44 protein-coding genes and 5 pseudogenes (1 of these 49 running past the window's edge) are annotated in these 57,671 nt (G+C 58.7%); 22 read left to right on the top strand and 27 right to left on the bottom strand.

Going from position 1 to position 57,671, the window contains the following annotated elements; genetic code table 11:
• Positions 1–555, bottom strand: the 5' portion of a protein-coding gene (locus NKH02_RS16880) for a helix-turn-helix transcriptional regulator (protein ID WP_352880167.1). It extends 129 nt beyond the left edge of the window; 555 of the gene's 684 nt are visible here — the first part of the coding sequence; the start codon lies at positions 553–555; the stop codon falls past the left edge of the window.
• Between the two features lie 260 nt (positions 556–815).
• Between NKH02_RS16880 and NKH02_RS16875 the strand changes: the two genes are divergently transcribed.
• From NKH02_RS16875 to NKH02_RS16835, 9 genes are all read left to right on the top strand, one after another.
• Positions 816–2,750: an AfsR/SARP family transcriptional regulator gene (locus tag NKH02_RS16875; protein WP_352880165.1), complete on the top strand. Its 1,935-nt coding sequence runs from the start codon at positions 816–818 to the stop codon at positions 2,748–2,750.
• 8 nt (positions 2,751–2,758) lie between these two features.
• A complete protein-coding gene (locus NKH02_RS16870) occupies positions 2,759–3,277 on the top strand; it encodes a hypothetical protein (RefSeq protein WP_352880163.1) in 519 nt (172 codons plus the stop codon).
• Positions 3,278–3,289: 12 nt separating this feature from the next.
• Positions 3,290–4,573, top strand: a complete 1,284-nt coding sequence (locus NKH02_RS16865) for a YcaO-like family protein (protein ID WP_352880161.1) — start codon at positions 3,290–3,292, stop codon at positions 4,571–4,573.
• On the top strand, positions 4,570–5,304 hold the full coding sequence (locus tag NKH02_RS16860; RefSeq protein ID WP_352880159.1) for a TfuA-like protein: 735 nt from the start codon (positions 4,570–4,572) through the stop codon (positions 5,302–5,304). Before NKH02_RS16865 ends, NKH02_RS16860 begins: the two co-directional genes overlap by 4 nt.
• A gap of 176 nt (positions 5,305–5,480) precedes the next feature.
• Positions 5,481–6,521, top strand: a complete 1,041-nt coding sequence (locus tag NKH02_RS16855) for a hypothetical protein (RefSeq protein WP_352880157.1) — start codon at positions 5,481–5,483, stop codon at positions 6,519–6,521.
• Positions 6,522–6,945: 424 nt separating this feature from the next.
• Complete coding sequence (locus NKH02_RS16850; RefSeq protein WP_352880155.1) at positions 6,946–7,644, top strand: hypothetical protein; 699 nt, start codon at positions 6,946–6,948, stop codon at positions 7,642–7,644.
• A gap of 14 nt (positions 7,645–7,658) precedes the next feature.
• Positions 7,659–8,663 (top strand): hypothetical protein, encoded by a 1,005-nt coding sequence (locus NKH02_RS16845; protein ID WP_352880153.1) that lies wholly within the window; start codon positions 7,659–7,661, stop codon positions 8,661–8,663.
• Positions 8,664–8,844: 181 nt separating this feature from the next.
• Positions 8,845–9,501, top strand: a complete 657-nt coding sequence (locus tag NKH02_RS16840) for a hypothetical protein (protein ID WP_352880152.1) — start codon at positions 8,845–8,847, stop codon at positions 9,499–9,501.
• A 427-nt stretch (positions 9,502–9,928) separates the two neighbouring features.
• Positions 9,929–10,774, top strand: a complete 846-nt coding sequence (locus NKH02_RS16835) for a hypothetical protein (protein WP_352880150.1) — start codon at positions 9,929–9,931, stop codon at positions 10,772–10,774.
• A gap of 979 nt (positions 10,775–11,753) precedes the next feature.
• Here NKH02_RS16835 and NKH02_RS16830 read toward each other — a convergent pair.
• Both NKH02_RS16830 and NKH02_RS16825 read right to left on the bottom strand, forming a co-directional pair.
• Positions 11,754–12,269: pseudogene (locus NKH02_RS16830) on the bottom strand (IS91 family transposase); the annotation flags it as partial.
• Positions 12,270–12,308: 39 nt separating this feature from the next.
• Positions 12,309–12,827 (bottom strand): annotated as a pseudogene (locus NKH02_RS16825) (hypothetical protein); the annotation flags it as partial.
• A gap of 148 nt (positions 12,828–12,975) precedes the next feature.
• On the opposite strand from NKH02_RS16825, the gene NKH02_RS16820 reads away from it, so the two are divergent.
• From NKH02_RS16820 to NKH02_RS16805, 4 genes are read left to right on the top strand one after another with little or no spacing between them, the layout of a single operon-like run.
• Positions 12,976–13,134 (top strand): hypothetical protein, encoded by a 159-nt coding sequence (locus tag NKH02_RS16820; RefSeq protein ID WP_352880148.1) that lies wholly within the window; start codon positions 12,976–12,978, stop codon positions 13,132–13,134.
• Positions 13,134–15,158 (top strand): AAA family ATPase, encoded by a 2,025-nt coding sequence (locus NKH02_RS16815; protein WP_352880146.1) that lies wholly within the window; start codon positions 13,134–13,136, stop codon positions 15,156–15,158. The genes NKH02_RS16820 and NKH02_RS16815 overlap by 1 nt, the downstream gene beginning before the upstream one ends.
• Positions 15,159–15,629, top strand: coding sequence for a DNA phosphorothioation-associated protein 4 (locus tag NKH02_RS16810; RefSeq protein ID WP_352880144.1), 471 nt, complete (start codon positions 15,159–15,161; stop codon positions 15,627–15,629).
• Between the two features lies 1 nt (position 15,630).
• Positions 15,631–17,790: a DEAD/DEAH box helicase family protein gene (locus NKH02_RS16805; RefSeq protein ID WP_352880142.1), complete on the top strand. Its 2,160-nt coding sequence runs from the start codon at positions 15,631–15,633 to the stop codon at positions 17,788–17,790.
• A gap of 12 nt (positions 17,791–17,802) precedes the next feature.
• Here the strand turns inward: NKH02_RS16805 and NKH02_RS16800 are convergent, their stop codons facing one another.
• From NKH02_RS16800 to NKH02_RS16775, 6 genes are read right to left on the bottom strand one after another with little or no spacing between them, the layout of a single operon-like run.
• The gene (locus NKH02_RS16800; protein ID WP_352880140.1) at positions 17,803–18,642 is read right to left on the bottom strand and encodes a phosphoadenosine phosphosulfate reductase family protein; all 840 of its coding nucleotides are present in this window, start codon (positions 18,640–18,642) and stop codon (positions 17,803–17,805) included.
• Positions 18,639–21,941 carry a hypothetical protein gene (locus NKH02_RS16795; protein WP_352880139.1) on the bottom strand — a complete coding sequence of 1,101 codons (3,303 nt, stop codon included), beginning with the start codon at positions 21,939–21,941 and terminating at the stop codon, positions 18,639–18,641. Before NKH02_RS16795 ends, NKH02_RS16800 begins: the two co-directional genes overlap by 4 nt.
• Entirely contained in the window at positions 21,938–22,861 is a 924-nt protein-coding gene (locus NKH02_RS16790) for a DUF4007 family protein (RefSeq protein ID WP_352880138.1), read from the bottom strand. The genes NKH02_RS16795 and NKH02_RS16790 overlap by 4 nt, the downstream gene beginning before the upstream one ends.
• A 16-nt stretch (positions 22,862–22,877) precedes the next feature.
• A complete protein-coding gene (locus NKH02_RS16785) occupies positions 22,878–24,050 on the bottom strand; it encodes a cysteine desulfurase family protein (protein ID WP_352880136.1) in 1,173 nt (390 codons plus the stop codon).
• Between the two features lie 47 nt (positions 24,051–24,097).
• A complete protein-coding gene (locus tag NKH02_RS16780) occupies positions 24,098–24,958 on the bottom strand; it encodes an SIR2 family NAD-dependent protein deacylase (protein ID WP_352880134.1) in 861 nt (286 codons plus the stop codon).
• Entirely contained in the window at positions 24,955–26,007 is a 1,053-nt protein-coding gene (locus tag NKH02_RS16775) for a GmrSD restriction endonuclease domain-containing protein (protein WP_352880133.1), read from the bottom strand. The genes NKH02_RS16780 and NKH02_RS16775 overlap by 4 nt, the downstream gene beginning before the upstream one ends.
• A gap of 116 nt (positions 26,008–26,123) precedes the next feature.
• Between NKH02_RS16775 and NKH02_RS16770 the strand changes: the two genes are divergently transcribed.
• The gene (locus NKH02_RS16770) at positions 26,124–27,407 is read left to right on the top strand and encodes a hypothetical protein (protein WP_352880132.1); all 1,284 of its coding nucleotides are present in this window, start codon (positions 26,124–26,126) and stop codon (positions 27,405–27,407) included.
• A 201-nt stretch (positions 27,408–27,608) separates the two neighbouring features.
• Here the strand turns inward: NKH02_RS16770 and NKH02_RS16765 are convergent, their stop codons facing one another.
• Complete coding sequence (locus NKH02_RS16765; RefSeq protein WP_352880130.1) at positions 27,609–27,908, bottom strand: hypothetical protein; 300 nt, start codon at positions 27,906–27,908, stop codon at positions 27,609–27,611.
• Positions 27,909–28,099: 191 nt separating this feature from the next.
• Here NKH02_RS16765 and NKH02_RS16760 point away from each other — a divergent pair, with 191 nt between their 5' ends.
• Both NKH02_RS16760 and NKH02_RS16755 read left to right on the top strand, forming a co-directional pair.
• Positions 28,100–28,396 (top strand): hypothetical protein, encoded by a 297-nt coding sequence (locus NKH02_RS16760; protein ID WP_352880128.1) that lies wholly within the window; start codon positions 28,100–28,102, stop codon positions 28,394–28,396.
• A 3-nt stretch (positions 28,397–28,399) separates the two neighbouring features.
• On the top strand, positions 28,400–28,588 hold the full coding sequence (locus NKH02_RS16755; protein ID WP_352880127.1) for a hypothetical protein: 189 nt from the start codon (positions 28,400–28,402) through the stop codon (positions 28,586–28,588).
• 602 nt (positions 28,589–29,190) lie between these two features.
• Here the strand turns inward: NKH02_RS16755 and NKH02_RS16750 are convergent.
• The 11 genes and pseudogenes from NKH02_RS16750 to NKH02_RS16700 all read right to left on the bottom strand — a co-directional run bounded on the left by NKH02_RS16750 (position 29,191) and on the right by NKH02_RS16700 (position 42,334).
• Positions 29,191–29,814, bottom strand: a complete 624-nt coding sequence (locus NKH02_RS16750) for a DEAD/DEAH box helicase (protein ID WP_502913823.1) — start codon at positions 29,812–29,814, stop codon at positions 29,191–29,193.
• Complete coding sequence (locus NKH02_RS16745; protein ID WP_352880126.1) at positions 29,700–32,555, bottom strand: TM0106 family RecB-like putative nuclease; 2,856 nt, start codon at positions 32,553–32,555, stop codon at positions 29,700–29,702. The genes NKH02_RS16750 and NKH02_RS16745 overlap by 115 nt, the downstream gene beginning before the upstream one ends.
• Positions 32,556–32,866: 311 nt before the next feature.
• A pseudogene (locus NKH02_RS16740) lies at positions 32,867–33,463 on the bottom strand (metallophosphoesterase family protein); the annotation flags it as partial.
• Positions 33,464–33,586: 123 nt separating this feature from the next.
• Positions 33,587–34,951, bottom strand: a complete 1,365-nt coding sequence (locus NKH02_RS16735; protein WP_352734688.1) for a BilD N-terminal domain-containing protein — start codon at positions 34,949–34,951, stop codon at positions 33,587–33,589.
• 2 nt (positions 34,952–34,953) lie between these two features.
• Positions 34,954–35,475 (bottom strand): MPN domain-containing protein, encoded by a 522-nt coding sequence (locus NKH02_RS16730; protein ID WP_050589498.1) that lies wholly within the window; start codon positions 35,473–35,475, stop codon positions 34,954–34,956.
• Entirely contained in the window at positions 35,429–35,914 is a 486-nt protein-coding gene (locus NKH02_RS16725) for a DUF7665 family protein (RefSeq protein WP_352734686.1), read from the bottom strand. The genes NKH02_RS16730 and NKH02_RS16725 overlap by 47 nt, the downstream gene beginning before the upstream one ends.
• Positions 35,915–35,917: 3 nt before the next feature.
• On the bottom strand, positions 35,918–36,409 hold the full coding sequence (locus tag NKH02_RS16720) for a hypothetical protein (RefSeq protein ID WP_023758437.1): 492 nt from the start codon (positions 36,407–36,409) through the stop codon (positions 35,918–35,920).
• A 78-nt stretch (positions 36,410–36,487) separates the two neighbouring features.
• A complete protein-coding gene (locus NKH02_RS16715) occupies positions 36,488–39,802 on the bottom strand; it encodes a UvrD-helicase domain-containing protein (RefSeq protein WP_352880123.1) in 3,315 nt (1,104 codons plus the stop codon).
• Positions 39,803–39,805: 3 nt separating this feature from the next.
• Positions 39,806–40,411 (bottom strand): hypothetical protein, encoded by a 606-nt coding sequence (locus NKH02_RS16710; RefSeq protein WP_352880121.1) that lies wholly within the window; start codon positions 40,409–40,411, stop codon positions 39,806–39,808.
• Positions 40,412–40,413: 2 nt separating this feature from the next.
• On the bottom strand, positions 40,414–41,241 hold the full coding sequence (locus NKH02_RS16705) for a hypothetical protein (RefSeq protein ID WP_352734678.1): 828 nt from the start codon (positions 41,239–41,241) through the stop codon (positions 40,414–40,416).
• Between the two features lie 331 nt (positions 41,242–41,572).
• Positions 41,573–42,334, bottom strand: a complete 762-nt coding sequence (locus NKH02_RS16700) for a DUF1889 family protein (protein ID WP_023758442.1) — start codon at positions 42,332–42,334, stop codon at positions 41,573–41,575.
• Between the two features lie 325 nt (positions 42,335–42,659).
• On the opposite strand from NKH02_RS16700, the pseudogene NKH02_RS16695 reads away from it, so the two are divergent.
• Positions 42,660–42,918 (top strand): annotated as a pseudogene (locus NKH02_RS16695) (E2 ligase fold family C protein); the annotation flags it as partial.
• A gap of 132 nt (positions 42,919–43,050) precedes the next feature.
• On the top strand, positions 43,051–43,473 hold the full coding sequence (locus NKH02_RS16690; RefSeq protein ID WP_352880186.1) for a ThiF family adenylyltransferase: 423 nt from the start codon (positions 43,051–43,053) through the stop codon (positions 43,471–43,473).
• Between the two features lie 711 nt (positions 43,474–44,184).
• Here NKH02_RS16690 and NKH02_RS16685 read toward each other — a convergent pair.
• Together NKH02_RS16685 and NKH02_RS16680 are read right to left on the bottom strand one after the other, a co-directional pair.
• The gene (locus NKH02_RS16685) at positions 44,185–45,600 is read right to left on the bottom strand and encodes a mannose-1-phosphate guanylyltransferase/mannose-6-phosphate isomerase (protein ID WP_023766636.1); all 1,416 of its coding nucleotides are present in this window, start codon (positions 45,598–45,600) and stop codon (positions 44,185–44,187) included.
• 239 nt (positions 45,601–45,839) lie between these two features.
• Complete coding sequence (locus NKH02_RS16680; RefSeq protein ID WP_352553813.1) at positions 45,840–46,826, bottom strand: nodulation protein NodZ; 987 nt, start codon at positions 46,824–46,826, stop codon at positions 45,840–45,842.
• A 967-nt stretch (positions 46,827–47,793) separates the two neighbouring features.
• Here NKH02_RS16680 and gmd point away from each other — a divergent pair.
• The 3 genes from gmd (at position 47,794) to NKH02_RS16665 (ending at position 51,581) form a co-directional block, all read left to right on the top strand.
• Positions 47,794–48,864, top strand: coding sequence for a GDP-mannose 4,6-dehydratase (gmd, locus tag NKH02_RS16675; RefSeq protein ID WP_023692482.1), 1,071 nt, complete (start codon positions 47,794–47,796; stop codon positions 48,862–48,864).
• Entirely contained in the window at positions 48,864–49,808 is a 945-nt protein-coding gene (gene fcl, locus NKH02_RS16670; protein WP_352880118.1) for a GDP-L-fucose synthase, read from the top strand. The genes gmd and fcl overlap by 1 nt, the downstream gene beginning before the upstream one ends.
• Positions 49,809–50,159: 351 nt before the next feature.
• A complete protein-coding gene (locus NKH02_RS16665; RefSeq protein ID WP_352880116.1) occupies positions 50,160–51,581 on the top strand; it encodes a phosphomannomutase in 1,422 nt (473 codons plus the stop codon).
• Positions 51,582–51,750: 169 nt separating this feature from the next.
• Here NKH02_RS16665 and NKH02_RS16660 read toward each other — a convergent pair.
• The 4 genes and pseudogenes from NKH02_RS16660 to pdxR all read right to left on the bottom strand — a co-directional run bounded on the left by NKH02_RS16660 (position 51,751) and on the right by pdxR (position 57,301).
• Positions 51,751–54,146: pseudogene (locus NKH02_RS16660) on the bottom strand (transketolase).
• A 51-nt stretch (positions 54,147–54,197) separates the two neighbouring features.
• On the bottom strand, positions 54,198–55,148 hold the full coding sequence (locus tag NKH02_RS16655; RefSeq protein ID WP_023697831.1) for a PDR/VanB family oxidoreductase: 951 nt from the start codon (positions 55,146–55,148) through the stop codon (positions 54,198–54,200).
• A 6-nt stretch (positions 55,149–55,154) separates the two neighbouring features.
• Positions 55,155–55,646: an MOSC domain-containing protein gene (locus NKH02_RS16650; RefSeq protein WP_352546090.1), complete on the bottom strand. Its 492-nt coding sequence runs from the start codon at positions 55,644–55,646 to the stop codon at positions 55,155–55,157.
• A gap of 158 nt (positions 55,647–55,804) precedes the next feature.
• On the bottom strand, positions 55,805–57,301 hold the full coding sequence (pdxR, locus tag NKH02_RS16645; RefSeq protein ID WP_502913821.1) for a MocR-like pyridoxine biosynthesis transcription factor PdxR: 1,497 nt from the start codon (positions 57,299–57,301) through the stop codon (positions 55,805–55,807).
• Positions 57,302–57,384: 83 nt separating this feature from the next.
• Between pdxR and NKH02_RS16640 the strand changes: the two genes are divergently transcribed.
• Positions 57,385–57,671, top strand: a 287-nt coding sequence (locus NKH02_RS16640) for a PLP-dependent transferase (RefSeq protein ID WP_352880112.1), incomplete at its 3' end; no start/stop codon positions are given.

Raw genomic sequence — 57,671 nt, 5'->3', positions numbered from 1 at the left:
CTGAGCGGCTTTTTGCAACGAGTTTCCTGTAGCGACTGAGTGCACCAGTTCCGCTTCCGCCTTCGACAAGAAGACTGTTTTGGCGAACGAGGTAAAGGCTGCTCTATCGAGATCCTCCTGCGCGGTGGCGAGTTCGACGACCATCAAGCTAGGGCCGTAAGCTGCGCCTAGCCCGCTGTGGATCGCGTCGCGAAAGAAGCCTTGCCCATTTCGAATGGAGACCGAGAGCCAGGCATCAGACACCATGTCGCGCTCGAACAGAAAGGCGCTTTCCCTCCCCGTCGAGAGCAGCCGCGATAGTTCGACATGAAACCGCCGGTCGAGATCCGGCGCATTAAATGCAAGACACCCCCGGACAAGGCGCGCCGGTCTCTTCCGTCTCAGCATGTCGATGCAAGGCGAGTTTGCAAATGCTACCGTAGCATCTTCCGCGTCGATCACCAGGGTCGCCGTCCGCCAGTCCGGACACAGGAGGGGCAGTATTTCGTTGCCCACGGTCTTGGTGCCTCCCTCTCTGTACAATTCAATGATCGATCCACGCATCAGGTCGGCCATCAGTAGAATCTGTTAGGACAGCGCCGGCTCTTCGTACGGCGATCGCGCAGCGGTTCATTCCTCGGTCGAGTTAAAGATTGGTACGATGCGTGACACCGACGTGACTTGGCGTGACGGCACTACCATTTGGTAGTCGCAACTTGTAGCGCTAATGTCATTAATTTGACCAGCTTGAATGAGCTTGCGGCTCGGACGTAAAAATTACTTGAACCGCGAAAACATTCAGATCATGTTTTATTCCGAGGCTAAGAAACTGAAAAATGGCGACAGTAGGGGAGCCGTCAGTTCTCATAGTGGGCACTCCAGCGATCGCTGGACAGCCCGCCGGAGCGTTTTTTCCAAGTAAAGCTTTTCAACTTATTGCCATCCTCAGTCTATCCGCCTCCGGAAGGGTATCACGCAGGGAGATTGCGGATCTTCTGTGGGCGAGCGATTCCGAAGGGACGGCGCTTTCAAACCTAAGGCAACTTATTGCCCGGATTAAGAAAGCCATCCCTGCTGAGAGAGGGCTTCTGGAGGTCGACGCCTATTCGGTGGCGCTTGGACAAGAGCGCGACGAGATCGATGTTTGCCGTCTCATGGCCAGCGCCGGCAATGAAGATCCAACGGCATGCGTCGATGCCATGCGATTGGTCCGAGGCGACCTGCTTGAGGGGGTGGATGACACAACTGATCAATTCTCGCATTGGTTGGCAATCGAACGTAGGGCTCTCCGTGAGCGGTTCTTCCTCATGGCCCAGGCAGGCCTTATCGAGCTTACAAAATATGGCCGGGCACCGGAGAAGAGCCTCACACTAATAGCCGAGAGAATGTTGGCCCTTGAACCTGAGCGGGAGCAGAGTTACCGCGCGCTCATAGAGGCCTACGGTCGAAATGGGATGTTTGACCAGGCGCGACGTATCCATGACACACTCTGTCTTATGCTCAAGCGCGAATATGGATCCGGACCGTCGCCCGAAACAGCAGCTGTCACCCGCCGCGTCTTCGCGTCCCGCGTGCAATATGGCCCTGCGGTAGTTGCGACCAGCCTGGCGGACGAACGCCCGCGGGTCGCCTTTCTTGCGCCCTTGTATGCCGACCAGGCAGCACAAAATCATCTGTTGAGATTTCTGGTCGAGGACGTTGCAAACGAACTTGGTCGGCATCGGAGCTTCCTGGTTTTGGCACCGCATAGTTCATTCAAGGTCGACCATCTGTCCGGCACTCCTGTCGACAATTCTGTTCTGCGGGCAGATTATAATATCAGTGGTTTCGTCAAGCCCGACAATGGTGCCGCCGTGCTTGCGTTGCGTATGACGAAAAGCGCTGCAGGCGAACTTGTCTGGGCAGGGGAGTTCCCGATCGATTCGGCCGCTTTGCTAAAATGCTTCAGCCTGCTTTCGCGGCGAATCGCGGGAAGTGTGGGTTCGGCGATCGAACGTGACCGGCTTGCGACGCTTCGCGCCAACTGTGACGGCAGCGCATACCTGCACTATCTTGAGGGCCAGAAATGGCTGACGAATTGCGACCTTCCCAAATTGCGCAAGGCTCGTAAGGCGTTCAAGCAGTCGGTAGAGACCAATCCAGGCTTTGCGCCGCCAAGGGCACGCATCGCCCAGACGCTCTACCTCGAGTGGATCCAGCTCGGGGGACAGGATCCAGATCTCTTGAACATCGCGCGCGAGCAATCGGAGATCGCGCTGGCGCTCGATCCAAACGACCCCATAGGCCATTGGATGAAAGGCACTGTCGCGCTCTACCAGCGCGACTTCGGCGAATGCGAGGCAAAATTCGCGGACGCCGAAACGCTGTGCCCGAACTCGGCCGACCTCCTGGTCCAGTATGCCGACGCCCTGTCGCATATGGACTATCCAGACCAGGGCTGGGCCAAGTTCGAGCAAGCGATCGACCTTAACCCGCTGCCGCCTGATCATTATTGGTGGGCCGGCGCTAGTATCGCATTCCACCAGCAGTCGTTCGAGAAGACCATCGACCTGTGCGGCAAGCTTGCCGATGACGAGCCTGTCCTTTCGATGCTGGCTGCCTGTCACGCTCAGCTTGGGCAGATGGAGCAAGCGCGATCTTATGGCCGGCGCCTGAAGGAGCTGTTTCCCAAGGGGATGGCAATAGAAAAAAGCAAGCGGGTTTCGCCGGATCGTTCGCCGACACACCGCGCGATGCACATAGAGGGACTTCGGCTCGCGGGAGCGATTTAACAGGGGAGATGGAAATGGCCAAAACGACTTATCACAGAATTTATGTAATCGGCGATAAGGAAACGGGCGTACTTGTCCTGACGCTCGATCCACTGCGCGCCGCGTTGGTGGGGCGCGACAAGATCCAGGAGTATGCGGACCGCCATACGCTGACATTCGACACCGTGTTCGGGCAGGTTGCGGCGGCAATCAAGGGACTTATCCTCGAAACCGATCCGCCAGGTGGGCCGAAGAACGGCGACATGGTCTTGACGGCTTTCGCCGAATTGATCGGCCGGGGCGCGACCGTAACGGACGCGGAGTTCTGCTTCATCTCCGAGGTCGATAAGTCGGACTGGACTACCAAGAGAAGCGGTTTCTTCCCGATCGAACCCGTCATCACCGACCTCGACGCATTCACGCAAGGCAACCTGCCGAAGTCGATATTGATGGGTCCGGGCGACAAACCGGCAACCGGCAAGCCCTCAAAGACGGGAACGGCAAAGAAGGTTGCCGGGAGTTCAAAAAAGGCAACCAGATCCAAATGACCTGACATAGCCATGTCGGCCTGCAGTCTCGATGATCTGGCAGAGGAGGCGCGTGCGCTTGGCCGGCGATTGCGATCGCCTGCCGGCGAGCACGGTTCGCCCTCGGAACCGCCGACAGCGGGTGCGCTGCTGGCTTCGCTAGGACCAGCACTGCGCAGTTTCGGCATTACACGCGTCGGCGACCTGACCGGGCTGGACACGATCGGCATTCCGGTCTTCTTCGCATGCCGGCCAAATTCGCGGACCTTGTCGGTGTCCCAGGGCAAGAGCCTTTGCGTCGCCGACGCGCGCCGCGGCGCGATCATGGAAGCTCTCGAACAAGCTGTCGCGGAACGTCACGAAAGCCTGGTCGTCGAAAGCGCCAGCCGCCGCGAGATGGTGTCGCGCGGCCTCGAATGCCTGAACCCGGCCACGACCTTGCGCTGTTTTCCGGACGATCGAGATCACTCGCGCCAGCGATGCTGGGTGCGAGGCGTATCGCTGCGCGACGGACGGGATGTCCACGCCCCGTTCGAACTTGCCGGGCTGGATTTTCGAACCGGAGCCGGGTGGGACAATGCGGCTTACAGAATGTCGACGGTCGGGCTTGCGGCCGGCGTCTCGCTGGCCGACGCCGCGCTGCATGGCCTGCAAGAAGCGATCGAGAACGACGCCACCGCGTTGGTGGACATTCTCGGTCTGCGAACAACGCTCGCCCGGCCGGTCCTCATCCGGCCCGGCCGGCATCCCATGCTCGACGAAGCCGTGGCGAAAGTGGAGCGCGCCAGCTTGCGGTGCTTCTTCGCAGAACTTCGTGGTGGCGTTGAGATCGCCACGATCGCCGCCTTCGTGACGTCGCCTCTCGGCGTGCACGAAAACCTCGGCATGCGCAGTTTCGCCGGCTTCGCCTGCCGTCTGATACCCGAGCAGGCAGCGCTTGATGCATTGCTTGAGGCCGTGCAATCGCGCCTGACCCAACTTGCCGGATCGCGCGACGACCTCGAGCCCGAAAACTACCGCCAGGGCGGCCTGCCGCTCGGCGATCTGGCCAGCACCCCTGTCTGGCTCGATGAGATCGATCGCCATGCTGATGACTCGACCGCCTTCGGCGAGGCAGGACTGCGGCGCCTGCTGTCCATCCTTCCGGGTCATGACGGAGCCGACGTATTGCTGATCCCCCTCGGCGCCGTGGAACCTAGCATAAGAGTGGTCCGGATCATTGTCTCGGGCCTGCAATCGGCTGCTGGAAACGGTGTCGTGCGGCTCAGTGCAAACACGCTCGAAACCATGCTCGCCGGCACCAGGGTGCTGGCATGAAGATCGTTTTTGCCGGCCCAAGCATCCACGGCCTGGACAATGCTTTGCTTGCCGCTTGCGAGATGCGCCCGCCCGCCGGCTGCGGCGACGTATTGCGTGCGGTGGTGGCCGGCGCCGACGCGATTGGGCTGATCGACGGTGTTTTTGAAAGCGAGCGCTCGGTCTGGCACAAGGAAATGCTGTTCGCGCTGGCGTCGGGGGTACGGGTGATGGGCGCCGCCAGCATCGGCGCACTGCGCGCCGCCGAGTGCCAAGCCTTCGGCATGGAAGGCATCGGCGCTATATTCGAGCAGTACAGGTCCGGCGAAAGGATTTGCGATGCCGACGTGGCACTGGCGCATGCACCGGCGGAGCTCGGTTATGTACCGCTCACCGAGGCGCTTGTCGACATCGAACCGGTAATCGCCCGACTCGCGGCCGAGGACTGGTTGGGAGCCGACGAAGCCAAAGCCCTGCTGGCTGCTGCCCGGCACATACACTTCAAGCAACGAACGTGGAATGCCGTTCTGGACGCGGCGGATTTCGATGAAACCCGGCGCGCCGAATTGCTGCATGCCAGGCGCAGTTTCGGTCTCAGCCAGAAACAGCGGGATGCCAGCGAGATGATAGCGGCTATCAGTTCCTCGGAGCCGCTAGTTCACATGGATCTACATACATTCGAATTCAGTCGAACCGCTTTCTTTGATCAGCTGCAACGTCAGACGCCATTGAAGGATCCAGCTCAATGCTAGTGAGGTCGAGAACAGGCGAGTTCTTCAACGACTGTGCGGGACAGATCACGCAGCTTGCCGTCCAGATTGAAGCCTATCTGTTCACCCACGAGCACGCCGCCAAGAAAGCAGCTTATGAAGCGCTGCTGCGTTCGTTTCCCCGCGACATCACACTTTCAATTCTCGTCGACGTGACGATGCAGGCCATGGTCCAGACATGGTTGTCGGCCCTTGGGCTTACCTGCCCGTATAACATCATTCCAGTGCCCGGAAACAAGGTCAGTCTCGGCGGCGCCTGGATTCGCGACGCCTTTCTCTGCGCCACGCAGAACGGCGTCACTGAATATCTCAAACCCAGCATCGGAAAGCTGGGTGGCGACCAAGCCGACTGGCTGGCTGCCAGCAATGGCACGGCGGTCATCGATCTCGATGAGATCTTTCTTGATGGCGGCGACAGTCTGGTGGGCCAGGATTTTCGCCTTGCTGGCAACAGAGCGGTAAGGACGACATGCGAGTTGGTGGGCCACCAATGCAACTACGCCACCGCGCTGGGCCGATTTGCCAAGCTCGATCGGCGGCGTTTCTACCCCGTGGGCTACCGGCCAAGCGGAATAAAACACAAGACGCTCTGGTTCAGGGACCAGGTTCGCCGCAGGTTGGACACCGCACGCCAGCTGAAAACTGCCTCGCAGCTACCGCCCGGCGGGTTCCCGCTGCCATTCCTGCCCCTGATGCAGGTCTTGCTCGAAGTGCTGCGTCTTTTCCTCGAGGACGGGCTCGTGCAGGATTGGGCTCATATCGACTTGGTCGTATCGGTGACAGGCCGTAAGTCGAACGACAAGGATGTGCTGCTGGTGGCTAAAACTGCATTGTCGGCGGCGCCAGGCGAGGAAGAGATACTGGAAAGTGACCGTCTCGATGCGCTTGCCACCTATCTCGGCGAATGCGGATTCGACGTTAGACTGAACCCGGCACCCTATCTTGCTGATCCCGGACGAACGCTTTGGTATAACAACACCATCGTGCAGACCGGGCCCGACACGGTCTGGCTGCCGCAATTTTCCGACGCCGATCCGAGCTACCAAGCCGCCGACGATGCCAATGCCCGGATCTGGCAAGATCTCGGATTCGATGTGGTTCAGGTGCCAGGCTGGTTTGCCTATGTGAAGTCGTCCGGCTCGATACGCTGCGCAACGAACGTGCTTGGGCGTAGGTATCATCCAAATCAACCCAGCTGAAATGCAGAAGTCTCGTATAGCGGGTCGAACAATCGGTACACCAAGCTTTGGATAGCAAGTCACGCCCGGGCCACGTTTCCTACCCGCCCTCGCAGCATGGTCGCGACGGCCTATCCGGAACGCACGACCGCCTTGGTGATTCCGATGGCAGGTGGGATCGCCTAGTCTAGCAATTCGAACGCTCCAGTCGTAGCGCTACCAACCTCCGGGAACGGTATTGAAACAACGCGCCTGACCAGGGTCGCGCCTTCTTGGCCAAATCTTCCACCTAGCCCCAGAAACTTTCATGTCACGGCCGCGTCACGCCCTCTGGCCGAGGCTCCCTTGGCTAGAGGGCCAACCGCGTCGCTGAAGAAGTTGGTCACGAACTAGCACGGATGCTCGGCAGCGAGTCTGTCGACTTTGGCGGCGCGGGGCTGTGGCGATGAGGGTCAAGATGTCATCACGTTGGTTAAGACTGATGTTGTCAATGGGCGTGGCGGCGATGCCGTCAATTGCATGCGCACATCAGGTATTTCGCATCACCGACGGCTCAACGCCTGTCGTCCAGGAGATCGAGCCTCCGGCTCTCAGAGAGACGGCGGTGTATGACGCGCCAGACTGTTCGATATTCGCCTCATCCGATGGCGCGCGGCTTTTTGCTATTCCAACCAAGCTCATACGCATTCCTGGCCGCAACGGCGCCCTGCTCGGGGCATCGCTCGAGAGCGAACCTCAGGATCATATCGTCGTCATCCTGTTGCACGGCATTGATCGAGGCGCGATCGAAAATTGCATCAAGGAGTTCCAGCTGACAGACGGCTCGGGTGTCAAGGTAGAGCTATACCCATCGTCTGTATACGACATAGAGCTCCTCAGCGACCCAAACGATTTTAGAGTATTGAAATTCCACTTCCAGGCCAGCTCCGCGTCATCGATCGATGACAATTTTCGCATCATGACAATTATACAGTCTTCTTCCAGGAGAAACATCACAACAATAAAGAAAGCACTTGCTGGTAAGCTCGATGCTTTAGCAAAAATAAAAATCAAGATACTGAAAAAAGATGGGTCGACAAACTACGAGACCGTTACAGTACCGGTGGACATCGGAGACATCAATCTTTCATCACAAGGCCTCTAAAAAGGAGAACGACAATGCTACTCTTCCATGAAGTTGCCAAGACAACCAACTACATGACGGTGTATAGAGACTCTGATGACATGAAGTTGTTCTATTATATACCACAATTCGCCGAAGTGGCGAAGCGGAATGATGGCAAGCTGGCATTCGGTGCCGCGTTCTTCGAAAAGAACCCAAATGACCCGAACGACGGCTTCTCACTATACAATCTTGGCGTTCGCGGAGTCTATCCGTCGATGGAGCTTGCTAGGGTCAAGACTGAGCTCGAAGCTCAGTATGGCGGTCCTGTTGCACTTCAGCCAGTCAACCCCTCCGTGTCGACGCCATCGCTCTCTCCGATTACGGACGGCATCTATCGCTCGATAAAATGCCAGCTCAATGGGGGAAACCTCTACACCGACCTCGCGGCTTCGTTCACGCTTGATGAGTCCCTCGAACCGACCTTCTCTGAATTGATGAAGAGTGGCGGCGTAGGCTGGGCAGGCGCTATTACCTACAAGGTCCTGACCAAGCGGACAACATTCCACTTCAAGATCACAGCCAACTGGCACCGGGTCCAGGAGCATTTCCGTGCGCAGGTTTCAGTCAAATACTGGTTCGTCAGCGCGAATATATCGTACGAAACCCAGAAGCTTATTCAGAATGGCACGATCAAAATTGTCATTGATGGCGGCTCTCCGTCAGAGCGTGAGAAGGTCATGAGTATCGCCGAGAAGATTGCGGCACGCCTATTCGTCCCGAGTCTCGAAATGAACCCGCTGCCGGATCACCCCACGGGATCGGCGCTCTGCGTAAGCCTAAACTATAGCAAGATAGAAGAAGACAAAACGGAAGAATGGGAAGGAACGTATAGCGACTACGAAGAGAAGGAACTCGGCATGGCCGCGTATGTTCGTGATATCCCCGAAAGTTACTTTGTAAACTTCGACAAAGCCAAATCGTTCTTGGTCGACCTCGATATCGCTGACACGCACAGCCTGCTTTTGGGTAAACCCTTTGTGAAATCGACAAAAAGTTGAAAAGAACGACGAGCGAGGTAAGGCCATGAGACCGGCTAAGCAATACAAAACAACACTCGGGTTAATAACGACCTATGAAGATAAATCGCGGTCCGAGTTATTCTATATTCCAAGGTTCATATATGGCGCTTTGTCAGAAAGCGATCTTGGAACAAAATTCTTGCTCAGAGGGGAGATCAAGTTGAGTTTGACTGAGGCTGAGCTTGCCAACCTAGCATCGCAAGTGCCCAAGAAGAACGTCGTTCCAGCTCCAATCAATAGCTTCGATTTTGATGCAGACTGGCCAGCTGAGCCCAACGGACATTTGCTGCGATTTACGGTACTTTCTCAGCTGCCATTTCCGTCGTTGGTTTTCGCCGCTACCCTGAACAAGGTCGCGACGGACTATCAGGAAAAACTGACGGCTATCCGAGATGCGTGGCAAGATGCGAATCTCGCGACAGGTCGCATGCAACTCGAAGTCATTGTGGACGATATCCTTCTAAAGCTGTCAGTTAGTACCGACAATCAGGCAATCGTTGCGAGGAGGAAAGCGGAACTCGCCGAAAGGCGGCTGACGCTCCTTCAGATCGCCTCATTCTACGACGTCCTGGTGCGGAGCAACGTCATCACCGGCCACGTAGAAATAGGCGATCCAGATTATGCACGCAGCCTCTGGCAAGAAAAGACATTCGGGGATTTTCTGAAAGAGCATTTTCATGCGAGTTCGGATGCTGAAAGCTTTGATGAAGGCAGCACCATTCGATTGTGGGATCAAGTGCCTGTGAGAGTAGGCGATCTCGCTACGCAATGGAGTGGTGTGAAGAGCGTCGTGGTGACTGACAGGGTCACCATATGATCTGCCTTGCGGCGGCCCGCAGCCCTGCGCCAAGAAGGTAACTCGCCAAGCGAATGGTACTTCAGATTGGGAGGCAGCCTCTCGATCTGGAGCCATCCATTGACCATCCTGGTTGGCGGGTTCGTCGGCGTCGATCCCGACCTTGCCAAGCTGTATAATGAGAGATCGCGCTATGGTATAGGCGGCTACCAACTTGACAGGCCGCGCTGCCGACCCACTGCTTTGGAGTCGAAACCGGCCGGCTACAATTGCCCATTAATGGTTGCTTCTGCGCAAGTATAACGGTGGATATCCGAGCCAATAAATTGCGGGCGATCTTCAACTCGCGTAGGCAGTTATAGTTGAGTGGGGGGAATGTAGCGCGGGGACGCACACCGCTTCGACAGTTCATGCGTGCGCTCGACAAAGCCCTTTCCTGGAGGTTTACATGCGACGCAAGTTGCCCGTCATACTAATGGCATTCGGCCTTTTGTCGGGATGCGGGACCCGGGTGCCGGACATGGCGCCTAGCGGGTATGCCCAAGACGATACCATCACCGAGAACGATATTATCAAGCACGTCCAGTGCGAGATCGCGACCGGAGCCGAGAAGGCAATAGCGATGTGGGCCGATCAAAACGTGCCCGTGGACTGGCTTAAGACTTGGCAGGCCAAGGTGAACCTTAAGCTCGTCGTTGACGACACGGGAAACTTCAATCCAGGTGTGTCGATCATCGATCCTATGAGAAACGTGATCTCCACATTTCCTACCGGCGGCAACGTCACCAGCTCGCAGAATTTCACGCTCGGCTTGGGCTTGCAAACTTCAACCCAAGCGACACGAACTGAGACAATCGCGTTCACTTATCTGCTCGGCGACCTCATGGCGCATATCAAGGAAAACCGAGGTGGCAAAGAAGCTGTGGGACAGCATTCAGGTGAGGACTGCGTCGGCTACGGTCGCGTTCCGATCCTAGGGACGCTCAAAATCGATGATTTTATCATCGCCAAGGCCGGCCTTGCCGCAGGAGGCGATCCGATACCCAACAACGGCAAAGTCTCGCCGTTCACGGTGTTCAGTGACGAGGTTCAGTTCATCGTCACCGTGTCTGGCAACGTGAATCCGGTATGGAAACTGGTTCACGTAAGCGCCAACGTTGGGAATAGCCCGCTGTTTAACGCCAGCCGCAAACGCACACAGACCGTAACCATCACGATGGGTCCCAGTGACTCCAAGGAAATCCAAGCGATCTATAGCGCGAACCTGATCGCGGCTGCGATACGCGATCAATGAAGGGAGCTAGGCCATGAGCGAGAATTCCGTGCCGGAAAGCCTTCAGGATGCCATTGACAATTTCAATGCCGAAGTCGCCACCGTTGAGCAGATAAAGAAGTATACGGACTATCTTGATAAGCTCACCACTGAATTCAGCCACATAGAGCCATTCGCAAGGATGCGCTCATGCAATGATCCAAATAGATCGAAAGATGATTTCTGCAGATACGCTAACACTTGCTACCAGAATAGGCGGATGGTCGGCTACTGTGAAGGCGCCAACTGTAGACTATATCTTATTGATTGCAAAACATAATTAGCTGATAGCGTTACAGTATTTCACTGTCAGTTTATTTTGCACTTGCAAGAGGATATATAGCAGAATAACTATTTTCTGCCGGAAGAATGACTATACAAAACCATCAACCTCAGCCGGGAAAACCCGTCCGCTATTGTGTGGCCGCCGCCGCATTCCTCCTGAACGCCCTGCCCTTTGCTTGGTCGAAGTCGACTACTGGCCGACCAGATCGCCTTCGGCAAGACCTCCAACTTGGGATGGCCACTTGGGCGTCATCACCGTCGGCTTGAACATTTTTCTTTCTTGATACCGCCGGCTCAGCTCGAAAATGAACTGCGCGGCGGCCTAATCCGCATGTCCGCTTTCGGGTACCACGAAACCTCAAATGAAGGTCTGACATGTGAAGGGTTTCGGGTGCCGTCAGGCGTACGAAAGCCTCCCATGCAGGAACCCGCGGGCCGCATGCTGTGCGCTATGGGGATTTGTGTGGCGGGGTGTGCCAGCGCCTGTCGCGAACGCTCACATTTCGTGCTGCGGGCGTGTCGAGGAAGTAACGTCCGGGCTTGGTCGGGGAGCTTGTTGCGGTGATTCTGACTGGGTTCGCGTGCCTGATGACGGGCGCAACAGCAAAGCGCACATGCGTTTCCGTTGACCTGCGCCGGCGTAGCGCGGTCGTGGGGGCAAGCGGGCCATGCCGGATCATGGAGAGTTCTCCCGGCTCGCCGCGGTCGCGTTGGGCGGTCCGCGCGGCTGCCTCCACCGTTCGAACACCTCGATGACGATCATGCGTCCGCCGCAGCACGGGCATGACGGGCGCAAGTCTTCCGGCTCGTGCGGGGTGTCGTCATCGGGAGGTGTGGCAACGCTCAGCAGTTCGCGGGCGAGCGCGAGGCTGGCCTTGCGGGAGCCGCCGGCAAGCAGGCCGTAATGCCGGATGCGATGGAAGCCGTGCGGCAGGACATGGAGCAGGAAGCGGCGGATGAACTCATCAATCGCGAGCACCATGACCTGCTGGCGGTTGGCGCCTTCGCGACGATAGTCTTTGTAGCGGAAGGTGACGCTGTTCTTGTCGAAGGCGATCAGGCGGCGGTTCGAGATCGCGACCCGGTGGGTGTAGCGCGACAGGTAGGCAAGCACGGCTTCCGGCCCGGCGAAGGGCGCCTTGGCATAGACCATCCAGCGCTTCTTCCGGACTGGCGACAGGTGCCGCAGGAACCCGCGCCGCCTTTCGCGCCATTGCACATACCAATCTCAGACAGATGGGAAGACGAGCAGGCCAAATGTCAGATGCTGCGGCGACACGCCATGGCCGCGGACTGGTCCGCGCGGCTGCGCAGCCAACGCACCGAACATCAAACCGAGATGCTCGACCTTCTGCGATGCGGTCTCCTCACCCCAAACGCCGTTGCGCTGCAGACCGAACGCAGTGAGTGTCGCGGTCTTGAAGCGGATCAGATCCGCCATTTCCATGGCGAGCGCAGGCGGGGCGTCGATAACGCCGGACATCAGGTCAGGGTCGGTGAACAGAGCACCATCGTCATCCTGGCGCTCACGCCGAACTCGGTAGCCGTCATTTGCGGCGTCCGACTGACCATATGTGATACCTGGGAAACGGATGGCGTAACGCTGTTTCAACGCAGCAGCCTGGAATCTCCGGTAGTCTGTTGACCCGCTGATGACTACACGCCGGACCCATTCCAGGATCTCTTCCTGTTCCTCTGGGCGCCGTGTGTTAAAGTCGTCGGGCAAATGCCACGCAAGCCGCCGGCGTTCTCGCAGTAGGGGCGTGGCGTGTGAGCTAGGTTCTTCCTCTTCTCGACTAGGGCGTTCTGGAAATACTTTCCGTTCATTGTCGATTGCGTTCGCCGTGTCTTTCTGACAGTTTTCACGGCGGACTCGGGCGACAAATCGGGGGGTAGCCGTGACCAAAGATATTGAATCAACCGACAGCACCGACAAGATAATTGAAGAGCTCATCGCTCTTCAGCGAAATTACTATTTTGAGAAAAGAAACGTCAAAACTGAGCGCCAGCGGAAGGTTCGCGAAATCATCGAACGTGCCGCCAAGGACGAACGATAATGCTGCTTGAGGAGATCCGACTCAAAGATTTTCGTTGTTTCCACGGCGAGTCAGCCATCACATTCTCGACCGACCCGATTCGAAATGTGACACTTGTCTATGCTGAGAATGGCGTCGGCAAAACGACGCTTCTCAACGCACTTCTGTGGTGTTTTTACGGGCAAACCACAGCCCGTTTTGAGAAAAGTGAAGACATTCTGAACTACGACGCGAAAGCAGAGGGCAGAAACACTGCGTCGGTGGAGGTGCTCTTCGAACACAACGGTAGCCAGTACATCGCCAAGCGCTACTTCAAGCCTGGCGCGGTTTCCGGGTCTGAGCGTCCGTTCCGGATCGCTCGGATCGACGCCGGCAGCCAAATTTACATTGAGCCCGAAGACACTTTTATCAACACGGTCATCCCCCGGGAAATGGCTGGGCATTTTTTATTCGACGGCGAGCACGCCGAGATTTTTCTAGGGGAGCAAAACCGATCTGCTATTGGCGACGCGGTGCGTGACATTCTCGGATGCACTCTGATCGAAACAGCAATCGATGACTTGGAAGCCGTGTCAAAGGCGTTTCGCAGGCAAATGCCTGGTATTAGCCATTCCACTCAAATCACTGACCTCAGTAACCGAATCGATTCCCTTACCGCTCAAATCGAGCAGGCGAAATCTTCCATTGATTTAAATGTGGAGGAGTATCGCAGCGTAGAAAGCCAGATCGCCGATATCGAAGAAAAGCTCAGAAACACCGCCCAGGCCAAAAGCCTTCAGAACGAGCGGGACACCCTTCAAACTCAAAGACAGCGTGCGGAAAAGCGGCGCGGTGACCAGGAGGAGGAGGTTCTGAAATGGCTCGGTGAAAATGGTCGATTCATCGTATCAAAGCGCCTGACTGAGGAGGCGTTCGAATTCATTGACAGCGAAGAACACCGAGGACGAATACCTTCGCCCTACAATGAAGAATTTGTCCGCGACATCCTGCACGATGAGACCTGCATTTGCGGCGCCCACATAGAGCCAGGGAGTGAAGTTGCGCAACGAGTTGCAAGGTTGCTCGACCGAGCTGCCAACCAAGCTATGCGAGATCGTGTTACAAAGGTTAGGGCGCGCCTTAGCAATCTCAAATCGGAACGCGCCAAAGCGCCAGAGAGGTTGATGGCGGCAAAGCGCGCGCTTGCCGGCACAAACGAGGAGATAGCATTCCTCGAAGGCAAGCTCGGTGACGTCAGTGACAAACTGAAGGGGGTGAATTTTGGCGATATCGCCGAGCGCGAGACGCGGCGGGAAGAACTCCGTAAACGACTTTCCACGCTCGATCGCGAGCGGGGCTCCATTGAAACCAACATCAAGGCGGCAGAATCCGAAGTTGCTCGTTGTGAAAGAGAACTCAACCAACTAGCGATTCAGGACAAGGAGACGAAGGTTTTCGCGAAGCGGCGAGCGTTGTGCGAGAACATCAAGGGATCGTTGGAGAATCGGCTGCGAGATGAAGAAGCTCAGGCAAAACGTGTGCTCCGCGCCAGCATCCGCAAGATCATAGAGGCCACCAGCCGAAAGAACCTCACTCTGCGCATGTCGGACGACTACGTGGTAAGTTTGGTCAATTCCGACGGAATCGCACTGCCGAAATCGAGCGGTGAGAACCAACTCTTGGGCCTCGCATTTACTGCGGCTCTCGTGGAGTTCGCCAAGATCCGCAAGAATGCCGAAGACAAGAGCTTATTGCCTGGCACCGTCGCTCCGCTTGTCCTCGATTCGCCTTTTGGGCAATTGGACCGAGCCTATCGATCGGCAACGGCGGATTTCATTCCGAAGATGGCCAGCCAAGTCGTCTTGTTGCTGTCGCAATCCCAGGCTGCCGAAGAAGTCATGCAGAGTCTTGGCGGCTGCATCGGTTCCGAATATGTGCTGGTCAGGCGCAACAAAGGAGCTCGAGGTGCCAAGGCCCACGAGTCGCGGCAATTCAACGGACAGGTTATCGAAACAACGACGTTCGATTCGAAATTCGATGGCACGTCGATAGTGCAGGTGAGCTGAATGCCCGCTAGAGCGCCAAACATCAATCGAAGCCGGGTTCACGAGGAGATGGTACAGCGACTTGTGTCGAAACTCGCTGGGATGCCGCGAGCATTGTTCCCGACGATTCGCGAGCTTCTCTGCTTCGCTGCACTGCTCGGTTACTCTGAAAAAAGGCGAACTCCATTGGACAAGAATGATGGCGTGGAGGATGTCTCTTATCAACAATTTGAGCGAGGCGACGCAGAAGACCTCATTTGGCTGATTGCCTTGGCAGAAATGAAGGACACAGAAATCCTTAAAGACGGAGAAGAGGGTCGCTGCGCAGAAATTTTTGAGGAATATGCGAACGGAGGACTATTTATTCTTCGGGAGGTTTTGCAGCGCTCGGGAGGTGAGTATCCAGACCGCGCGATTGTGGACGCACTTCATGAGATGAAATACTTGACCGGGGACGACACGGAACCTGACTTGTCGAGCTTGAAATTTTGAAATGCTGCGAGATTTGCCCCTGAAGTCCGTATACAAATCGGACACCGACAATATACTTGACGACTTCTATTTCCCGGCGTTGGCAACTGCGAGCCGCTATGATCGGGCGGTGGGTTTCTTTTCCGCTGCAACGCTGAGCTATGCTGCACAGGCGCTCTCGAATTTCGTCAAGCACGGCGGGCAGATACGGCTCGTTTTAGGCGCCTTCTGCGATCAGGACGATCTGGATGCCGTGATGGCCGGCTACCGGCAGCGCGAGATATCGGAAGCGATCGGGCGGCAATTCCTCAACGAGATAGTTAGCCCAAGTGATGATCTGTTTCAGAACCGGGTTGAAACACTGGCTTGGCTGATTGCTCACGGCCGTCTTGAAGTGAAGATCGCTCTCCGCGCAAAGGGCATGTACCACGACAAAATTGGTATCATCACGGATGATACCGGCGATTCCGTGCTGTTTGCGGGTTCAGCCAACGAAAGCTTGTACGCGCTTTTGCCCGCTTTCAACTACGAGTCGATTGACGTCTTTCCGTCGTGGAGACCGGAATTGGCCGACTATTACGCCCCGCATGCTAGGAGCTTTGAGCGACTGTGGGAAAATGTGAGCAACGGCACCGCGGTCCTCGATATTCCTACAGCCGTAAAGGATCATTTGGTTGCAGTCGCACGGTCCTTGGAATATGTCCCAGACCCCGAACTTGAGGCAGCCATAGCAGCGCGAATTTACACGGGCACGAACACCTCGGCGAGAACGCATGCCTCGCGACCGAGTGAGCCCAAGGCCATCAACGGCCAGCCATTCACCATTCGCCCGCATCAGATCCAAGCCCTGGACAACTGGAGGGCGGTTGGGGATTTTCATGGCATCCTGGATTTGGCCACTGGCTCAGGCAAGACAGTGACGGCGATCCACGCCATAGTGAGATTGTCGCAAGCGATCAAGAGTTTGGTTTGTGTAATAGCAGTTCCGTACCAGAATCTAGCGGACCAATGGTGCGATATCCTCTCGGTGTTCAACATCTATGCGATCCGCTGCTATGTCTCGAAGGATCAATGGGTCGAGGATCTGAGGATGGCTGTCCATGAGGCAGCTCTGGGGGCGCGCGAGTTCACCGCCGTGGTGGTTGTAAATCGCACCCTCAAAACCCAGGAGTTTCAAGATTGCCTCGCACAAGTACGCGGCGCTTGGATGCTCTGGATCGGTGACGAGTGTCATCATCACGGATCGGCTTCACTTTCGGCAGCTTTACCCCTTCAGGCCAAGTATCGGTTGGGCTTATCAGCGACGCCTGAACATTACTTGGATAGCGAGCGGAATACACGTCTCCAAGCCTACTACGGAGATCAAGTCTTCCACTACTCTCTTGCACAAGCCATTGAGGACAAAGTTCTCGCCCCTTATCGATACTATCCACACGTGATTGAATTCACTCACAACGAGGTCACCGAGTTTTTTGATTTGTGTTCCGAGATCGGCCGACAGTTCGCCCGCAACGAGAATGCATCTGCGGACAACGCATCGCCGCATCTGAAGGCGCTGTTAATGCGGCGATCGCGGCTGGTGGGGTCTGCCGCGAACAAACTGCGCGAGCTTGCTCGAGTCCTGGCCCACGAAAAGCCCAGCACCCATACACTCTTTTACTGCGGCGACGGTTCGGTCGAAACAGACGAAGAAGATGATGACTCCGACGGCTCATTTGAGCAGCGGCAAATCGAAGCGGTGAGTGAACTTTTGCATAGGATGAGCTGGGATGTTTCCCGCTTCACCTCAAGAGAATCGCGCAAGGAGCGTGCAACAATTCTAGAGAACTTCCGCTTGGGCGTGATTGATGCCATGGTTGCAATTCGTTGCCTTGATGAGGGTATCGACGTGCCCGCATGCGGCACCGCCTATATCCTTGCCAGTTCAAAGGATCCTCGACAGTTCATACAGCGCAGGGGACGCATTCTTCGCCGGTCACCTGGGAAGGTCAGTGCCACTATTCACGACTTCATCGTCGTTGTTCCCGACGGGCTCGACGCGGATGAAGAGTTCGCGAAGCGCCTCATCGTCGATGAATTGAAGCGCGTAGCAGAATTCGCGAAACTTTCGGAAAACCGGTTCGAAGCTTATGATGCTCTGAGGCCGACATTGCATAGATATGGTCTTGAGCACCTGCTTTAGAAGCAGATCGGCTCATTTGTGACAGATGACGCAACCACCAACGCTCTCATCGATCCCATAAACGTCATCGATCGTATCGGGCGATTTGCCAGATAGCGGATTTTGCGGACGACGCTTACGCAGGCGTTCTGCACGACGCTCATAGTCCAGTTTGATTTGCTCTGCCCGTTTCGGCGCAATTAGTTCTGTGAGGCTCTCGCCCTGACTCCATGTAAATGGAGACCCGTCTTTCAACGCTGTCTTCTCATAGTCGATTGCTTCGGCAAACCGGTCAGGATGGTGCTCGGCAAGTCGTACCCACTCGATTTTTTGCTGGAAAAAGCAAAAGGTGCAGCCCGATCGCGACCGCCAGCCATAATACTCAGGCTCGCCGACATCGGCCTGTTGAAGCATTTCGATGACCCTCCCGCGGTCGATCCCGGCTTCGCGAAGAGGGAGATGTACGTGCATGTTGGGGTGGGTAGCTTGGTAGCCGTCGCGGGTGGGCTCATCGGCGCGAATCGCAACGTATGAGTGAATCGTCACTCCAAGTTCGAGGTCAGGACGGATCCATTGTTCCAGGGGCCGAAGTTTCAACTGCCGGGTACACCAGCGTGTTCGTGGCGATGGTAGGAAATTGCCATATTCCTCAAGCCAAAAATCAAAATCACGATCAGGATTAAGGCGCAAGATTGGCTTGCCGAGAAAGCCTTCGAGCCTGTCCAGAAAGCTGTAGACTTCAGGCAGTTCCTTCCCAGTATCGGTAAAGAAATATTCGATTGGTAGACTAGGGTGGTGTTGCCGCATGTAAACAGCCAGCGCAGCGCTATCACGCCCACCCGATACGCCCAGAATATGCCTATCAGCCTTCATGCCACTTCCAATTCGATATCAGCTGCAAGGCTGGCAACGGCTCGCGCGAGGGCCGCAAACTGAATGCGCCCGATGGAGTCGTTAGTACCCAAGACCCTCAGAAGCCGGTCGGCTAACGCAGTTGCTTCGGCCTTTTCGGCCTCAGTTAACACGAAGCTACGCAGCAGCGGAGGAGTCCGCGGATCAACTCCGACGACGAGAGCCAATGCTTCCGTATTTGACCGACGGTCACGCACCACGGCCAACGCTTCCAGCTCGCGAAATTGACGGCCAAAACGCGCCAGTTGCAGCAATGCCTGATCTCGATCTCGATCCGACCACTGGCGAGATGGCTTGTGAAGCAGGAGGCTAGCTATGCCTTCAATATCGCCCTCGCCGTCATCGAACGCAGCGGCGCGCATCGCAAATCCTTCAAACGCAAAGTCGTTTGTCAGATTCCTGATCGAGGCAGCGCGCTCTGCGAGACCCGCGAAAGTTGTGGCCTCAACTGCCAGTGATCGTGCAAGGGCGGCTCGAAGCTGATTGAGAAGGGAACCATAGGCTAATTCAGCCTCGACAAGCGCGAGATAGACTAACTCTGCAGAAAACGCATCATCGAGCACCGCTGGCAGATCCTGGAAAAGGAGGCCTTCAGGGTCGCGCGATTTCAGAACGACGCCGCGTACGTTCTTACCGATCTCGCTGATCGTGTCCGTGCGTTGTGCATAGGGTGTCAAATTTTCGTAGCGACGGAACAACGCCTGCGCGATCGGAAGCGAAGCGGATTCATCATTTACTCCGAGCCGTTGAGCCAAGCCGCTCAAAAAAGCTGCCTGACGAACAGATCTATCAATCCGACGCAAACGGATGTCAGCCGGTTTCTGCAAAAGCTTGTCAACGAACACGTCGTCAAGGCCGGTCTGAAACGCACCATCGATGTAGACCGCAAGCCGATCACGATTGGCCATCAGGTTTGCGAGGGCGAGAACGGGCATTACTCCTGCCTTCAATCCGATCGGGGGCGCCGCCCAAATCCGGTAGAGCTCACCCAGGCTGATGTCCGAAGCCCCTTCAAGTACCGCCCACGCTGGTTTCAACGTCTCGGCGTCTCCAGTTCCTGTCGGTCCTCTAAAATCGAACGCTCCCGTCTCGATTTCGGCATGGAGGCCGAATGGTTTTAGTACTGTCAGATATAATCCCATCTCGGCCGGAAATCCGGTGATGCCGAGAGCGGGTTGATCTGAACGCGACACCATCGCATGGCAGAGCTCGCGAAGCGCTGCCATTGCGCTTGATGATGGCCGGTCACGTTGGAGCAGTTCGCTTTGGAGCACCGGCGCCTGATGAAAAGCGGCATCGGCGAGTTCCGTCGCCACGAGCGTTAGAGGTTCACGGAGCGAGCGGGTCGGGTTGGGTGCTAACCACCAGCGCGTGTTGTTGAGTGCGGCTTCAAGGTTTCGATGCACGAGATCAACCCCGGCGGACCGCCGCGCAGCCATCTCGCGCCGAGCGATTCGATCGCCTTCAAGTTGTGGATGCTCTCTGAAGACGCGTTCGATCGCAAATAGCTCGGCGGCGCTTAAGCGAAGTGAATAGCCGTCTGTCACACCTCCGATAGCGGCGATCACATCTGCTTTATGGAGCAGTTTGGCAATGGCCTTACAACGACCAGCTATCTCATTGGCATCGAGTGAACCGTCGCCTAACAAAAGAACAAGTGAACCGCTGCCTTGCAGTCGCCGACCTTTGATGCGATCAGCAAGTTGCTCAGCAGTGTCGACATGGCCCGCAAGCATAATAATGATTTCAAAGGTCCGAAGCGAACCGGTTCGGAAGTAGTGCCGCTTGGCCGTTGCAAAACCCAAGCCGACACGTTGCGGTGTAATCGCCAGCTGCTCCGGATCAAGCGGACCTGTCGCCTTGGCAATAGCATCATCTAGATCGAAATCGCTGCCGGCGAAAAGGGCATATCCGTTCAGGCGTGGTTGCCTAATTAGGATGGCCCATTCGAGCAATTCTGCCAAGGCAGCCCGGCGGTCGACCTCCGACGCATAGGGTGTGGCGGCCGCAAGAATGTCGTCGGCAAGCGCCAGACCAGATCCATTCCGAAAGAACTCGATAGCTGCGGCACATTTTGTCAAGGCGACGTGGAGTGCACCACCTCTTGCTGCTGCCCGCTCGATTGCCTCAAATGCCAAGCTGAAACGGGGTCCATCGGCGCCGCTTGCTAGCGCCATGCCGAAGTTAGAAGCGAGATAGTCCCAGAGTCGATCGGGGTTGTAGGTATTATCTCCAATGCTGGTATTGAGATGCTCTTGAAATCCCGCTGGTTCGGCTGAGCTTAGGAAACCAAACACACTCCGCTCGTTTTGGGCGAACCGCTGTCGCGACACCGGGCCAAGCAAGAGAGATGTGACGGGGTTGAGGGGCCAGGTTGCAGTTAGAGCCTCGGCTAGGACTTTCTCTTCGGTCGGCCGTCGCTTTCCGACAGCTCTGGCAACTGAATCAGCCGCAACTGCCGCGGAATTCGGTCGCTCGTTGCAGGAGATTGCTCGGCCGAGAAGTGCCACCGTCTCGTCGGCGCCCGCAAGGAATGGAATGTCCTGATATCGGCCTTGAACTTTGACCCATTCCTGACGCGCGTCGCGCGAAGCCCGTGCCGCATATTGATCGAAGGCTTGATGCAAAATGCCGACCACAATCAAGCGGCCGTCGCTGCGGGCACTGTGCTCGGCGATATCCTGCAACAGATGAATGTCGCCGCCCTCAAGGGCCTCGTGTTCAAGCAGCTTTCCAAGTTCGTCTAACACCACGAGGGCGCCGCTGTGCGTAATGGTCGCCGACGTCAATAGCGTCTGAATCAGATTGTCATCACTAGCTATGGCGCGCTTTAGAACTGCTTTCGACCATCCGAACGCGATTACCCCGGCCTCAGCGATTGCTTCGCGAAGCCCAGTGCGACTACCGGTGACTGCTACGACCGCCCAAGGTCCACGATCCTCCGGAAACGCCTTCTCGTAGATTGCAGTGAGGGTCTTGCCGGCGATCTGCCGCGCGATCTTGCGGTTTTCGGGAGGTCCAGCCACGAGGTTAGCCATCAACAGCGCGGCGCTCGACTTTCCGCCGCCATAAGGCCCGGTCCAGGTGAATGCCCCTTGCTTGCTGTCGACTTGGCTGGCCGCAAGAGTAGACAGAGATTTTTCCACGCTAGCCTGCAACACATAGCCAACCAAGGGTGGAGTGCCATTGAGATCCGCGTCCAGACGCGCAGAGCGCGCAAAACGGCGATTGATCTCGACAATCGAGGCGAGTTTCGTCATGCAGCCACAGCCAATGCCGAGTGGGGATGGTAGCCGCGCGCCACAAGCGCCAAATGATTTACCTCGCCGACACGCTGTATCTGCCGCAGGCCGGCTGTATCAGTCCAAATCCACGCCCCGTCCGTGAGTGCTTCCAGACCCATCAGCCGAGTTACGACACTATCCTCGTCGAGCTTGAACACGCGACCTGGAGATCCAACTGCGTAGCAAACTTGCTCCGCGCTAATCACAGTGGATCCGCCTTGACGATCCCAGAATTCGGCAAGTGCGTACGCAAAGATTCCATCCGGCAAGGTGGGCTTGGGCCCCCGCACGAACTCATTCCATCCGCCGAAGCGCGCCTCGCGTATCAAACCGAGCTCCGCAAGTAGCGGTTCGGCTGCATCCTCGGGCTGGCCGTCTTCACGCCGGATATAGCTACGTAGAAACACCTCGACGTCACGTTTGAGAGTCCCTCTGGTCGCTTTCCAGCCCCTCGCTTCGACGAGATCCGACAGCTCGTCGACGAGCATCGGAGGATCAAACTCGATAGCGGTCAAAGCGTTGAAGGCATAGTACGCCGTCGTCGTCAGAAACGGGTTGCCGGCTACTGCCCAATGGACCAGCCAAGTTGTAGCGGTGCGTTCGACAAACGGATCATATCCATCGTCAGCCAAGATTGCTCGCCCTAAGGGGGTCGGGCGGAGCGTCCGATCCGCCTCCTCAATAAAGCGGGACGCCAAGCCCCAATAACGCATGGAAACGGCCATGTTGCGACCGACCCCAAAACGTGCGATAGCTGACTGTTCCTGAAATGTTCCAATCGGTGCGCCGCATTCCACAGCATCGTAAGCCTTCTTCAGCCAAAGAAGACGCAATGGGAACGTCTCATGGCCGGCAAACTGCCCTCGGGCGTCGGAACTAAGGATGGAATGCTTCATACAAGCACCCTACAGGCTACTGGTGGGATCGTCCAGTCCGGTGCCGGGCCTGCAGCAAAGCATCTGCAATGAGCGAGGCGGCAAGATCAATTTCAGCGTCGGAATTGTATCTATTGCAAAATATCCGAATAACGGACTTGGATTCGCGATGATCAAATCCCATAGCGAGCAAGACGTGAGAAGGAAGAATCTGCCCAGAGGCACAGGCTGATCCAGTTGAAAGGCACACAGTTCGACCCAACGCCAAGACTATGTCATCAGCTTCGACGCCATTCATCACCAAGCTTAGGCTTCCCGGTAACACGGACGTCTCACCTGTGGTGCTGACAAAGCTTACCTGCCGTTCGGCGAGCCGAGATCTCAATCGATCGGCAAGTCGACGACCGTGCATTGCATCTTCCTCTATCCGACCGGCGGCCACCTGAGCAGCCGCGCCGAGGCCAGCCAACAGGGGAACAGGCTCGGTGCCGGGCCGTACCCCTCCTTGTTGCCCACCTCCAAATTGAATTGGAAGCGGCGTTGGCGCCGCAGCCGCGACATACAGAGCCCCAACCCCCACCGGTCCGTAAAACTTGTGCGCGGAAATGCTAAGGTAGTCGACATTGAGATCAACGACGTCGACTGAGGTTTTTCCGACGGCCTGCGCTGCGTCAGTATGGATTAAGGCGCCGACAGCGCGTCCGATCGCTACGACGTCCTCGATAGGTTGTAGAGTCCCGGTCTCGTTGTTCGCCATCATCACAGAAACCAGCAATGTGTTGTCGTCGACTAGTGCGGCAAGTGCGGTGAGGTCGACCAAACCTGTCCGGCTAACCGGCGCCACCACAACGTCAAACCCCTTGTCAAGCAGGGCGCGCGCCGGTTCAAGCACGGCTTTATGTTCCACGGCCGAAACGACAATCCGTCGACGTTTATTGCCAGTCTCGACAGCCAATCGCGCAATACCGCCAATCGCCAGGTTGTTCGCCTCCGTGGCTCCCGACGTGAAGACAATTTCCGACGGCGCTGCCCCTATCAATCGGGCAACAGACGCACGTGCTTGTTCTATTGTTGCGGCTGCTCGCTCGCCAGCGATGTGAGGAGAGCCAGCATTTCCGGGTGCCGACCAAGCAGAGAGCATCGCGGCACGGGCCTCAGGGGCGAGAGGCATAGTCGAAAAGCCGTCGAGGTAGATCGGATTGTAGGTCATGGCTGTGCTGCTGCTTGAGCTCCTTGTTGCGATTCGTTGCCCGCCGGCTAGACCGACGATTTCAGAGCGCCCAGGAACTCGGTCAATTCCAAATAATCGTCGGCCTTGCTAACCGGAACAAGCTGCACGTTTAGATCCTTGAACCATCGGTCCTTCTCCACCCCCGTTATGTCTTGTTCAGTCATAACCGCGTAGTGGTTGGGCCCTGAGCCCGGAGCAAAGGCGTCAGCAATGTAATTTAGGAGCAGTTTGATCTCCGGATCAGTCATCGAAGCGCCAACGAAGACGATTGTAAACATAGTGAACATCGCCGAGAGCAGGCTCTGATACGCACGCTGTCGGTACAGGATGTTTCTGTAGTCGATCTCGGTGAGTATGATGCCATTCCCTACCTTCGCGGCATCGCCGTGAGCTTTAAGGATAAAAAATTCACGTTTTGATAGTCGGCGCTGAAGTTCGCCTACCTCTTTGAACGTGAGAACCGGCACATCTTCATCTCCCGCAGATCGATAAGCACGCTCGATAATTGTGTCGTAGTTAGTCGTTAGGACGAATTGAAGGCGATCAAGCGATACTAACGCGCGGTGAAAGTCGGTCGGCTTGGGTTTTGGTGCAATAAAACTAGATTCGATGAACTCGTCGAAATAGAGGTGGATGTCTTCCTTGAGGCCGGAGGCAACCATCAGATACTTGCTCGGATCCGACAGGAGTTGCCGATACTCCTTCGCCTTGCCAGACTCGACCACGAGGTGTCGCTCCCCTTCCGCAATCATCTTTTCTAAAAGCGTTCCCCAAACAGGCAATCCAGCTCCAGCGGATGCACCAGCGCCCACCAGGACCGCACAACGGTTCTTTCTATAGGCGTCCTTTAGCTTGTCAGGGATTCGTGCCAAGTCGAACGCCATCATGGCCTCGCATCGATGTTTGGGCAAAACGCACGCAGCGCAGCGTTTCTAACCGTGAGATTCACGGCCAATCCACCCTGAGAGCGAAATGCAACAATGTAGTTGTACAGGTGCCGGTCAAGCGCCTTGTTTCTCCGCCTGCCCCGGATCAGCACCTCTGGTTTGCTGTTGAACTCGCGCCGACGGTCCTCGAAATCCAAATAGCGCGCCGCGAGTTTAACTGCATCAACGGCTGCGCCAGTTTGGTGACGTTGCATCACAAGCCAGCACAAATCCACGAAGATCCACTTTTGAGTGATTCTGTGCGCGACGATCTCATTTACTTCGGCAAGAACGTTTAGTGCATCCCCAACTTCCGCCGACATTTCGAGAACGCGTTCGGCTTGGGTCGGCCCGAAATGCCGAACCATTTCCTTTAGGTCGAGAGCTTTGATGTCTTTGCGACCGCGGTAGGCTGCCATCGCGAATGCGTGTGTTGCGTAATCCTGTCGTTTGTAGCGAGCGTCGGGGATGCGACTGTTCACGAAAAACTCATGCGAAGTGGCCACCGCGTCGATAACGTGGCGCATGGGTCCCAGAATAGCGTTTCGGAGCTCAGCCGGGTTCAGCGAGACGCCCATCTGGAGGCGCGAGAAAAGATTTGTGATCTCGTCGTTTGTAGCTGTCGTAATTTCAGCAACGCTAACCACAAATGCGTCAAATCGATCCCGGAGAGTCTTATGCAGCTGCGCATACGTTAAACCGGCAATCGGGTGACCTTCAATAGGCGATAGCGCCTCGGTGTAGAAGAGCGTCAGCGCCCCGGACCTAAACTCCCAAATCGCTCGGAGTCGCTGTTGGCCGTCCACTGCGTCATGAGAGTACACACCCCCGGGCGCGAGTGCCCGCAGATAGATTTTCGGAATATCCATTCCACGGAGGATAGAGTCGATCAGCAACACTTGCCGCGGGCCCCTCCAGGCCGGCCCCCGCTGCCAAACCGGATTGAGATTGATTGTATTCTGGTTGCTGACAAGTTGGGTAATAGGCCAACTTCGTTGCCGAATCTGCATTTCCACCTCTATGTTGACGATACGCAGCGAGTACCGGCCGATCGGCGTTGGGGTGATTCGGCGTCAAAGATTACTTGCGACGGGTAGCTTTATTCGAGTGTATCTCGAATCGCTAGTTGGAACCCGACCGCACGGCGATTCTCGATGCCGCCGGACGTCGTGGTGAGTTTGCCGAACGATTTTGGCGACTGGAGATGGCAGTGAGCAGGACTGGGCTTGAAGATCTGTCAAACATGTTCACCCGCCTTCAGAGCGAGCTTGAACCGGCCGGCATCGGAATGAAACGCTCGCTCGAGGATCAACTGAGGGAAACAGAAGCCGATCTTCGCCCGTTATTCAAGAGCGAGGAGAACCTGAGCGCAGGACTTGGATCTGGCGGCCTCACCTATGAGCACGCGTTTTTTAAGAAGACTCGCGCTTGGTCTGAGCCACTTCTGCATACACTCTTGCAGGAGTACCGAGCTGCCGAAGCCTCGGACCCCACCTGTCTCTTCGAACGGCTGGCGAACTTCTTTGCCGAGATGGACCGCGCTTACAGCCATGTGGTTAGCATCGCGGAACTAGAAGCGGACAAGGCCGAGCTTAAAACGTACGCCTTTGCGAGGAGTTGCTTGCGAGACATGGCCGACATGATCGAGGCGAGCCTGCAGCCATTCTTGCGCTTGCGTCTTGCGGTCCGCGCCGTAGCAGAAGGTCGGGGTAGGTTTGGCGACCAGCGTCCGCGCTTGTCGCTTGGTGCGTTGACTGAGAAGCTGATCGACGTGGACCCTCAGCTCTACCAACCCAGGCCCTTTGGCATTTCGCTCTCTCAGCTTCGGAACATTGCCCATCACAGCAGCTACAGAGTGAGTGGCGACGAAATCGTGTGCGAATATGGCAATCCCGACCGGCCCAAGAAGTTCACCTGCCAGCCAAGGGATTTGATCGAGGCGACCGTGAACGTTCAGAACGTCTACTACCTGCACAAGGTCGCATTCGAGTTCTATTGCACGGACAACATCCGTCGCATCGGTCAGGCAGAAAAGCGTTCCAGTGGCCAGGATGTAACAATCTCCGACCTGTCAAAGAACGCTATTTTGGCATATGGGATTGCTGCAGCCGGCTTTCACATTATGAAGGCAGCCCGAAATCAGTTTCGCTGGGCATTCGATCTCGTTGACCGGCACAACCGCAACAGGAACGAGATCGAGGTAGCACTCCAAAGCTGCACGATCCCCTTTTTGCTACAGTCTGGTCCAATCTTCTTTCTCGCCTTCGTCCAAAGCGGTGGCCGTGATCACCGCATAACCTTTAACGCAGGAATGTCGCGAACCACCGGTCCGAAAGAGGGCCGCAGATACTTCCATCTGGATAAAAACCTAAGGGTTCACCGTACCAGCGATCCCGGCGATCCAACATAGGTCACTTTGTGCCAGGCCAGTTAGTTGTGTTCGGATTGTGCGCGACATGGCCAGGACCAGACTCTTTTCGCTGCCCGTTGTGATTATCGCCGTTGCCGATTAGAGAGGTTGACGGCTCCCGGTCGGTGAACACGAGGAAGGTCGCGGCTCCAGAGACGCTTTAGGCAGAGGCTTCTGGCCTTTAGGCTGCCCGGTTGGCATTCAATGATCGTCCTTTCGCGCTTCACGCAGTCGGAACGCGGCGCATTCGAGATCGTCGCCAGTAAACTCATCAGGGAACTTCTCGACGGCAGCCTCAATCGTCCAATCAAGCAGATTGAGCTTGTGAAGGCGTTTAAAGCCGCTCTCGATGTCGCCGCTTCGAACGAGCTTCGATATGGCGGGGATAGTGCCTAGCTGTCGGCGCATCCCTATGAAGACTGTCGGGATGTATCGTCTCTCGCGCCCTTTTTGGATCGTTTCGTCAATGAAGGCTTCAAGTGCCAAGCTTGCTTTGCGCATACCGCATTCCCATGCTTTCCGGTAAGCATATATGACCAAATGCATGGTCGATGAAAGCCATATGGAAACGGGCATATATAAGCCGGGCCACTTGATTTTGCTGGGCCGCGTCTTCGAAGCTACCTCGTACCCCTCGCAGTCGCTGCGGTGGGCAAAAAGGCCTGCTGGCCAAGGGCGAAAGGGAGGACCGCATGAGCGACATCGCGAAGATCCTGGGACTGATCGAGAACTGCAATGATCCCGAAAAGCTGAGATCGTGGATCAGGAACGCCAGGGACAAGGGTGAGCCGGGCGTCGCAGACGCCGCATTCCGAAAGCTGGTTTCGGTCCTGCCCAAAGAGAGGCCGGGGACCGTGGAGCATGATTTCTGGCAGACGATACATGCCTTCGAGCATGTGCTATCCGAAGAGCGGGGAAAGACGACCCGGCTCGCGCGCACAAGGCAGAAAGTCGCAAGGGCGGGAGTGGTCCAGACCCTTCAAGACTGAGCCATGAGCGCCAAAGGCACCGACGGCTTTGTCATGCTGCTGGAGCGGAACATGCCGGAGCTGACCGGCGAAGCCATCGTCCTGCGGCACGCGCCGCAGTTTGGCGCTGAGGTCGTCGCGGCGGCCAGGCGCAGGCTGGAGGCAGCGGATATCGATATTGCCACGCTTCCTGGCGCCACACCTACCGAATGACTGTCCGCAAAAAGGGCGGCCGTCTTAAGTTGCCGCCGATGGTGTCGGCAAGTGGGGCGGCGAGATCGTAGGCTCGGCAGTGTCAACTTCGGCCAGGTGGTCCAGCCAGGCCCGCCCCGCAAGTCGGTCGAGTTCACCTATATCATTCTCCCCGCCACGCTCATCATGCCGGACGCGGCGTTCCGGTGGCCAGGCGTCGTCATGATCATGGCGCCCACGCCCATGAAGACGGAGTTCCCTGACGCGGGCAAGCTCTTCCCGGCCGATCTCCTGCCGTCGCTGAGCCTCTCCCTCCAAGTCACCAGGGCGCAGTTTTCGGACATGCTGCCTCGCATCGAAGCGCGGCGGTTCAAGGACTTTCATTTCACCGTGGAGGAGGCAAGAGAAGGTTCCTGGCCTGTTCGCAGCTGGGGCATGGGAACCATGACAGCTAGCGCGCTGGCTCCGCCCCCATTCCATCCGTCTCGGCGATGGCAGGGTGCGCCTGCAGCGTCCCGGCCATGATCACCATCCGGCCGCCTTGACATGTGCGGTGTCGAGCACCTGGATATTCTTCCTCGCGGCCGCCTTTCAACGGCCATGGCCGCGCCCTCGCGATACGGCTATGGATCGACCAAATCGGCCATTTCCAGGTAGCGGCAGAAGCCGTTGGCGAGCTGCATCTGGCGCGGCGTCCGACATTCCGGCTCGAACACGTCCGGATTGGCCACGAGAATGCACAGTGCCTTGGCGCGGGAGGTGGCCACATTGAGCCGGTTCGCGCTGTAGAGGAACTCCATACCACGCGGGGCGTCGGCATGACTGGAGGTCGTAATGGAATAGATCACGATGGGCGCCTCCTGCCCCTGGAACTTGTCAACCGTCCCTACCCGCGCGCCGGGGAGGCGCGCCTGGATTTCAAAGACCTGCGCGTTGTAGGGCGCGATAACCAGGATGTCGTTCGGGGTAAGCGACGCCTTGTTACCCTCGCGGTCGCGCCAACGTGCGCCCGAAGCGAGGATCCCGCTCACAATATTGCGGATACGGTCGGCTTCCTCCGGGCTGGAATTCTGGTTGCCGCTGTGCTGCACCGCGACATAGCGCAGGCCGCTCCCGCCAAGCGGGCCGTCCATCAGGATGGCCTGGTTCTCGAGACCGGGACGGGGAAGGAGGCGGCTTTCGTAGAACAGTTCGGAGGTGAACCGGCAGATGTTGGGGTGGAGGCGCCAGGTCTGGTCGAGGAACAGGCCCTCGTCCTCGGCGATGGTCTGCCGCCCGCCGAGAAGGCGGTCGAGGGCCGAGACCTCCGTACCTTCGGGATGCGAGCCCTGCATCGGCTGCTCAAGCTGCTGCGGATCGCCAAGCAGGACAAGGCTGGCTGCGGCCGGTGATATGGCAAGCACGTTGGCGAGTGACATCTGCGCGGCCTCATCCACGAACAGCACGTCGACGAGGCCAGCCGCATCGGGCCGGGCCCACAGGAACCCGTGCCTCCGAGGACGTGGTAGCCGCTTGCAAAGGCGCCGAGGGCCTCGGGGTTCTTCGTCGTGAAGGTGAGGTGCGGGACATTGTCTTCCGCATCCGTGACCTTATGCAGGCACTGCAGGTCGAAGTCTTCCTTCGCTGCTTCCTCGGCGGCCTTCGCGAGCAGGTTGCGAATGACCTTGTGGCTGTTGGCGGTCACCCCGACGCGAAGGCCGGCCCTGACCAGCGCAAGGATCGCGTACGCGCCGGTATGGGTCTTGCCCGCGCCAGGCGGTCCCTGAATGGCGAGCACGCCCTGCAAGGCCGGGACGAGGCGGCAGGCCGCGTCGACCGCGCTCTCGCCCGGCTGGCGCAACGCCGCGCCGCCGGCATCGGGCGGCCGCCGCAGCAGCAGATAGCGCGCCGCCTTATAGGCGCTGGGACCGGCAATGCCATGATCCGCCACGTACTCGCCGATCTGAACCAGGGACTCTGCCAGAACAGCCGTGTCGATGTAGGTATGGGCGAAGACAGCTTCGGGGTGAAAACCGGCGGTGTCGCCGCCCTTCTTGATGTCGATGAAGCGATGTTCCAGGTCGACGGCCTCGACTTTGCCGAACCGCTCGCCGCCGACGCTGCGCAAATCTTCTCCACCGCGAAACTCCGCGTCCTGCGGGGGAAATCTATAGCGGTGGATAGGGGCCTTGGCGGTTCCGCCCACGGTATCCACGAACTCGAGGCCGGCGATGCCTGCCCGCTCGTCCTCCAGCTCGTCCGCGGACAGCGCCGCCAGCCGGAAATATTCCCACCAGATCGCCTTCTCCTCCCGGCGATGCCAGTCGAGCACGTTCGCCAGTACGTAGAGCGCCTGCTGCTCGGCGCTGCGCTCCGCGGAGTCCACCGCAATGCCATCGGTCAACTTGGCCACTACTGCATCGATCCGCGCCTGCCAGGCTGTAATATCTGGCGGAGCGTCCTCTCCAGGCGGAGCCGGCCGGGGAATCTCCACGCCTGAGGCGACCGCGTCAGTCCGCAGGCCCTCCAGCCAGTCCCGAAGCCGCTCCGTCGAGACACAATCATCTTGGTTGTAGCCCGCCACGACAGCCCGATCATCCGCATCGATGCCACCTGCATCCCCGAGCTCTAGGCGGGCCTGGACCTTGCTCAAGGCATAGTTGGCATCGGGCAGCGACACCGCGCGCGTGAATTCGTAGAGCGGCTCCAGCTTCTTGATGGAATAGCTCTCGACGCTGGCGCGGATGGCGTGGCGGACCACCGCGTAGAGATCAACCAGGACCTGCCCGCGCAGCAGCGTATCGATCTCTTCCTCACGCGTGGCGTAGCGCCCCATCAGGCGTTTGAGCGCGCCCACCTCATAGGCCGCGTAGTGATAAATGTGCATGCCGGGATGATGCGCTCGCCGCTCGATCACGAAATCGACGAAGCGTTCAAAGGCGGCCTTTTCATCGGCCGGCGTGAGACACCAGTCGGCGACGTAGGTGAGGGCGCCCTCTGCGTCCTGGAAGGCGTAGCCGAAGAGATATTCGAGGCCGCCATCGCCGACGAAGGGGTCGCCTTCGAGATCGAAGAAGATGTCGCCGTCGTCCGGTTCCGGCAGGCGGCACAGGCCAAAGCCCGGTTCTATCGGCAGCGCTTCATGGAGCAGCTGCCCGGCCGCGCGCCCCGCGACCTGGATCCGGGCCTGCTCCCGAATGCGATTGTAGGACGAAGCGGCGCCGCGCTCCGGCTTCCACGGCAGCGGAAGGGGGAGCTCGGCCAGCGCGGTCATGGTGGCGACGTTGTGGCCGGCGAATTCGCCGCGCTGCACGGCCGTGATCCCGGCCACAAGGGAGAGGTGATCGTCCTGGTGGCGCCGGTCGTCGCATTGGCCCCGCCAGCGGCAGATGTCGCAATGAGCGACCGGCTCCGGATAGGTGCCGTCGTTTCCGTTCAGGGACGCGGCGAAGCGTTCCCGGACATTGCGGTAGTAGGCGGCATAGTCGCTGACCCGAAAGGCCTCCGGCTCGAAGCCGGTGAGAGGCGCGACAACGTAGGCGTATTCTGGCATGAGGCCCTGCACCTGCCCGACGAGATCAGAATAGAGGCAGAGCTGCAGCACCGTCCCGCCCTTGGTTTCGCGGGCGAGCTTGGTGTCAACGACTTCGTAGGACCAGGCGCCGAGATCGCTTGGCGTCTCGACGCGCCGGAGGATGTCGGCCCGGCCCGTGAAGGGCGGCGCGCGCAGAGCGGCTTGCACGATGATCTGCGCACCGGCACGCATCGCCTCAATCGTGGCGGCCACTGAGCCGTCATCGATGCCCTTGCCCTCGATGACCGCGACAGTAAAGCCGGACGCCCGTAGGTGATCGACATAGGCCGCCTCGTGCGCGGCGCCGCGCTGCTGCAGGATCTCGAGCAGCGGATCCCAGATCTTCGGCTTCTCAAGCTCGCCATCCGCCACCTGAAGGTCAAGCGTAGTCAGGTGGCCGCAGTTCAGGTAGCCGACCAGGTCGGAAGCGCTCAACTGTAATTCCGACCCGATTCTCAGCATAAACAAAGTCTACGCAGATTGATGACGGCCCGGCAATTCGGCTTGATATCATCGGACCATGCCGCCGCTGATGCCCTAACCTTCGACGGCATGCCGCGCGATAAAAGGCTTTTGCTTGGGCGACGAAGGGCACCAGATCGTCTGCAGCACACCGTCGCCCTGCAGCAGACCTATGACGAGTGAGACAATCCGTGGGATGAATTCCAACGTATTAGGATTGGGCATTTTTTCGCCGGCGGGCGCCACTGCGGTGATAGCTCCGCTGGTCAGGCCCGGCGCGTTCCCTTATGGATATGGCCGAGCGCCCAGTAGTCGAAACCATGCGCGTGCAGATCAGCCAGGTTGCAGGGGGCATAGACATCGTGCCCGGGCGATCCGGCGAGACTGGTGCGCATGATGCCGACATTGACCGCGCCCTCATGGGCGGCCGGATATTTGGGCAGCAAGCTCTCCGGTGCCTTTGGGGTCGCGAAGCTCAATCCATGAAATATGACGTCGAGCCCGCCGGCGGTTTGCTGCACAGACTGGGGACGGCCGCCGAAGATCGTGACGGTGTCGGGAAACACAAGCTGTTTCGATATCCGCGACAGGGCGTCGTGGTTGCCGCGAATCTTGAAGACCCTGATGCCGGCCTGGTGCAGGCCGGACATTTGCGAGGCCAGAAAGCGGGCGGTTTTCATCGACGTCTGATCGCCATCGTAGAGATCGCCCGCAATGACCAGCGCATCGACACGCTCGGCAAGACAGAGATCGACAATCGAGATGAACGCTTGGCGGCTGGCGTCACCGACGAGCTCGGCAAGCTCAGGGTTGCGCAGCGCCAGCGAGCGCAGCGGCGAGTCAAGATGAATGTCGGCGGTGTGTACGAATCGAAATGCCATTCAGGTCTCCAGCCCCTGAACATAGTGATATTCGACTGCCGGCTCGATAGATGAATTTCACGACAGGTAGTGGTGCTAGCCGAGCCGTTCTACAGGTCGTGTCTCGGGAGGCGGTTCACCTCGCTATCTCCTGGCCGCAAGATGTCCAAAGCCGTAAGGGGTGGTGACCGCCGCGGCGATGGTGGTAACGTCGTCCAGCGTGTTGCTGGAGGTCGATATCAATTCGAACGTCGCCCCACCATGCAGCCGGCGCAACAACTCTGAGATCGCCAATGTCGCTGCCAACAGCCCTACGAAGGGAACACCGACCGTGCGCGAGGCCAATATGGCAAGCCCGCACTCGTCCATGCCCGCGTTGACGAGTTTTTCGTAGGCCGGCATGTGCGCGACGGATGCGGCGGGGATCGCGACATTCGACCAAATCGAGCGGGCCGTTCGCGACCCAGGAAACGTATGGACAGAAATGCCGCGGAACCCGTCGGGGCCAGCGCCAAGGCCTGCCTCAACCACAAAGTCGAAATCAGCATCCTCCAATGCCGCGCGCGCTAGCGCATTGTCGACGCCACACAGCGCAACGCCCGGCTCAGCGTTCTCGCGCTTGATCGCCGGACCGAAGCGACGCTCCTCGATGACCGTTTTGAACCCCTGCGCTTCCAGCCATGCGGCGGCAATCCGAGCCTTTTTCGTACCGACGTCGGCGTCAAAAGAGAGCATCGACGTGCTAGCGTTCGAGGTCGCCAAGGTGTCGAAATCCTGGAGGACCAGCTCGACCTCGGCGTGATCCTTGTAGGGCAGCGCGGCCAATACCCAGCAGAATGCTTGCCCGAGATTGCCAAGGCCAATGAGCCAGAGGCGCGATGGCAAATAGCTGAGGGCAGGTTCGTCAGCCGACGGTTCACGCCAATCCACACCCGGCCTCCAGAGCGATAGGCCCGCCACGCGCCGACCCGCCATCGGATGATCGCCAGCGTGGAAGCTGAAGACCTCCGTCATAAGGCAAGCCGCCGCTACCAGCGGCGCGAGGGCCATGTGCTCATCATCCGCAAGGCGCAACTGATCGCGCAATGGCGCAACGCCTCCGCGCCAGCCTTCCCAGGTGAGCCGCCATCCGACAACGGTGTTTGGTGGAGCCTCGCCATTCCCGATGACGGCAGCAGGTGCAACGGCATCCGCCGCGTCACAGCACAGGCCGCCCAGATCTGCGATCGCATCACGCAGCGTCGGCGCTGTGCTGAGCGTAGTCAGGTTGTTGCATTCGGGAGCCCCGACTACCCGTACCCCGGCAAGCAGGGTGCGGTGGCCGAGATTGACCAGGGAAAGCAGCGCCACCTGCTTAGCAGCCGAGGCGGCGATGTCGGCGCCGACATGGACATTGAGGCCAAAGCGGCCCAGCATGGCCATCGCTTCCTGATGAGAGGCGGCTGTGCCACGATCCATGAAGTACTTGGCGGTGCGGTGCAGATTATCAGCGCTGAGCGTGTTGGTCATCATTATCCCCAGAAGCCATTGTAGAAGTAGCCGGTGGCATGTGCTTCGGTCCGGTCGAACCACTGATGTCCGCCCCGGTATTCGAAGATGCCCAATCTCGCCTGCTGAACCGGGACGGCGGCGAAGTTCGGTACGATGATCGCAATGTGCCCCTCGCGAGCGACCATCGGGTTGGTGCGATCGCTACCACTCTGCAGCGCAACGCCCGGATGCGTATGCACGTCCGCGACGACCGTTAGGCCAAGCGATCGGCAGCGCGCCCACAGCTTGGCGAAGGCATCTCCATGGAGGACGCACACACCCGACGAATACGCGTCGGGATCCAACTCATCATAATAGATTGCCGTGACCGCCCGCCGCCGCTTGCCCGCGATGACGCCGAGGAGAAACACGCCGGATTCGGTGCGCCCGCCACCTCGGCGCCGCAATTCGGCAAGCGTGTTGCCCCACATTTTGCGCGACATCGATAACCGGTGCTCAGGCGCCACGAACGCCCGAATAATCGCCTTGATGGAAAAGGTCATGGAGCTGCTCCAGGTAACAGGTGATGCCGCGTTTTGGATCCCACAGACGGCTCGGATGGTCGGTGATCCAACCGGGATGGCCTTCGATCGAGAGGCGATCGCAGGGCAGGTAGAGGCACCGCCCCTCACGCCACTCCGGGCGGAAGATGGAGGGCACGATGGACCGGCCCGTGGGCCAGTCCTTCGCCGGCAGTGGTCCGTTAGTGCGCAGGTCCCATGGCTGCGCCGTCACCGGCAACTGCCGGTAGCCAGTGCACTCGAAGCGGAATGCGAACTCGGCAGGGCTATTGGGCCGCTGCGGCGCCGTGACCGCGATGATGACGTGCGGCCAGGAGATCATGCCTAGACGCCAGCGCCCATCGATCTCGCCGACCCGGAAGGCAGTGGCCGCCAGATCGGCCTCCAAGAGCAGTCGGTCCGGCGGCACCACACGGTTCATGGCTCAGCCCTCGACGCGCTTCTCGGGGACGAGGTCGAAGCAGACGGCACAGGTCTTGCCGTCCGTCAGTTCGTTGAGCGGCGTATCGCTTGCCGGACGGCGCGTGGTGCCACACATCTGCAGCACATGCTCGTCCGCGTCGTGCGCGCTCAGCTTGAATTTGTCGATCGCCCAGGCCTTGACACGGCGCACGCGTGCGCCCGGGGCGAACTTGTGCGTCGCCGTCTCCGCCAGATAGTTGATCGTCACCTCGATCTTCTTGCATTTGGTGACGTGCACGTGGGAGCCGCGCTTAAGGTCTGTCGCCGGCAAGTTCGGCGTCATCGCGTGTGGTACCTCCGCCTCGTCGATGAAAATCGCGGTGTCGGCGTTGATTGCGATCCCGGCATGTTTGATCGCTTCCAAGAGATCCGCGACGAGCGCGGCCTCCACGATCTCGGTCTCGATGGCCGCGGGCAGTTCACGGCTACGGATGAAGATGGTTTTCGTAGGCATTTTCGGTGCTTCCTTTCTGGGGCGTAAAACCCTCTGAAAGTGAAGCGCCGCGAGCGCGGAAAAATGGGAACTGGCCGGCTAGCCGCCGCAGGTCAAATAGTAGGGGCAGCCTGGGCAACTCCGGCCCGTCTTAGGACCGAAGTCGCCACTCTCGATTCCGGCGATTGCTTCCGAATATCGTTCCAGCAGCTTGCCATCATCCTTCAGCGGCGGAACCATACGTTCACCGGTCCCCAGGTAGTATGCCTCGACCGTGATCCGCCTGCCGGGATAAAGCTGACGGGCACCCAGCCGAAGCAAGGCGTAGATTTCCTTGTCCGATTCCGACTTGGTCTTCTTGCCGGTGCGAACCCTCTGGATCGTCACGCAGCCGTCGGTCGCGATGATGACACGATCGGGGGTAACCGCAACCTTGCGGCCATCGAGGTTGACCAACCATTCCCGCCGGTCGTAGTGACCAGTTTCACCTATGACGGCTTCGGCCATACGCGTGACCATTTGCATCCCGATGGCACGGTAGTATTTCTGAAATGGGTGTTTAATCGGACCGTGTTCGGCCCAATCGGCGGTGAAGTGCGCCAGCGTATCCGCGACCCCAGCCGTAGTGCCTGCCGCGCGCTGGTCCTCAAGCCAGCCGACCGTATCGTAGACACAGGCGTGGAACCGCACATAGGCCGAGCTCTCCGGACCACCAAGAAGCCCATCCTTCACCTTGTAGCCATAGCGCGCAGGGCAGTTGATATAAACCCCGAGAGCATCTTCCCCATAGCTCAGGGCGGGCGCGGTCGCCCGCGCTAGCCCCCGCTTGGCGTGGGCCGCTGGCCCTGCCGCACGGTTTCTGCTGGAAAGCCCTGCAAGGAGCGCGAGAAACTTCGATGGACTGGATTTTCGGGAAGGTGTGTATCGCTCGGCGCGGCTCAATGCGAGGTGATCGCGCGCTCTCGAGAGTGCAACGAAGAATAGTGACTGCTCCTCGTGATCGTGGTCATCCGACGTCATAGCGAGCCGGTCGAGAGAAGGCGGCGGCGGAACGCGCACGGCTTGGCGGTTGCTCGGCATGTACGTCGTGGCGAGGCCCGGCAAATGCACGCCGCGAAATTCCAATCCCTTGCTGCCGTGAATGGTCATGACGCGGACCGCGTCCATGTCGGTCGCTTCCGACGAAATTGCTCTGTACGCCGTATCTTCGTTGAGCGCCTCGATGCGCCGTACGCGAGCCAGAAAGCGTCGCCGGCTTCGCCCGCCAGTGGCCGCGAATTCGACAGCCACCTTCAAGAACTGATAGATTGCAATGAGCTGCTGCTGCGCGGCCGGGTCCTGGCGCAAGAGAATAGGTCGAAGATAGTCACTCCGCTCGAAAAGCCAGGTGGTGAGCATTGTCCAGGGTGAAGAGCGGCGCAAACCCCCTAACTGTCCAGCCAGCCTGGCCAGACCTGCCCCTCCGGCCCCACTGAGACCTGGCACCTCAGCAAGGCGTGCAAGCGCTTCAAAGACGGACACTCCATTTGCGCGGCCCCACTCGATTAACGTGAGCACTTCTTCCCGCAACACGGCGTATTCGGGCAGTGCCGCGACGCGCGCCAGGCCCACCGCGCCACGCTCGGCGTCAAGCGCGAGGAGGGATAGCAAGTCCCGGATCTCAGCGCGCTCAAAGAGGTCGCCAAGATAAAGGAGTGGCACGTTCATCGCCTCAAGGGGCCCCGTAATTCGCGCCAGGGTTAAGTGCGTTCGGGCCAGGATGACCTGGTCCGCGAACGGAATGCCGTTCGCATGAAACTGCGCTATCTGATCGCGGATGCCAGCAGCCTCGTCGCTCACGGTCGGCGCGACTGTGAGTGAAATGCTGCCCGCTTCCGGGCGCTCAACTTTCCATTGGCTGGCTACGCGCATGCCGTCGTTGGCGAAGCGTTGAAAGGCGTCAACGATAGGTTTCGTCGACCGGTAATTTGTATTGAGGGCCAGGCGCGTCCCCTTAAAGTCCGGCACGAAGCGCGCGACGTTCTCCGGCTCCGCGCCGCGGAAACGATAGATCGACTGGCGTGGATCCGCGACGACCCAAAGATTGGGATTGGCGCCGGCGATCGCCTGCAGGAATTTGGCGCTGGCGAAGTTGACGTCCTGGTATTCGTCGACCAGCACGTGTTTGAAGCCCATCACATAGGCACGCGCATCCGCGTTGTTCTGAATGAGATCGATTGCGAGCCTGATGAGATCTCCGAAGTCGACCGCGTTCGCCAGCAATAAGGCGTCCTCGTAGACTTCATAGATGTGGGCGAACTCCAGCATCTTGTCTGCAGCTTCAAGGTCCTCCTCATCCGAAGCTGTTGCTTTATAATCGACAGCCGCGCGGGCATAGTCAGCCGGCGAGACCAGCTCATCCTTACAGCGTGAAATCGCGCGCAAGACCGGCGCGAGCTCAAAGGCAGGCTCGTACAGATTCTGATAGTAGACGAGGTCCAGCTTCTCAAGGTTGGCTTCCAAGAGTGCGAGCGATGCCGTCTGGTCGAATACCTTCAAGGGAAGCGTGCGGCCAAGGCCTGAGGGCCACTTCTTGAGGAGTTCGAGCCCGAAGGCGTGGAAGGTTCCCACCCACATCTGAATGGATGCTTCCGCACTGGCGGCCGAAAGCCGCTCGCGCATTTCCTCGGCAGCCCGGTTCGAAAAAGTGAGTGCGAGGAATTCGGTCGGCATGACGTTGTTTGCGAGCAAATGCTCGATGCGGCGCACCAGTGTGCGCGTCTTGCCGGTGCCGGGACCAGCATCGAGTAGCAGCGGTCCCTGATCCCACAGCACTGCCCCTTGTTGGCTATCATCGAGCTCGGCTGCATTGACGGGTCGTTGCGGGGGCGGCGGTCGGAGCGGTGGGAGAAGGAGCGCGCGCGCCATTTGGCTGCTGACAAGAGCGGCGGGCAGTCCGAGCGCAGCGGCGATCTCGGATGGGCGGCGGCGTCTTTCGACAAATTCCGTCCTTAACCAGTCCGAGGGGCAAAGGAACTCGCCTGCAAAAACGTCGGCTTGGACCTCCTTGCGCTCGGTCGGCGCGTATCCTTCGACCCGGCCTGCGCCACTATCAATCGGGTCGCCTCCAAGCGCGTGGGCTGTCACACGCACTTCGCTGCGAGTGTCCAAGTGCAGATAGAAATGGCCGAGTTCATGGGCGATCACGACGCGCTCGTCGATAGGATCTTGGCCCTGTGCGACGTTGACGAGTTCTGCGGCCCTGTCGAGGGAACCCAATACCCCTGGGGCCAACGCTACCCTCCGCAGCTCAAGATCCGCCACGTTGAGTGCGCCCGCGACAAGTGCCTCAGCACTCCGATCGCCATTTGCACCCTTAAGTGCTGCCAGATGAACCTCACGGGCTTTCCGCCGAATATCGATCCAGGCATCCAAAAGCTAATCCTCTTCAAGCCAGTAATGTATTCGCTCTGCCGACATCCCGCTGCTCTCGACAATTTCCCTGTAGCTACGTTGTAAGACCTGCGGTGGCCCGGATGCCTTCGCCTCACCCATGCGCGGATTGGCGAGCGCAAACAAAACTTCTCTGTCGAAGGCCGCTTGATCAATACGCAGCGCATGCATCACCGCGCGCGAAAGCCTTCCGCCCACGGGGGGCCGCATCCAGCCATTGAAGAGGTCCGCCACAACCGCTCGCGCGATCCCGATCTCGGTAGCGATATCCGAAATCCTGGTTCCCGCGCGCGTCAAAAGTTCGAAAAAGCCGACCGCCTGGGAGGGCACTCCACTGTCGGCCTCGGCACTTCGATAGATTATGTTCAGCGCACGGCTATGAGCACGCTGGAGGGTAACTTCGTCGATCTCAACATCTACGTCCGCCTGAGCCGTCCAGTCGCGCGCAATTGCGGCGTGCGCACGAATATCCTCGGCATATTGTGGAAACCGCTTAGTCCATTCGATGATGTCGGCGGCGCTCGGCGCCGGGCAGTCAGTATGGAAGCTGTAGAGGACATCATCTCGATCCTTGCTCATTGTTTTCGCCATTATCATTCTCCCGCTGCGCGCCGCGTCACGGCTCGAACTTGGTTCACGTTCTCGATCAGCAACGCGCGAACCTCCGCGACCCAATGTTCTGCCGTCTTGCGGTCAATTCCTAAAGCCCCCGCGATTGAGACAGTCCCCTTTGTCCCACCGCAGGGAACCTGATCCACGTGAAGCCGAAACGCGAGACGTTTGCGCGGATCGGGGATCTGGGCAAGGGTCCGCTCCACATCTATTGTCTCGGCGAGCTCCTCAACGTTCTGTAGCAACGCCGGGTCTGGTCGTTTGACACCGGCATCCGCAGTATGTTCCTCGATCTCAAACAAGCCATCGGCGCTCTCTTCTAGCGCTGGCCTCAATTCCATTTTACCTGAGATCTCGCCATCGTCGGCCTTGCTGTCATCGTTCGAGTTACGGGCCGCGGGCTTTTTCTCCTCGGGCGGCGGGATCCGCTTCGCCGCCTCCTCCTCGGCGATAGCGTCCTTGAGCCGGAACGTCAGTCGTCCATAGAAGGATTCTCGGTATCCTTTGGCGTCGGCGCAGTTCGGATTGCAGATTGCGGCGAAGAATTCGTCGTAGACGTCGTCGATGATGTCCTGGCCGCTATTCATCTTGTTGGTTCCGACGCGCTTGCGCAGAACCCGCTGCGCCAGATTGGAGAGATAGCTAGCCATATCCTCACGAAGGTGCCGATCCTTGCTGCCGGCATATTGGAAGGCAGCGATGATCGCCTCTGGTGCATAACGACCGAGTTGCCCAGCCTGTGTGATCTTACGCCAACCGATTGCGTCGGTGCACGGCGGCGGCTTCAGCTTGTTCGTTGAGATCACCATCGGCCGAGGCCCTCTTTGACATTATCTCCAGGTGAAGCGGTCCCAGCGGAGAAAAATGGGAAGCGCCCTTCAGAATGTCTTCAACCAGACCAGGCTGAAGCTCGACGATGTCTCAAGTTCGGTTGCATGCCGACCGCAAAAACGCCGGGAAGTCGCGGGATACACCGAAGCCGATTTCTGCTCGATGCAAACCCTATTGCGGTGGAGTGCCAAAGCCTTCCAGTTGCCAACCGCTTCAAGGTCGGGACGATGCGATGGTGCCGCACCGCCTCATGTCCGGCGCCTTCGAATTGAACAATGACAAATGACCTCGAACCGGCTCTACACGCATTCACGAGTCAGCCTGCCAGCGCCGGTAGCGCCCTTCGGGATCGTGGATGCCCGAAAGGCTCGGTTTGGCCCTCAGCGCCCATATCTTCCTGGCCAGCGCTTCGAGATCTGCGGCGTGATCAGGCCGCCATCCACGCCGGATAGCCCAAGACTTGATATTTGCAGATTGGTCGGAGTGTCCCTTGGTTCGGAGAATGCGCATGATCTCGTTTGCCATCGCCTTGTCGCGAGGATGCCCCAGGCCGGTCGATAGGTTGATCATGCTGGATAGCGTTTCAATCGCGCGCACAAACACAGGGTCGTCGATCAGGGCGGATGGCGGAGCCTGTTGCGCCTGGCCGTGTATGATCGCGCCCCAGCGGGCCACCCAACCATCCGCCGCTGCGGGGATGTCCGGGACGACCACTACGCCAGCGATGTTATTCAGATCATCGACAAAATCGAGGATTCGCGGCTCCGCATAGTAGACCACAACCACCGACTTTCGCGGCGGGTAGCGCCATGTCTTCATGGTTTCAGCATGCAAGCGGCCACCCCCGGACAGTGAGATCGGTCCCTTGGCAAGAGCCTTGACATGGCCAGCACCCAACGACTGGGAAAGACCCGTGTGGTCCAGCTGTTGCTTGGTATGTACTAGTAGGACTATGTCCTGTACCTCCGGTCCAAATTTCTCACAGATCTTCTGGGCATAACCCAGCGCAATGCGAAGCGCTTCGGCGTCTTGGCTATCGACTGGTACGAGGATCCGAATGGGCTTGGTCATGTTTATTCTCTGACTTACTGGAGCTTGCCTTCACCTATGATTCCGTATCTTTTCCTCCTAGCGTGGAATCACCGGAGCTATGAGCATAGCACGTCGCGCGTGACCTGGGTGTTGACGCAGCTATGTCCGCTTCTGGTAGACGGAAATGCTAGTGGAGTGATGGTCACGCATCTCTCTCAAAATTGAGGCTAGAGTTGACAGAGTTGGATTTCGGTTCCTCTCCCTCCAGGGCAGCGTCCCTAAAATTGCGCCCTCGACATCGCCGACGAGCTCCTCGACAAGCCTGTGTGCCGAGGGCCAGGCGACGCGTGACCTTACGGTCAGGTTGCTTGCCAGACTGCATCCGGTTCTGGCCATAGTCCCCCTGGATATGGTCGCGAGCTCTCAAGCCCAAGCGCTCGAGCGCTTGGCAAAGTCGATCAAAATTCAGCATCCGGCGTTCCGGCAAGTATGCGACGGTCTGTGTAGCTGCAGGCGCGGTGCACCCATCACTTCGGTGCCCAACGTTTTTCATGGGATCGCAGGGTTGGGCGGCAAAGCTGTCGCGTACGGACCCGGTGGGCTCTGGCTCGAGCTTGCTGCCCTTTGGAGCTGGCGCCGCAAGCTGCTTCGCCGCGGCCAACGTCTTTCGAACCATCTTTGCTTCCCAGCTGACCGGCGCCGAGCTGGACGAGAACATCGACCTCTCTTTGTGCACCTACAACAAGATTGGCGAAATGCACCTCGTTGGGCTCGGCGCGATAGGCCATGGCTCGCTCTGGGCGCTGGCGAGGCAATCCGGTCTGTCGGGGCGCCTGCATGTAGTTGATCACGAAGCTATCGAACTCTCAAACCTGCAGCGCTACGTGTTGGCAGGTCAGGCGGAGGTCGGCCTCTCTAAGGCGGCCCTTGCAACCAACGCCCTTCGGTCCACCGCCCTTGAAGTCGAGGCGCACCCTATGAAGTGGGCAGAATATGTTGCGCGCCGGGGCGACTGGGTATTCGACCGAGTGGGTGTGGCGCTTGACACCGCCGCCGACCGTCTAGCTGTCCAAGGTGCTCTGCCCCGATGGATCGCGAACGCCTGGACTCAGGAGCAAGATCTAGGCATCTCGCGGCATGGTTTCGATGGCGGCCAGGCTTGCCTTTGCTGCATGTAAATGCCGACCGGGAAATCCAAGGACGAACACCAACCGGTCGCCGAGGAACTCGGAATGCCGGAAGCACACGATGAGGTAAAAAGCTCCTGCAGACCAATACCGGAGTCCCCAATGAGTTCGTAGCTCGGGTGGCTACGGCGATGGCTGTGCCGTTTGAGCCGCTCGCCGCGTTTGTTGGCCAGCCCCTCCGTTCCTTTTATCAGCAGGCTATCTGCGGCGGTCTGGTGTTCCAGCTTAGCGATGGAAGTCGTCTCGTTCGAACCGTGGTTCCGATGGCCTTTCAATCAGCGCTTGCCGGGATCATGCTTGCCGCAGACCTAGTCAAGCATAGTGCGGGTTTTCCGATGAGTCGGACAACCAGCACTACTGCGCCCCCTTTGGTTCTCACCTCCATGATCCGAAAGCCAAAGATTCCAGCGGCCGCTGCATCTGCAGCGATGAGGATTTCATTTCCGCCTACAGGCTGAAATACGGCTGTGCCGTTGAACAGCTGAGCAACGGGTCCGCCTAAAAAGATCTGAAGTCTTCGTTACCGCGGACGGCGCGCTGTCAAGCGCTCACCGATGTTTTCGACCACGATCGAGTGCCTGATGAGAGTGCGAGGCGGATACTATGACACGCTCGGCCCGCTGCTTGTCAATGTCAGGCCCAGAACCCACGACAGAGATCCTTGAGCGACGGCTCGCCGTTTAACGTTTTTTGTACTGTTATCTACGTTCGACCATATTCGTCGTCGAAGCGAACGATATCATCCTCGGCGAGATAATCGCCGCTCTGCACTTCAATGATAACCAGGTCAATTCTGCCTGGGTTCTCGAGCCGATGCTTATGGCCGCAGGGGATGTAAGTAGATTCGTTTGTCCCCAGGAACAGCTCCTGCTCGCCATTGACGATTTTGGCGGAGCCGCTGACCACGACCCAGTGCTCCGAACGATGATAGTGCATCTGCAGGCTCAACTGGCGACCGGGCTTCACCTCGATGCGTTTGATCTTGAAGCGCTCGCCTTCCTCCAGAACCGTATAGGTACCCCAGGGCCGGTGTACCGTGCTATGGACCAGATGAGCTTCATGTCCCGAAGCCTTGAGGCCCTCGAAGAGCTTCTTAACGTCCTGAACGCGGTCGCGGGATGTGACAAGCAAAGCGTCCGGGGAATCCACGATCACCAGATCGCTTACGCCCACCGTGCCGATGACGCGCTTGTCGGAGCTCACATAGGTGCCGGTCGTGTCGACCATGTGCACATCGCCGCGTATCCTGTTCCCGCTTTCGTCGGGGGCGATCAAATCGGCCATTGCGTTCCAAGATCCGATGTCGTTCCAATCCATGTCGCAGGGAATCACGGCAAGTCTGTTAGTCTTCTCCATGACAGCGTGGTCGAGCGAGATTCGCGGCGCGGAACCGAAATGCTCAGGCGCGAGTTCGATTTTGGCAAAGCCTTGGCATTGACTGGCGCGGCCGTTCTCATAGCTGTCGGCGACGGCCTGGAGCACCTCGGGACAATGCAAAACCATCTCGTCGAGCATGGTTTGCGCACTGAAGCAGAAGATGCCGGCGTTCCAGAAGAAGCGTTGAGACGCGACATAGGCTTTGGCTGTCTCCAGATCCGGTTTTTCAACGAAACGGACGACGTTCTCACCATCTGCTTCGATGTAGCCGAATGCGGTGTCCGGTCTGGTTGGGGTGACGCCCAATGTGGCGATCCGCCCGAGCTTCGCATGTTCCATGGCCAGGCCCATGACGTCTAGAAACGCAGGCAGGTTGCTAATCAGGTGATCGGCCGGGAAGACGCACAGGATCGCGTCAGGGCCTTGCGTTGCCCTCGCATGGATCGCGGCTGCAGCCACGGCGGCGGCCGTATCCCGAGCTTCGGGCTCGAGCAGAAAGGTGCGTGGCAGGACCACGGAATCCAGTTCGTCAAATTCGTCCTTGGTCAGGAAGAGGTGGTCCCCGGATGTCACAGCGACGAGTTCCACGACACCTTCTATCGAAGCGGCGCGCAGCACAGTCTGCTGAATGAGAGAATATCCATCCGCCACTTTGAGGAAAGGTTTGGGGTGCGATTGCCTTGAGGCGGGCCATAGCCGCGATCCGGCTCCGCCGCTGATGATCACGGGAATGACTTTCATAACCAACCTCAATTTCGTCTCTGGAGTGATCGCCCGCGTTCTTTCGAGCGTCAGCGTCACGATCGCCGTCGCTCTGGCTTGTCTGCGGCCCCCGCGTAACAGCGAAGTTCTGGCGCGTTGCAGGCGGCGTCAGATGACGACGCTATCGGTAATGTACGACGCCTCCACTGGCGTCGGTGAGAAATGCGCATTCAACTATGCCTTTGGTTGCGTCTGCCGAATTGCGCAGGTGGCGGGTCTTAACTGAGATCAGAGACTTGGCTGCCTTCTATCAAAGTCAAACGACTTGGCTCTTTCAGATCGAATTCAATTACCCGTGGTGCGAAAAGGCGTGCATATCGTGTAAAGGCGCTCGTCGGGGGAAACCGAATTACGGTATCGCAGCGCCCGAGAAGATACATCTCAACGAGGGCGGAAATTCCGCCGTCAATCCCGAGTGCTGCAGTGTGTAAGGGGCCACCTTGATTGGATCCGAAGTGCTTCGGGACAGTGAGCAGATCGGGAAACCTGGCCGACAGAAGATCCAGTATCCGCGCGCTGTCCGTGCATAAGAACAGCCGCACAGGCCTGGGGTGCGGTAACGCCTTAGCCTTGTCAATTGCAGCGCACACTTGCCGAACGGCGAGCTCCGGATCGGCCCAGTAGGGCGCATGCTCCATGATGTCTTCACCGTTACCGTGCCGAACATGAATCCCGATGATGCTGTGCCCCTCAAAACATTCCTGATAAATGGCATCTATGCGGGCTTGAATTTCTGGCCGAGGCTTGACACTCTGGAACACCTGCCGCTCTGCATCCTCATCGCACCGCCACATCAGACAAGCGTCACACACTACTGTGTTCGCTTCGACATCGTGTTCGGCCTGAAAGAGCTCGCCCAACTCATCGCGCTCTTGGAAAATCTGCTCATCTGGCCGGTAAAGGCACTCGATCGCCGGCCTGTTCCACCACTCCGGGAAGAATGGACCAGGGAAGGAAACGTCGTTGATCCGGTCGTCGGAAATAGCCGGCACGCCAGCGATGTCATTGATCGGCTGGAAGAACACCGGAAACGCATTTGTGAAGGGTTGGTCGAGGTAGCAGGCCCCCCGCCAGTCGATGACTAGAGTTCGTCCCGACCGCTGCGCGTAGCGCCAAGCGGCCGCCAATGACCACAGACAATCACCGAACCCCGTACGCCTCCGAGAGACGACGAACCGGCGCTTTTCCAATCCACTAACATGCATTTTCGGAAATCTCGTTCAGAGAGGAGGTTGCCCGGTTTGGTATCCTTAGTCGACACGTAGACCCTGACGCGCTTGGCAGAGGCCGGGGCATAGGGCAGAAGAGCTCACTCAGCACTGCCCACTAATCCCGTGACGCTCGCACAGCTTGAAGCCGATGCCCTCGCTTCCGGTTCAGCCTTCTCTACTGGGCCTCCGCGGCATATGTAAAATCTATTGAGTGGATGCCGGCCATCCATGTGTTGGATGCCATGATGAAGGGGCTCGGCTGACGCGGGCCCGGCCAATAGAGCCGAAACAGCCGGGAAACGCTGCGACACTGCCTGCCGGAGCAAATCGTTCCGTCGACGCCATACGCCAAGGGTGCAAGCTGCATACAGCAACCGGTACCGGGCGAGATGAGGTCGACAGCTCGACGCGCCTGGAACCAGCTGATCGACAGAATCTGCAGTCTGCTCCCAAAGTTCTGCACGACCTGTGCCGGATGCTGTGGTGAGGGCTCGCGGCCACGAACTTTGTCCTCGCCCCGAAACGGAAGCTCGCGCCTACGACTCCGGGCCGGCGATGCGCCCCCGCTGCTCGGCCAGACCATCCATTCTGTGGATGCACTTTATCCAAACAATCGATTTCACTGATCCAAACAATTCCCATTAGAAGACGCTGAAGCAAGAAAGAAAGGCGTCCTCACTCACTGATGGATGAGCAAATCAGCTGCAAGGTGCTGGGAGTACATGCGCTCACGGCGTGAGCTGAGCGGCACTCAGACCGCATGTACGAAGCCGACAGGTTAGCGGCGCAACTCTATTTTGCTGTGACTCCAAGCAAGAGGTGTGCTCGGCTGGCGGACTGTCAATGACGAGCTTCGCGCCGCATCTGTCGAAGTGCTCCATAGCGCACGGGGCTGGCCGCACATTGTGTCGGCGTGGCGAGCCGGAGCCGAAACTTTAAACTTTAATAGAGCAGGAATAGAATGGGCGATAGCAGAAAAGTTGCTCTTATTACGGGCATAACTGGACAGGATGGTGCCTATCTTGCCCGTCTTCTTCTCAAAAAAGGCTACATCGTTCATGGGATTAAGCGACGTTCCTCTTCCTTCAACACGGGTCGTATCGAAGACCTCTACCAAGACCCGCACGAATCCGATCCGCGCCTGATCTTGCATTACGGTGACCTCACTGATTCGACTAACCTCATCCGCGTAGTTCAGGAATCTCAGCCAGACGAAATTTACAACTTGGCTGCTCAGAGCCATGTGCAGGTGTCGTTCGAAACACCTGAGTACACAGCAAACGCGGACGGTATCGGTACATTGCGACTTCTTGAGGCGATTCGCCTCCTCGGTCTGACGGACAAGACCCGCTTCTATCAAGCCTCGACTTCGGAGCTATACGGCCTCGTGCAGTCCGTACCGCAGAACGAAACGACGCCCTTTTATCCGCGCAGCCCTTACGCCGCCGCCAAGCTCTACGCCTACTGGATGGTCGTCAATTATCGCGAGGGCTATGGTATGCACGCTTCCAACGGCATTCTTTTTAATCACGAAAGCCCCCTTCGTGGCGAAACTTTTGTGACGCGCAAGATCAGCCGCGCTGCCGCTGCTATCTACCTGGGCAAGCAGGACAAGCTTTATCTCGGCAATCTCGATGCTCAACGCGATTGGGGCCATGCGCGTGAGTACGTGCGAGGTATGTGGATGATGATACAGCAGGATCAACCGGATGATTACGTGCTGGCGACGGGCAAAACGACTCCTGTCCGCCAATTCGTCGAGTGGGCTTTCGAAGATATCGGCGTCGAGATCGAATGGCGTGGCAAGGGTGTCGGCGAAAAGGGCTATGATGTAGCGAGCGGCAGATGCCTAGTCCAAGTGGACCCACGCTACTTCCGCCCCACGGAAGTCGATCTTCTCCTGGGTGACGCTACCAAGGCGAAGGAGAAGCTCGGCTGGGTGCATGAGACATCCGTGCGCGAGCTTGCTGCGGAAATGGTACGCGAAGACCTGAAGGTCATGCAGACATCTGTAGTCATGAAGGAAGCGTAATGTATGATCTGAACGGAAAAACCGTGTGGGTCGCTGGCCACAAAGGTATGGTGGGCAGCGCTGTTGTACGCCGACTCGCGTCTGAAGACTGCAAAGTTGTGGCCGCCCCTCGGGGAGAGCTAGACCTCAAGCGACAGACCGAGGTTGAAAACTTCGTGGCAGTGGTGAAACCGGACGCTATCATTATGGCGGCGGCAAAGGTAGGTGGTATTCTCGCGAACGCCACCTATCCGGTCGACTTTCTTTACGACAATCTGATGATCGAGGCCAATATCTTCGCGGCAGCCCACGAAAACAATGTCGACCGCGTCCTCTTCCTCGGCTCGTCTTGCATCTATCCGAAGATGGCACCACAGCCCATTCCTGAAAGCGCGCTTTTGACCGGGCCACTAGAGCGCACCAACGAATGCTACGCCGTCGCCAAGATCACCGGCATCAAAATGGCTCAAGCCTATCGCCAGCAATATGGCCGCGACTACATCTCCGCTATGCCGACGAATCTCTACGGGCCAGGCGACAATTATGACTTGCACTCAAGCCACGTCATCCCAGCGCTGATCCGGAAAGCGCATGAAGCTAAGCTCATAAGTAATAAGCAAATCACCATCTGGGGCACGGGCACACCACGTCGGGAATTCATGCACGTCGACGACTGCGCCGACGCATTAGTCTTCCTTCTGAAGAACTACTCTGACCATGATCACGTCAATCTCGGCTGCGGACAGGACATCACGATCCTAGAGCTGACCAGAATGATCTGCCGTGTAGTCGGATTTACTGGGGAGATCGCGCATGATCACTCTAGACCTGACGGTACACCGCGAAAGCTGATGAGCGTCGACAAGCTGCGCACTTTGGGATGGGCAGCAAAGATCACTCTCATGGAAGGCATCGAGAGTGTCTATCATGCATTTCTGAACGGGAGCTACACCGAACGGCGATAGATAAGAGGATTTGCTGCGTCTCAGGCCTGTACGCGCTTTCGGGACCCAGAGCTAATGTAGACTGAGACAATCACTCGATGGCGATAGCGCTCATGTGAGCCAGCCGCGAGGAGCCCTGCCGGACCCGGACCCCATCCGCTCCAACCTCGTCGCCGTGAAGGTCACGGTGCGCTGCCCACGCCGACGCCGACTGCGTCAATCCTCACAAGGGTAACCCTCGATAACCGAACGCGTCTACGGTAACCGAATGTACTTCTTGTTCTCGTCCGAGGGATCTGTCGATGGGCATTCCGGACGAGCCAAGGTTTGAGCATGTTACCTCAAAACCCGGTTAGCAACGTCGGATTTGGTATGAAATTCGGAACAAGTGGATTACGGGGCCTGGCGACAGAATTGGCAGGAGCCGCCTCTGCCCTATATGCAACGGCATTCGCGACATTCCTGCTGGAATCCGGCCTGGCCAGAATTGGCGACGAGATACTCATAGGGCGCGACTTTCGCGCCTCGAGTCCGGCCATCGCCGCCGTCTGTGCGGCGGCACTGTCTGCGCTCGGCTTCATCGTAGTCGATTGCGGCGCAGTCCCCACCCCTGCCCTGGCACTGTATGCTCAGGCGCGTAAGAGTGGTTGTTTGATGATCACAGGCTCGCACATTCCGGCCGACCGTAATGGAATAAAATTCTATCGACCCGACGGTGAGATCGACAAGGATGATGAGCGGGAGATAACGCGCATCGCCTTGCAGTTGGAGAAGCGCGGATACGTCCTTGAAGGTGCTGTTGCACGTCGGGAGCACCGGGAGGCCGAATGCAAGGCCTTTTTCATGGCGCGCAATCGAAAGCTTATGGAGATTAATGCTCTAAAGGGCTTAACGGTGGGCGTATATCAGCACAGCACAGTCGCGCGCGATCTCTTGGTTGACATTCTCTCATATCACTGTGCGACGGTCGTAACCCTGGGACGTTCGGAAGATTTCATTCCTGTCGACACTGAAGCGGTCTCGGACGAGACTGCTCAACAGTTCAAGCTCTGGGCCAAAGAGCATCGGCTTGATGCGGTCGTCTCGGCAGATGGCGATGGTGACCGCCCACTGGTAGCTGACGACCACGGAGACCCCCTTCGCGGTGATTTGTTAGGCCTGATTACGGCGAACTTCCTGCAAGCGAAGGCAGTCGTCACGCCGGTCACATCAAACTCTGGTATCGAGACCGCAGGTTCTTTTAAAGTCGTGCGTACCAAGGTTGGATCGCCATTTGTTATTGCTGCCATGCTCGATTTGGTTGCGTCGGGTCACGAGCGCGTGGTTGGTTTCGAAGCAAACGGTGGTTTGTTGACCGGCACGGACTTTGACCCGAACGGAACTAAACTGCCAGCGCTACCTACACGCGACAGTTTTCTCCCCATCCTCGCGGCACTTTCCCTTGTTAATACAAGTGGGCAGCCACTGTCGGAGATTGGCAGTTCCTTTCAATTGCCGGCGGCGGCGGCGGATCGCTTGGAAAATTTTTCCGTCGAAAGCAGCACTCGCCTCATGACATACCTTCGTACAGCGGAAACTAACATCGCCGCCTTCGTCGGGTCGATTGGAGTGGTAAGCAAGGTTAGCGATGTTGACGGACTTCGTATCACTCTCGCGGATAAGCGTGTCTTGCATTTGCGTCCATCCGGAAATGCCCCGGAAATGCGGTGCTACGTCGAAGCCGAAAATCGGGAGGACGCGGAGCTTTTGCTCCGGACTGGATTGGATCGAATTCGTAATTGGGCGCAAGGCTAAATAAAAGCCGCCTCCCTGCGTATTCCCAGGTGACCCTGGGGGTCGCACAAGCTACTCAAGCGCGATCAGAACGTCCACAGTGTCCCGGCCCTGTCCGCTTTGAAGCGAACCGGAACGCCCGTGGAAACAGCCGATCCGTACCAGCCACGGAGCATCCGGTAGCTCATGGTCAAGGCAGCGCCTTCCGGTAGCGAACAGCCGGTCCCGCACTGACCGCCTGCGCCGCATGTACGATGGCGTTGGTGTCCAGGCCGTGGTGACGGTATAGGTCCGCAATAGTCCCCGTCTGGCCGAACTGCTCGACCCCGAGCGCCTTCACGCGATGCCCGTTAACCCCACCGAGCCACGCGAGCGTCGCCGGGTGGCCGTCGATCACGGTGACGATGCCGCAGTCACGCGATAGCGGCGCGAGCAGCCGCTCGATATGACTCAGCGCGCCAATCGCGCCACGCTGCCGGGCACGTTCCGCCGCCTGCCAGCCCGCATTAAGCCGGTCCGCGGAGGTGATCGCGAGCAGCCCGACATCGCGCCGGTCCTCCGCCAGAAGACCCGTCGCGGCAATCGCCTCCGGCGCGACGACGCCTTGATAAGCAATGACGACACTCGCGTTGGGCCCGGGCGGACGCAGCCAATAGGCGCCATTGACGATGTCCCGCGCGAGCGCCGGGTTCATGTCGCGCAGCGGCTGCTCGAGCGGCCGGGTTGACAGGCGAAGATAGACCGATCCTCCGGTCTGATCACGCAGCCACGTCGTCTCATCCGGATCCCCCTCGCCATTACGTTGCATGTAATCGAAGGCAAAGCGATGATCACGGACAGTTCGTCGACGAAGGCCGGTTCGAAGGCGCAAAGCCCATCCTGCGCCATGCCGATCAATGGGGTGCCGATCGACTGGTGTGCTCCGCCCTCGGGCGCCAGCGTCACGCCCGAGGGCGTTGCGACCAGCATGAAGCGCGCATCCTGATAGCAGGCGTAGTTTAGCTGGTCGGCCGATCGGTAGATGAAGGGATCATAGACTGTCCCGATCGGCAGCAGGCGCACGCCATTGATCGAGTGCGAGAGACCGAGCGCCCCGAGCATGATCATCAGGTTCGACTCGGCGATCCCGAGCTCGAGGTGCTGCCCCTTCGGCCCAAATTCCCAGGTAAAGGTCGACGGAATGCGTTCGGCCTTGAAGGTGTCCGCCATGGTCTCCCGGGCGAAAAGGCCGCGCCGGTTGACCCAGCCACCGAGATTGGTCGAGACCGTCACATCGGGCGAGGTGGTGACAATGCGGTCGGCAAGCAGACTGCGCTCGCGTGCGATGTCGTTCAGGATCTGGCCGAACCCCATCTGGGTCGAGAGCGGCTTGCCGGGCTGCCCCGGTGACGGAAGGGTTTCAGGCACCGGCACCGACGGCGCAGACAGCCTCCTACGCCCCTCACTGAAGAACGGCGCCTTTGCGAAGAAGGCGTCAAGTTCCGCTTCCGGCAAGGTGGCGGCCGCCCATTTGTCCCACTCCTCACCCCGCTTTACGCCCATTTGCAGGCGGTAGTCTTCCATCTGCGTGGGCGTCATCTGCCCCGCGTGGTTGTCCTTGTGTCCGGCAAGCGGCAGACGGTAGCCCTTGATGGTGTAACAGATGAAGCAGACGGGACGGTCATGCCTGGACGCCGCCTCGAAGGCTTCGAGGAGGCTCGGCATGTCATGCCCGCCAAGGTTCGTCATCAACGCCTGCAACTCGTCGTCGGAGCGGCGTTCGATCAGAGTGGTGACCGGCCCTTGGTCTCCGATCTCGTCGAGCAGCCGCTTGCGCCAGGCAGCACCCCCTTGGAAGGTCAGCGCCGAATAGAGCTGGTTCGGACAGCGCTCTATCCACTCGAGCAGCTTCTCGCCCCCCGGCTCGGCAAAGGCAGCCTCTTGCAGAGCGCCGTGGCGCAGGACCATCACGTCCCAGCCGAAGTTGCGAAAAATCTGCTCGAAACGCTGCCAGAGGCCCTCCCGGATCACGGCGTCGAGCGACTGGCGATTGTAGTCGACCACCCACCAGCAGTTCCTGAGCCCGTGCTTCCAGCCTTCGATCAGGGCCTCGTAGATGTTGCCCTCATCCATCTCGGCGTCGCCGATCAGGCTGACCATTCGGCCCTCGGCACGCTCCTTCATCCAGCCGTGACCCGAGACGTAGTCCTGCACCAGCGACGAGAACAGCGTCTGAGCAACGCCGAGACCCACCGACCCGGTCGAGAAGTCGACATCGTCGACATCCTTCGTCCGCGAAGGGTAGCTCTGCGCGCCCTTGTAGCCGCGGAAGTTCATGAGCTTTTCGTGGGTCTGGTTGCCCGCCAGATACTGAAGTGCATGGAAGATCGGCGCCGCATGGGGTTTGACCGCCACCCGATCCTGCGGGCGCAGGACCGAACCGTAGAGCGCGGTCATGATGGTACTCAGCGACGCGGACGAGGCCTGATGCCCCCCGACCTTGATCTCATCGCCCTCGCGGACGTGGTTGGCGTGGTGGATCGTCCAGGCTGCGAGCCAGGAGACGCAGCGCTCGATCTCGTTCAGATATTCCAGTTTCCTCGTCATTCAGTTTCCCGCAAATCAGCTGCCGGTCTCACAGGACCCCCGCCCAAATGGTCAAAGATCGAGTTTCAACACACCTGTCGCGCGCGACACGCAGGGGATGAAGCGGTGGCCGCGTGCCTCTTTGGACAGGACGGCATCCCGATGGATCGGCTGTCCCGCCAGCATTGCGCATTCGCAGGTCCCGCACACCCCGTTCTCACACGAGGCCATCAACGGCACACCGGCCGCACGCAAGGCGGCCAGTGCCGTGGTCTCAGCCGAAACCTCAACCACCCTGCCCTCAGCCAGTTCTATGACGAATGGTTCCGGTGGCGCGCCATCAAACTCGGGAGGCTGGAAAGTTTCGAAATGAACAGTACCCTCGGGCCAGTGTTGAGCCGCGCGCCCCACAACCGCCATGAAGCCAGGCGGTCCGCAGTAGTATGTCTGCGCGTCGTCCGAACGGTTCGCCAGCAGCGCGGCGATGTTCTGCCGGGTCTGAGGCTCGTCGTCGAAATGGATCCGCACATTGCCGCCAGGAAGATCGCTCCCGATCGCCGCCAAGAGTGGGGTGAGCGCCCGGCTGCGGGTGAAATAGTGCAACTCGAAGGGCTTGGCCTGCCGGGTGAGCGCGCGCGCCATGGCCAGAATCGGGGTGATCCCGATTCCCCCTGCCAGCAGCAAAGTCGGCCCCTCGCCTGGCTTGAGCGCAAAATGGTTGCGTGGCGCGGAGACAGGCAGTGTGGAGCCGACGGCAATGGTTTCGTGGATCCACGCCGAGCCGCCACGGCCGTCATTCTCGCGCTTCACCGCGATGGTGTAGCGGCCAAGCTCGGTCGGGTCGCCGCAAAGTGAATACTGACGCACCTTCCCTTCAGGCAGATGGACGTCGACGTGAGAACCCGCTTCGAACGCCGGCAGCACAGGTTTGCGTGGGTGTTTCAGGTCGATGACCAGCACGTCGCCCGGCTCCTTGCGGGCGGCGGTCACGGTCAGCTTCATGATGATGCGCGGCGAGGCCATGGCGTTTCACTCGTCGATGGGCAAGATCAGATCACCGGGCCGGATCACGCCCCCGACCTCGATTGTGCAGTTCAGGCCGGAGCGGTTCAGAAGCCCCTCGTAGAGACCCGGAAGCCCGAGCAACTCCTCGATATACTTGCACGGCACATTCATCCGGGCGGCCCTGAGGATCGTTTCCCCGACCCGGAAGCGTTTGCCGACAAGATGGCTAAGCGGAACGCCTCGTGTCGTCAGATTGCGCCGGTGATCTTCGGGTGCGAGCTTGGCCTTGAAGCCCGGAATTCTGGGTTCGCCCTGCGCGATGGCGTCCAAGACTTCAGCTTCGATCAGCGTCACTTCGCGAACGTCAGGACGCGCGGAATAGGTCCCCGTCCCCAGGTAGTAGCGGTCTCCGACAATGCCTTGGCCGGCAATAAACTGCGCCTGCGCCAGCTCCTCCATTTCATAGGAGGCGGCAGGCGCGATATGGACGTGAAGCAGCTTTCCTCGCCAGGTCATCATCGCTCTCGGAAATTCGTCTCGTGCAAACCTGCTGCAAAACTGGCCTGATCAACAGCGCCAGTTGCATGGCATTTTCCCGGTCCAGTTGGCTGTTTGGAAAGAAATACCGGGGCCCTCGGACCGTTTTCAGCGCCAGCTTTCGGCGTCGCCCCGTCTCAGTTGTTCCGCGCCGGCATCGCGTCTTGCACCTGCTTGACAACCTCTCGCAGGACCTCAACGCCCTTCCCGATCTGCCGAATGCTCAAGGCGGCATAGCCCATGACAAGTCCGACGCGATCGGTGCGGCCTTCGTCCGATGGCCGTTCGTAGAGCGGCGAGATCAAGTGTAGCCCCAGGCCAGCGTCGCGGGCGGATTCGACCAAGGCCGTTTCCCGCGATCGTGGCAGGTCATTGAACCAAACCGCGACGTGCAGTCCCGCATCAGCTCCCTGGACAGTGATGCGATCCCCGAAGCTGTGCTGCAAGGCGCCCAACAACGTTTCCCGACGCTCGCCGTTCAGCCTGCGCACACGGCGCACATGGCTTTCGTAGCCGCCGCTCTCGATCAACGATGCCAGCGCTTCCTGTTCAGCGACCGGCGAATGCCGGTCTGCGAATTGTTTGGCGGTTGCGAAGACCTCCTGCAATTCGGGTGGGACGACGAGGTAGCCGATGCGCAGCATTGGCGAGAGCGTCTTGGATATCGTGCCGAGATAGATGACAGCCCCGTGGTCCTCGAGACTGTGCAGCGGAGGGACCGGATTGATGTCGTAGCGATATTCGCTGTCGTAGTCGTCCTCGATCACATAGGCGTTGTTGTGCCGCGCCCATTCCAGAAGCTGATGGCGGCGCGCGATCGGCATGACGCCGCCCAGCGGAAACTGATGCGATGGCGTCACATAAGCCAGTCGTGCTCCGATCCCCGCCAGCAACTCGGTCCTCATCCCGTCTTCGTCGACGATGACCGGGATGGGTGAGGCACCCGTACTGGCAAAGACCTGACGCGCCATCCTGTAGCACGGATCCTCGATGACGAAGCGGTCGGCGGGATCGAGAAGCAGGCGCGCGCACAGATCAAGGCCCTGCTGCGAACCGCTGACGATGATGATCTGGTCGAGGTCGCAGCTCAGGGTCCGGGCGCGCCAGAGATATCCCTGAAGCGCCTGGCGGAGCCGGCGCGAGCCGCGAGGATCGTCATAGGCAAGACGCAGCGGGCGCTGCCCCATCGCCTCGTTCATCGCGCGTTTCCAGACCAATGAAGGGAAATCCGACGGCGCGAGGTCGCCATAGCGGAACTCGACCTTCAGCCCAGTCGGCAGATAATCAGGCCAGGGTGACGTCGCGCGCAGCCGCTCGCCATATGCGGACAGGTGGATCGGGCCGACCCGTTGCGCGTGAGTGCGCCCCGTCCCATGACCCATCAACGAAGACGGAACGCGAGGTCGTGCGCCTTGACGGACTTCGATGAAACCCTCCGCAGCCAGTTGCTCATAGGCGACCGTCACCGTGGTTCGCGAAACGCCGAGGTCATTTGCCAGGGCCCGGGAGGATGGCAACTGACTGCCGGTTTCGTAGACGCCGCCGAGGATTTGCTCGCGAAGGGCTTCGTATATCTGGCGTGCACCCATCGCGTGCGAGCGCGCTGCAGACCCGGCACTTGAAGACTGGACCATCTCTTTCATCGCCAACTGGATATTTCACATTGGCCAGGTTGCCGTCAATCTTTCGGAACCCCAAGAGAGATCGCAGAGGCCGAATGACCAGCTCCCATCAATCCGAAACCGATGCTCCCACGGGGTCGCTCAACCGCACCAGCCCCGGATTTGCCACCCGGGCGATCCATCATGGCTACGATCCGGCCGGCTTTTCCAATGCCGTCCAGCCGCCAGTGTTCCTGACGTCAACCTATGGGTTCGAAAGCGTGGCAGCAAACGATGCCGCCGCCGCCCTTGGTGGACGGCTCTATGCGCGCGAATACAATCCCACGACCGAGATCCTCGAGCAGCGGCTCGCGAATCTGGAAGGAGCCGAGGCGGGGCTGGT

Source organism: Mesorhizobium sp. M1396 (assembly GCF_040317725.1).
In the GTDB taxonomy this organism is placed as follows: Bacteria; Pseudomonadota; Alphaproteobacteria; order Rhizobiales; family Rhizobiaceae; genus Mesorhizobium.
The sequence above is the reverse complement of the archived record's forward strand: the minus strand, read 5'-3'. Positions and strand labels throughout refer to the sequence as shown.

Bases quoted from the DNA above. Each gene is read 5' to 3' on its own strand.
- NKH02_RS16875 (WP_352880165.1), top strand. From the start codon at position 816: ATGGCGACAGTAGGGGAGCCGTCAGTTCTCATAGTGGGCACTCCAGCG.
- NKH02_RS16870 (WP_352880163.1), top strand. From the start codon at position 2,759: ATGGAAATGGCCAAAACGACTTATCACAGAATTTATGTAATCGGCGAT.
- NKH02_RS16865 (WP_352880161.1), top strand. From the start codon at position 3,290: ATGTCGGCCTGCAGTCTCGATGATCTGGCAGAGGAGGCGCGTGCGCTT.
- NKH02_RS16860 (WP_352880159.1), top strand. From the start codon at position 4,570: ATGAAGATCGTTTTTGCCGGCCCAAGCATCCACGGCCTGGACAATGCT.
- NKH02_RS16855 (WP_352880157.1), top strand. From the start codon at position 5,481: ATGCAGGCCATGGTCCAGACATGGTTGTCGGCCCTTGGGCTTACCTGC.
- NKH02_RS16850 (WP_352880155.1), top strand. From the start codon at position 6,946: ATGAGGGTCAAGATGTCATCACGTTGGTTAAGACTGATGTTGTCAATG.
- NKH02_RS16845 (WP_352880153.1), top strand. From the start codon at position 7,659: ATGCTACTCTTCCATGAAGTTGCCAAGACAACCAACTACATGACGGTG.
- NKH02_RS16835 (WP_352880150.1), top strand. From the start codon at position 9,929: ATGCGACGCAAGTTGCCCGTCATACTAATGGCATTCGGCCTTTTGTCG.
- NKH02_RS16815 (WP_352880146.1), top strand. From the start codon at position 13,134: ATGCTGCTTGAGGAGATCCGACTCAAAGATTTTCGTTGTTTCCACGGC.
- NKH02_RS16810 (WP_352880144.1), top strand. From the start codon at position 15,159: ATGCCCGCTAGAGCGCCAAACATCAATCGAAGCCGGGTTCACGAGGAG.
- NKH02_RS16805 (WP_352880142.1), top strand. From the start codon at position 15,631: ATGCTGCGAGATTTGCCCCTGAAGTCCGTATACAAATCGGACACCGAC.
- NKH02_RS16800 (WP_352880140.1), bottom strand. From the start codon at position 18,642: ATGAAGGCTGATAGGCATATTCTGGGCGTATCGGGTGGGCGTGATAGC.
- NKH02_RS16795 (WP_352880139.1), bottom strand. From the start codon at position 21,941: ATGACGAAACTCGCCTCGATTGTCGAGATCAATCGCCGTTTTGCGCGC.
- NKH02_RS16790 (WP_352880138.1), bottom strand. From the start codon at position 22,861: ATGAAGCATTCCATCCTTAGTTCCGACGCCCGAGGGCAGTTTGCCGGC.
- NKH02_RS16785 (WP_352880136.1), bottom strand. From the start codon at position 24,050: ATGACCTACAATCCGATCTACCTCGACGGCTTTTCGACTATGCCTCTC.
- NKH02_RS16780 (WP_352880134.1), bottom strand. From the start codon at position 24,958: ATGATGGCGTTCGACTTGGCACGAATCCCTGACAAGCTAAAGGACGCC.
- NKH02_RS16775 (WP_352880133.1), bottom strand. From the start codon at position 26,007: ATGCAGATTCGGCAACGAAGTTGGCCTATTACCCAACTTGTCAGCAAC.
- NKH02_RS16765 (WP_352880130.1), bottom strand. From the start codon at position 27,908: ATGCGCAAAGCAAGCTTGGCACTTGAAGCCTTCATTGACGAAACGATC.
- NKH02_RS16760 (WP_352880128.1), top strand. From the start codon at position 28,100: ATGAGCGACATCGCGAAGATCCTGGGACTGATCGAGAACTGCAATGAT.
- NKH02_RS16755 (WP_352880127.1), top strand. From the start codon at position 28,400: ATGAGCGCCAAAGGCACCGACGGCTTTGTCATGCTGCTGGAGCGGAAC.
- NKH02_RS16735 (WP_352734688.1), bottom strand. From the start codon at position 34,951: ATGACCAACACGCTCAGCGCTGATAATCTGCACCGCACCGCCAAGTAC.
- NKH02_RS16730 (WP_050589498.1), bottom strand. From the start codon at position 35,475: ATGACCTTTTCCATCAAGGCGATTATTCGGGCGTTCGTGGCGCCTGAG.
- NKH02_RS16725 (WP_352734686.1), bottom strand. From the start codon at position 35,914: ATGAACCGTGTGGTGCCGCCGGACCGACTGCTCTTGGAGGCCGATCTG.
- NKH02_RS16720 (WP_023758437.1), bottom strand. From the start codon at position 36,409: ATGCCTACGAAAACCATCTTCATCCGTAGCCGTGAACTGCCCGCGGCC.
- NKH02_RS16710 (WP_352880121.1), bottom strand. From the start codon at position 40,411: ATGGCGAAAACAATGAGCAAGGATCGAGATGATGTCCTCTACAGCTTC.
- NKH02_RS16705 (WP_352734678.1), bottom strand. From the start codon at position 41,241: ATGGTGATCTCAACGAACAAGCTGAAGCCGCCGCCGTGCACCGACGCA.
- NKH02_RS16700 (WP_023758442.1), bottom strand. From the start codon at position 42,334: ATGACCAAGCCCATTCGGATCCTCGTACCAGTCGATAGCCAAGACGCC.
- NKH02_RS16690 (WP_352880186.1), top strand. From the start codon at position 43,051: ATGCACCTCGTTGGGCTCGGCGCGATAGGCCATGGCTCGCTCTGGGCG.
- NKH02_RS16685 (WP_023766636.1), bottom strand. From the start codon at position 45,600: ATGAAAGTCATTCCCGTGATCATCAGCGGCGGAGCCGGATCGCGGCTA.
- NKH02_RS16680 (WP_352553813.1), bottom strand. From the start codon at position 46,826: ATGCATGTTAGTGGATTGGAAAAGCGCCGGTTCGTCGTCTCTCGGAGG.
- gmd (WP_023692482.1), top strand. From the start codon at position 47,794: ATGGGCGATAGCAGAAAAGTTGCTCTTATTACGGGCATAACTGGACAG.
- fcl (WP_352880118.1), top strand. From the start codon at position 48,864: ATGTATGATCTGAACGGAAAAACCGTGTGGGTCGCTGGCCACAAAGGT.
- NKH02_RS16665 (WP_352880116.1), top strand. From the start codon at position 50,160: ATGAAATTCGGAACAAGTGGATTACGGGGCCTGGCGACAGAATTGGCA.
- NKH02_RS16655 (WP_023697831.1), bottom strand. From the start codon at position 55,148: ATGGCCTCGCCGCGCATCATCATGAAGCTGACCGTGACCGCCGCCCGC.
- NKH02_RS16650 (WP_352546090.1), bottom strand. From the start codon at position 55,646: ATGACCTGGCGAGGAAAGCTGCTTCACGTCCATATCGCGCCTGCCGCC.
- pdxR (WP_502913821.1), bottom strand. From the start codon at position 57,301: ATGGTCCAGTCTTCAAGTGCCGGGTCTGCAGCGCGCTCGCACGCGATG.